Annotated in this window: 36 protein-coding genes; 15 read left to right on the forward strand and 21 right to left on the reverse strand. The window is 70.5% G+C overall.

Annotated features, from left to right (window positions below; all coding sequences use genetic code 11):
* Positions 1-221: 221 nt before the first annotated feature.
* Together VN779_RS18340 and VN779_RS18345 are read right to left on the reverse strand one after the other, a co-directional pair.
* Positions 222-1019, reverse strand: a complete 798-nt coding sequence (locus VN779_RS18340; protein ID WP_325724936.1) for a class I SAM-dependent methyltransferase — start codon at positions 1017-1019, stop codon at positions 222-224.
* Between the two features lie 45 nt (positions 1020-1064).
* A complete protein-coding gene (locus VN779_RS18345; RefSeq protein WP_325724938.1) occupies positions 1065-2207 on the reverse strand; it encodes a glycosyltransferase family 4 protein in 1143 nt (380 codons plus the stop codon).
* A gap of 90 nt (positions 2208-2297) precedes the next feature.
* Here VN779_RS18345 and VN779_RS18350 point away from each other — a divergent pair, with 90 nt between their 5' ends.
* Entirely contained in the window at positions 2298-3341 is a 1044-nt protein-coding gene (locus tag VN779_RS18350; RefSeq protein WP_325724940.1) for a lysylphosphatidylglycerol synthase transmembrane domain-containing protein, read from the forward strand.
* A gap of 46 nt (positions 3342-3387) precedes the next feature.
* Here the strand turns inward: VN779_RS18350 and VN779_RS18355 are convergent, their stop codons facing one another.
* Positions 3388-3750, reverse strand: a complete 363-nt coding sequence (locus tag VN779_RS18355; protein WP_325724941.1) for a hypothetical protein — start codon at positions 3748-3750, stop codon at positions 3388-3390.
* Positions 3751-3952: 202 nt separating this feature from the next.
* Between VN779_RS18355 and VN779_RS18360 the strand changes: the two genes are divergently transcribed.
* Together VN779_RS18360 and VN779_RS18365 are read left to right on the forward strand one after the other, a co-directional pair.
* Entirely contained in the window at positions 3953-4651 is a 699-nt protein-coding gene (locus tag VN779_RS18360; protein ID WP_325724943.1) for a response regulator transcription factor, read from the forward strand.
* Between the two features lie 97 nt (positions 4652-4748).
* Positions 4749-5159: a pyridoxamine 5'-phosphate oxidase family protein gene (locus tag VN779_RS18365; protein ID WP_325724945.1), complete on the forward strand. Its 411-nt coding sequence runs from the start codon at positions 4749-4751 to the stop codon at positions 5157-5159.
* Here VN779_RS18365 and VN779_RS18370 read toward each other — a convergent pair.
* Both VN779_RS18370 and VN779_RS18375 read right to left on the reverse strand, forming a co-directional pair.
* Positions 5134-6705: a GAF domain-containing sensor histidine kinase gene (locus VN779_RS18370; protein WP_325724947.1), complete on the reverse strand. Its 1572-nt coding sequence runs from the start codon at positions 6703-6705 to the stop codon at positions 5134-5136. The two genes, VN779_RS18365 and VN779_RS18370, sit on opposite strands and share 26 nt — an antisense overlap.
* A 261-nt stretch (positions 6706-6966) precedes the next feature.
* Positions 6967-8679, reverse strand: a complete 1713-nt coding sequence (locus VN779_RS18375) for a peptide-N4-asparagine amidase (RefSeq protein ID WP_325724949.1) — start codon at positions 8677-8679, stop codon at positions 6967-6969.
* A gap of 133 nt (positions 8680-8812) precedes the next feature.
* On the opposite strand from VN779_RS18375, the gene VN779_RS18380 reads away from it, so the two are divergent.
* A complete protein-coding gene (locus VN779_RS18380; protein ID WP_349260844.1) occupies positions 8813-9802 on the forward strand; it encodes an amidohydrolase in 990 nt (329 codons plus the stop codon).
* Here VN779_RS18380 and VN779_RS18385 read toward each other — a convergent pair.
* Positions 9786-10301, reverse strand: coding sequence for a hypothetical protein (locus tag VN779_RS18385; protein ID WP_325724953.1), 516 nt, complete (start codon positions 10299-10301; stop codon positions 9786-9788). The two genes, VN779_RS18380 and VN779_RS18385, sit on opposite strands and share 17 nt — an antisense overlap.
* Before the next feature lie 220 nt (positions 10302-10521).
* Positions 10522-11496, reverse strand: coding sequence for an ABC transporter substrate-binding protein (locus VN779_RS18390; RefSeq protein WP_325724954.1), 975 nt, complete (start codon positions 11494-11496; stop codon positions 10522-10524).
* 317 nt (positions 11497-11813) lie between these two features.
* Here VN779_RS18390 and VN779_RS18395 point away from each other — a divergent pair, with 317 nt between their 5' ends.
* The 4 genes from VN779_RS18395 to VN779_RS18410 are packed head-to-tail and all read left to right on the forward strand — an operon-like array spanning position 11814 to position 15643.
* Positions 11814-14180: a sensor histidine kinase gene (locus VN779_RS18395; RefSeq protein ID WP_325724956.1), complete on the forward strand. Its 2367-nt coding sequence runs from the start codon at positions 11814-11816 to the stop codon at positions 14178-14180.
* A 56-nt stretch (positions 14181-14236) separates the two neighbouring features.
* Complete coding sequence (locus tag VN779_RS18400; protein ID WP_349260845.1) at positions 14237-14635, forward strand: roadblock/LC7 domain-containing protein; 399 nt, start codon at positions 14237-14239, stop codon at positions 14633-14635.
* Positions 14632-15072, forward strand: a complete 441-nt coding sequence (locus VN779_RS18405; RefSeq protein ID WP_325724960.1) for a DUF742 domain-containing protein — start codon at positions 14632-14634, stop codon at positions 15070-15072. Before VN779_RS18400 ends, VN779_RS18405 begins: the two co-directional genes overlap by 4 nt.
* Positions 15023-15643: a GTP-binding protein gene (locus VN779_RS18410; protein WP_349260842.1), complete on the forward strand. Its 621-nt coding sequence runs from the start codon at positions 15023-15025 to the stop codon at positions 15641-15643. The genes VN779_RS18405 and VN779_RS18410 overlap by 50 nt, the downstream gene beginning before the upstream one ends.
* A gap of 98 nt (positions 15644-15741) precedes the next feature.
* Here VN779_RS18410 and VN779_RS18415 read toward each other — a convergent pair whose 3' ends face one another.
* From VN779_RS18415 to VN779_RS18425, 3 genes are read right to left on the reverse strand one after another with little or no spacing between them, the layout of a single operon-like run.
* Positions 15742-16407, reverse strand: coding sequence for an ABC transporter permease (locus tag VN779_RS18415; RefSeq protein ID WP_325724962.1), 666 nt, complete (start codon positions 16405-16407; stop codon positions 15742-15744).
* The gene (locus VN779_RS18420) at positions 16404-17063 is read right to left on the reverse strand and encodes an ABC transporter permease (RefSeq protein ID WP_325724964.1); all 660 of its coding nucleotides are present in this window, start codon (positions 17061-17063) and stop codon (positions 16404-16406) included. The genes VN779_RS18415 and VN779_RS18420 overlap by 4 nt, the downstream gene beginning before the upstream one ends.
* Entirely contained in the window at positions 17060-18325 is a 1266-nt protein-coding gene (locus VN779_RS18425; RefSeq protein WP_349260843.1) for an ABC transporter ATP-binding protein, read from the reverse strand. The genes VN779_RS18420 and VN779_RS18425 overlap by 4 nt, the downstream gene beginning before the upstream one ends.
* A gap of 162 nt (positions 18326-18487) precedes the next feature.
* Between VN779_RS18425 and VN779_RS18430 the strand changes: the two genes are divergently transcribed.
* Together VN779_RS18430 and VN779_RS18435 are read left to right on the forward strand one after the other, a co-directional pair.
* The gene (locus tag VN779_RS18430) at positions 18488-20023 is read left to right on the forward strand and encodes a S53 family peptidase (protein ID WP_414639710.1); all 1536 of its coding nucleotides are present in this window, start codon (positions 18488-18490) and stop codon (positions 20021-20023) included.
* 65 nt (positions 20024-20088) lie between these two features.
* On the forward strand, positions 20089-21015 hold the full coding sequence (locus VN779_RS18435) for a ribonuclease Z (RefSeq protein ID WP_325724970.1): 927 nt from the start codon (positions 20089-20091) through the stop codon (positions 21013-21015).
* 193 nt (positions 21016-21208) lie between these two features.
* Here VN779_RS18435 and VN779_RS18440 read toward each other — a convergent pair whose 3' ends face one another.
* From VN779_RS18440 to VN779_RS18455, 4 genes are all read right to left on the reverse strand, one after another.
* The gene (locus VN779_RS18440) at positions 21209-21649 is read right to left on the reverse strand and encodes an SRPBCC domain-containing protein (RefSeq protein WP_325724972.1); all 441 of its coding nucleotides are present in this window, start codon (positions 21647-21649) and stop codon (positions 21209-21211) included.
* Between the two features lie 62 nt (positions 21650-21711).
* Complete coding sequence (locus VN779_RS18445) at positions 21712-22002, reverse strand: helix-turn-helix domain-containing protein (RefSeq protein ID WP_349260846.1); 291 nt, start codon at positions 22000-22002, stop codon at positions 21712-21714.
* A 53-nt stretch (positions 22003-22055) separates the two neighbouring features.
* Positions 22056-22538: an SRPBCC domain-containing protein gene (locus tag VN779_RS18450; protein ID WP_325724978.1), complete on the reverse strand. Its 483-nt coding sequence runs from the start codon at positions 22536-22538 to the stop codon at positions 22056-22058.
* A gap of 88 nt (positions 22539-22626) precedes the next feature.
* The gene (locus VN779_RS18455) at positions 22627-23895 is read right to left on the reverse strand and encodes a hypothetical protein (RefSeq protein ID WP_325724980.1); all 1269 of its coding nucleotides are present in this window, start codon (positions 23893-23895) and stop codon (positions 22627-22629) included.
* Positions 23896-24128: 233 nt separating this feature from the next.
* Here VN779_RS18455 and VN779_RS18460 point away from each other — a divergent pair, with 233 nt between their 5' ends.
* Positions 24129-27260 carry a hypothetical protein gene (locus VN779_RS18460; RefSeq protein ID WP_325724982.1) on the forward strand — a complete coding sequence of 1044 codons (3132 nt, stop codon included), beginning with the start codon at positions 24129-24131 and terminating at the stop codon, positions 27258-27260.
* Positions 27253-28263: a hypothetical protein gene (locus VN779_RS18465; protein WP_325724984.1), complete on the forward strand. Its 1011-nt coding sequence runs from the start codon at positions 27253-27255 to the stop codon at positions 28261-28263. Before VN779_RS18460 ends, VN779_RS18465 begins: the two co-directional genes overlap by 8 nt.
* Before the next feature lie 215 nt (positions 28264-28478).
* Here the strand turns inward: VN779_RS18465 and pip are convergent, their stop codons facing one another.
* Genes pip through VN779_RS18490 form a run of 5 tightly spaced genes read right to left on the reverse strand, consistent with a single transcriptional unit; the run spans position 28479 to position 32386 of the window.
* Positions 28479-29432 (reverse strand): prolyl aminopeptidase, encoded by a 954-nt coding sequence (gene pip, locus VN779_RS18470; RefSeq protein ID WP_325724986.1) that lies wholly within the window; start codon positions 29430-29432, stop codon positions 28479-28481.
* Positions 29429-30253 carry an ABC transporter permease gene (locus tag VN779_RS18475; protein WP_325724988.1) on the reverse strand — a complete coding sequence of 275 codons (825 nt, stop codon included), beginning with the start codon at positions 30251-30253 and terminating at the stop codon, positions 29429-29431. Before VN779_RS18475 ends, pip begins: the two co-directional genes overlap by 4 nt.
* On the reverse strand, positions 30253-31197 hold the full coding sequence (locus VN779_RS18480) for an ABC transporter ATP-binding protein (protein ID WP_325724990.1): 945 nt from the start codon (positions 31195-31197) through the stop codon (positions 30253-30255). Before VN779_RS18480 ends, VN779_RS18475 begins: the two co-directional genes overlap by 1 nt.
* On the reverse strand, positions 31181-31447 hold the full coding sequence (locus VN779_RS18485) for a hypothetical protein (protein WP_325724995.1): 267 nt from the start codon (positions 31445-31447) through the stop codon (positions 31181-31183). Before VN779_RS18485 ends, VN779_RS18480 begins: the two co-directional genes overlap by 17 nt.
* A 9-nt stretch (positions 31448-31456) precedes the next feature.
* A complete protein-coding gene (locus tag VN779_RS18490) occupies positions 31457-32386 on the reverse strand; it encodes an SPFH domain-containing protein (RefSeq protein WP_325724997.1) in 930 nt (309 codons plus the stop codon).
* 189 nt (positions 32387-32575) lie between these two features.
* Between VN779_RS18490 and VN779_RS18495 the strand changes: the two genes are divergently transcribed.
* The gene (locus VN779_RS18495) at positions 32576-34327 is read left to right on the forward strand and encodes a glycoside hydrolase family 13 protein (RefSeq protein WP_325724999.1); all 1752 of its coding nucleotides are present in this window, start codon (positions 32576-32578) and stop codon (positions 34325-34327) included.
* A gap of 129 nt (positions 34328-34456) precedes the next feature.
* On the opposite strand, the gene VN779_RS18500 is transcribed toward VN779_RS18495, so the two are convergent.
* The gene (locus VN779_RS18500) at positions 34457-34915 is read right to left on the reverse strand and encodes a WhiB family transcriptional regulator (protein WP_349260847.1); all 459 of its coding nucleotides are present in this window, start codon (positions 34913-34915) and stop codon (positions 34457-34459) included.
* Positions 34916-35280: 365 nt separating this feature from the next.
* Between VN779_RS18500 and VN779_RS18505 the strand changes: the two genes are divergently transcribed.
* Positions 35281-36909, forward strand: coding sequence for a helix-turn-helix transcriptional regulator (locus tag VN779_RS18505; RefSeq protein ID WP_325725001.1), 1629 nt, complete (start codon positions 35281-35283; stop codon positions 36907-36909).
* 415 nt (positions 36910-37324) lie between these two features.
* Here the strand turns inward: VN779_RS18505 and VN779_RS18510 are convergent, their stop codons facing one another.
* Positions 37325-38056 carry a G1 family glutamic endopeptidase gene (locus VN779_RS18510; RefSeq protein WP_325725009.1) on the reverse strand — a complete coding sequence of 244 codons (732 nt, stop codon included), beginning with the start codon at positions 38054-38056 and terminating at the stop codon, positions 37325-37327.
* 355 nt (positions 38057-38411) lie between these two features.
* Between VN779_RS18510 and VN779_RS18515 the strand changes: the two genes are divergently transcribed.
* On the forward strand, positions 38412-40401 hold a 1990-nt coding region (locus VN779_RS18515; RefSeq protein WP_325725003.1), incomplete at its 3' end, for a sensor histidine kinase.

The following is a 40401-nucleotide window of genomic DNA, read 5'->3' on the forward strand; positions in this document are numbered from 1 at the left end:
CCTGGCTGCGTTGCCGAAACATCCACAGACGACCCACGGTGTTGAATGAGGAGCGCGAGGATGCTCCGGCGCCTTGCCAGGCCCGCCGCTTGGCCGATTCGCTGTGCCGTACCCGACAATTGCGGCAATCCGCCGCTGATATTGCGTGACGTTAGACCCCAAAATGGGATCAGACGCCCTCTCAGGCCCGCCCTGGCCCCTGGGCGTCAACCCGTGGTTGCCTAGGCAGCCAGCCTCGCTCGCACAACCAGCCCTGTTCCGACGCGCGGGAAGCCGCGCTGCAAATACCGGAACGGGGCTGTTCCGTACCTCGCCACGCCTCCGTAAAGCAGGCCCTTCGGCTGAAGCAGGCGCGCGGACGCGCCGGTGCGCTGCTCCATCGACGCCTCGGGCGCCGCGGCGAGCTTGCGCTTGCCGACCGCGTTGCGCGCCGTTTCGAGCAGGTAGCCCAGCGGCATCCCGTACTCGCGCGACTCGATCTGGCTGAATCCGGCCTTCTCCAACAGCGCGGCGAGATCCGTCGCCTCGTAGCGGCGGAAATGCCCGGCCAGTACGTCGTGCGCCGCATAACGGCTCTGGTGCGCCGGCACGGACAGCAGAAGCCAGCCGCCCGGACGTACCCGCTGCGCCCACGAGTCGAGCGCCCCGGCGTCATCCTCGATGTGCTCAAGTACCTCGAAGGCGCAGACCAGATCGAACTGCGTAGCCGGTTCGAGTCCATCCGTGAGCATGTTGCGCACCTCGCCGCGGCCGCCCAGTGCAATGCGCTGACTGGCCACCGCGAAAGACTCAGGGCTCGGTTCCAGGCCGAGGTAGTTGTACTGCGCGGCGAGCCGGACGCCGACCGCGCCCATGCCGCAGCCGATCTCCAGCACATCCGTGACACCAGCGGGGATCATGCGCCGGATCAGGTCGTAACGCAGCCATGCGTTCGCCGCGAGCGGGGCGAGCTGGTCCATCGATGGCCGGCGTTCGGCGCCGGAGGCGGCACCCGGTGTCTGCGGACCCTGCTCGGTCATGCCCAGCCTTTCGTCACGTCTCGTCCCGTCGGGTTCGTATGTCTATCAGGTCGCCGCGCGTTTGCGCGCGGGCAGTTCGTCGAGCCGTTTGATCAGCGGCGTGACGATCTGCTCGGCGGAGAAGGCGCTGAGCGCGAGCCGGCGCGCGGCCGCTTTGGCCCGGTCCAGCTCAGCGCGGTCCGCGGCCAAGCGCGACAGCGCCTCGGCGAGCGCGTCGGCGTCGCCGGGCGGCACGAAGAGCGCGGCGTCGCCGAGCAGGCGGCGCTGTGGGGCGGTGTCCGAGGTGACGATCGCGCAGCCGGCCGCCGCGCCCTGGAAGACCTTGTTGGGCACGACACGCAGCGCCTTGGCGCCGGTGCCGAAGATGCCCAGGCACACGTCGTGCTGCGCGACCAGAGCCGCGAGCTCGTCGCTGGCCACCCAGTCCAGCCAGCGCACCGCGGTGTTCGGCGCGGCTGCGCGGCGGGTCTCCGGGCCGTCCTGGCCCTTGCCGACCATAGTGGTCTCGATCGGCGCTGCGGCCAGCAGAGCGAGGGCGCGGCCGATGACCGGCGTGCCCTGGAGCGGGGTGTAGAGACCGAAAAAGAGCACGCGAAGGGGTGGCTGGCCGTCCGTGTCGCTGCTGACCGCGACATCTGGAGCCGCGACATCTGCGGCGGCGTCGAACCAGGCTTGCGGCGCGCCGACCGCAACCACCACCGCCCGGTCCCGGTGCTCGGGAGGCAATGCGTTGAAGTGCTCCTCGGTGTCCACGACGATCAAGTCAGCCGACCGCAGCGCGCCGGAGTCGATCGCACGCAGCAGGACCTGCCGGATCCCACCGGACAGCTGCCGGTCGCGGGCCGTGTCGCTGGCGCCGATGAGGTGATCGAGCACGATCGGGGTACGCCGGAACAGACGCCTGGCCAACCGAACATCGAAATGCCCCAGGTAGCCGACCACGACCAGGTCCGGGCGGGCTTGCCGTCGGGCGGTGCGCGCGAGCGTCAGCCAGCGCCGGGCGAGTGTGCCCAGCAGTACCGGAACCCGCCACGGCTGCGCGAGGATGGCGACGCGAGCGGCCGTGTCCAGGCCGAGCGGGGCGTTGCACTCCTGCACCTCGTGGCCGTGCGCGCGAAGGCCGTCGGCGATGATGGCGACCCGGGGATGCGCCTTGGCGTCGTAGGTGCCGAAGACCGTCACTCGCATGGGAACAGACAATAGTGGGGTGCGACCCGACCGCCGCGTCCCCCACCCCGACTCGGTATGCCAGTCGGGTGCGGCCACTAGGCTCGCCTCGTGGAAGACCGGACGACGAGCGTGACAGAACCGATCGAAACGACCGCGGCGGCTGACGGCGCCGGCCGTGCGACCGCAGACGCCACCGCCCGCAGGTCGCCGATGGCTCGCGCCAAGGTGCTGCTCGGCAGCACGGCTGTACGCGTCGGATTCGTCCTGCTCGCCGTCGCACTCGGCGGCTACGCCATCGCGGACGAGTGGTCGCAGGTACGCGCCGGTATCGCGGGATTGGGCCCGGTCGTGGTCGCCGGGGCTTTCGGCCTGGTGCTGGCCTCGCTGCTCGCCTCGATGCTGGAGTGGCGCGCGCTGCTGACCGCCGCCGGGTCGAGGGTTCCGCTCGCGCCCGCGGCGCGGATCTTCTTCGTCGGGCAGGTCGGCAAGTATTTGCCAGGCGCGGTCTGGCCGGTGCTGGCGCAGATGGAACTCGGGCAGGCGCAACGGATCCCGCGGCGGCGTTCCGCCACCGTGGCCGTGATCACGATCCTGGTGTCCTTGGCCGCGGGCCTCATCGTCGCGGCGATCTGCACTGTGGCCGGGCTGACCGGTTCGACCACGGCGGGCTACGGCTGGGCCTTCGTCGCCGCGCCGGTGCTGCTGGTCGCGCTGCACCCGAGAGTGCTCAATCCGGCGATCGACCGGTTGCTGAGACTGGCTCGCCGGCCCGTGCAGGAGGTGCCGCTCTCCGGCCGCGCGGTCATCTCGGCGACACTGTGGGCGGTGCTGTACTGGGTGCTCAACGGCCTGAGCGTGTGGCTGCTCGCGGTGCGGCTTGGGGCTCCGGACGGGCGCACCTTCCTGCTCGCCACCGGCGGTTTCGCGTTCGCCTGGTGCGCGGGCTTCCTGGTGGTGTTGGCGCCCGCGGGCGCGGGCGTGCGCGAAGTGGTGCTGGTCGCCTCGCTCTCGCCGGTGCTCGGCGGAGGCAAGGCGATCTCCGTCGCCCTGGTCTCGCGGCTGCTGACCACGGTCGGCGATCTGCTCGCGGCCGGGCTGGCCGGATGGCTCGGTCGCGGCCGCCGAAATGCTTCCGAGGCCGCCGCGAACTGAGCGCCGGCAGACTGAAGCCGACGGCAGCGCACCGGCAACCGCGCACTCAGCAGGCGAGTACTTCCGCCTCGACCAGTTGCCTCAGCTGCTCACGGCGGCGCTCCAACTCCTTGAGCTGCGCGGCCCACGCGGCGTACGCGCGCCGCCGCCACCGGCGCGGGCGGGTCGCCAGCCAGGAGTCCATGGCGACCTGCCAGCACACCTCCTCGACCGCGGCCCGCAACAGCGTCGGGGACTTGACCACCATCGCGGCCGGGATCCGCGCGCCGATCGACTCGAAGCGCAGGTTCCAGCCTTCGCGCCGCGCCTGCCGTGTGCCGCGTCCAGGAACGCCGCGCCCGAGAACACCACGCCGCAAAACACCGCGCCGCTGCGGTTGCGGGCCCAGGTCGGTGTCTTCCGAGTCCATGTTCGCCTCCTGACGCCGGGTCGCTCCGCGAGAGAGGAGCTTGCCCCCTTCACGGTGGCGCCTGCTGCGGGGTTCACCGCGCCGTCGTTTCCACGCCCCTCTTCCGACGGGCACCGGCCTCAATTAGCGTGCCAGTGTTCGAATCCACAGGACGGCTTCGCCGCAGTGCGGCGGTCGGGCGAGACGTCGCGAGGAGCAGGCGGTGGACGAAGAGCCGGGGCGTGCGGGGCAAGAGGCTGTCCGAGTGGCGGTCGTGGACGACCACGAGATCGTTCGGCGCGGGGTCAGGGACCTGATCGACTCCACGGCCGGCCTGGTTTTCGCCGGGGAGGCGGACAGCGCGGCCGCGGCGGTGCGGCTCCTGCCCGCGCTGCGGCCGCGCGTGGCCATCCTCGATGTGCGCCTGCCGGATGGCGACGGCGTCGCGCTGTGCCGCGAACTGCGCTCCCGGATGCCGGAGCTAGCGTGCCTGATGCTGACTTCCTACAGTGACGACGACGCCCTGTTCGAGGCCGTGATGGCGGGCGCGTCCGGCTATCTGCTCAAGCAGGTGCGCGGTAACGACCTGATCCGAGCGGTACGTGCAGTCGCATCCGGCGAGTCGATCCTCGATCCTGCGTCTACGACGCGCATGCTCGACCGGCTGCGTACTGCGGTTCCTCGCGACGGCGGACCCGAGCGGGAGCTGTCGGCGCGCGAGTACCACCTGCTCGACCTGATCGGCCAGGGCCTGACGAATCGGCAGATCGCTGATCGAACCGGTCTGACCGAGAAGACCGTTAAGAATTATGTGTCGCGTCTCCTGCAGAAGCTGGGCATGGCGCGGCGCGCGCAGATCGCGGCATTCGCGACGGAGCGGCGTCTGCTCCGCGAAGGGGGAGAGCGATGGCGGCCTGGGTGAGGAATGTGCTTCGCGGCAGCGGCGCGCGCCGGGGCGGTACAGCGGCGGTGGCTGACGCGATGGTCGGCCGAGACGCGCGGGCCGGGGTGCGTGCGGCATGGAGCTGAGCCGGCGCGAGTGCCTGATGTTGCTCTCGACCCGTCCGTTCGGCCGCATCGTCTACACCGCCTCGGGACTGCCCGCGGTCGTCCCGGTCAACTATCTGGTGGAACCGGCCGAGTGGGACGAGGACGTGCTGGTGTGCGCGGTGCGGGCCGATTGGCTGCTCGCCTCGATCGACCACGCCGTGGTGGGCCTGCAGGCCGACGAGCTGAACCGGGGGATGGACGGGGGCTGGTGGGTCACCGTGGTGGGCCGGGCGGAACCGGTCGAGGACCGCGACGAGGCCGCGGCGCTGCGGGCCGACCCGCGATGGCCGAGGATCATCGGCGACAGCGAGGCGGTCGTGCGGCTGCGCGCCGGGCTGACCTCGGGCCGCCAGTTCAGCGCAGCGGGACCTGCCAGCTGATCCGGGTTCCGGTGCCGAGCCCGCTGCCGCCTCGATGCACCGGCTCGACCGTGAGCGCGCCGGAGAACTGCTCGGCCCGGCGGGCCAGATTCGCCAGGCCGCTGCGCCGCAGCGAGGCGGGCGGCCCGAGGCCGTCGTCCACGATCTCGATCGTCACCCGGTCGCCCACCGCGATGTCCACCTCGACCCGGCGGGCCTGCGCATGCCTGGCCACATTCGCCAGTGCCTCGCGCAGGACCGCGATGACGTTCTCCGCTACCGGAGGTGGTACGTCCGTGTCGATCAGGCCCTCCATCCGCAGCGCCGCGGAGAAGCCGAGTACCTGGCGCGCCGCGTCGACCTCCTGGATGATCCGGTGCCGCAGCGGCGAGCCGGCCCGCGCCGCGCCCTGAACCTGCAGCGCGAAGATGGTGGAACGGATCTGCCGGATAGTGTCGTCGAGTTCGTCGATGCTCTGGCTGACCCGCTCGACCACGTCGGCACGCTGCGCCCGATTGCGCGCGCCCTCCAAGGCGAGACAGACGCCGAACAACCGCTGTACCACCAGGTCGTGCAGGTCGCGGGCGATTCGTTCGCGGTCCTGGTAAACCTGGACCCTCTCGTCGTCCAGACGGCGATCGGCCAGGTCCAGCAGTTGCGCTGCCTGTCGGCTCAGCTCAGCCGCCGCGGCGCGGATCATGGGCTCGAATCCGGCGCGCCCGTCCCGGCGGCAGATCCCGAGCACGCCGCGCACCGCGCCTTCCGCGCGCATGGGTAGCAGCAGCGCCGGGCCGACTCCCAACTCGGCGAAACGATCCGCGACGATGCCCGCACCGGCCCCGCCCCCGATCTCGCCTGCCGCGGAGTCGGCCTCGGCGCCGGAGAAGATCGCGGCCTGCCCGGTGCGCAACACCTCGCCGGTCGCCGAGCCCTCTCGCACCGAAAGCAGACCCCTGACGAGTTCGGCGCGATGGCCTACCGCCACCTCAAGGATCTGGTGCACGCCGTCCTCGTCGGGCAGCGTGACGGTCACCAGGTCCGCGTCCGCCAGTTCGCGTGCCCGCTCGGCCAGGGCGGCCAGCGCGACCGACCGCGGTTCCCCGCCCAGCAGACCTCCGGCCAGCCCGCCGATCGCAGCCAGCCGCTTGCGCTCCAGTTCCGCTTGTTCGCGCTCGCTAGCGTGTCCGAGTGCCAGCCCGGCGGCCCGGGCCAGGGTGCCGGCCGCGATCTCGTCCTGCGTGGTGAAGCGGGAGCCGTCGGCCTTGTCGGCCAGGTACAGCTGCGCGTAGACACTCGGGCCCACCGGAATCGGCGTGTCGAGCGAGGTGGTTTCCAAGGCGTGCGCGGGCCGCTCGCCGACCGCTCCGTGCCGGGCGCTGGTGAGGATCATCGCCTTCTCGACGGTTCGGCGCAGCGCGACCTCGGGTTCCGGCTCCCCGGCCACCGCGAGGACGGCGTCGGCGAGCGAACACCCTTTTGCCGGCTCGGCCGGCGGCGCGGGCTGCGCGCTGCGCTCGGCGGGCTCTCTTCGGCGGCTCGGCGGACCATCGTGTGGGTATGGCTTCATTTCGAGCTCCGATTCCGCCCCCGAAGGCCGGAGCGCCCTCCGGCCCCTGGTCGGCGGCACGGTATCCACGCCGCCGGGTGCTGCTCCTCAGCACGATAGCGGACGCTGAGTTCGCATTCTTACACCAAGGCCCCTGCTCCGGAAGGGGTGTCGGGCACGCGCCAGGACGAGGGCGGACGGCTCGCGGTGAGCCGTCCGCCCTCGCAGCGCTCTGCGGCGTTCGTCGCTGCTTTGCCGGGTCTTACCGGGTCTTACCGAGGCTCAAGCCCAGCAGCCCAGGTAGCGATCCGACGTCACATAACCGTGATCGGCGGCGATCCGATGGTGGTAGCACCCTGCGTTAATGAAGGGTGTCGCCTGAGCGGAGAGAGCGTAGTAGTCCTCTGCGTCGGAGCCGTCCGCCTGTACGGTCGCACCGCTGTCGTCGCGCTGCAAAATGCCCTTCGCGGTGACGCGGTCATCGACCTTGGTGGTGGTGAACCAGTCATCGCCGCGGGATACCTGCGTCGTCGCGATCCTGGACACGTCGGCGCTGCCCTGCACCAGGAAACCGGAACCGGTCGAGCTCGGCTGGTAAACACTCGTGACGTTGATCGGATACGACCACGAGTCGCGGGTGCCGTTCGCGTGGCGCTCGGACGTGCTCACCTGTGTGTAGCCGTTGTCCTTCTGCACGATGGCTTGCGCGAACCCGGCCTGGGTGACCGTGTCCGTGTTCGAGTACGCCATGTGCTGGCGCACGGTGGTGACCACGCGGCCACGCGAGGTGTTTACGTACCCGGACACGGTCCAGTCGCGCGACGCGGTCGTCGTGATGACGTCCTTGTCAGTGCTCGGAGTCGTCCACGAGGAGGAAAGCGCCGGCTCGGCCGAGATCGTGTCGGAGAGCAGGCCGCCGCCGGTGTGCGCGGCGCGCTGATCGGTGTTGAGGAAGAGCGAGCCGTCCATGGTCCACACGTCGCTGATACCGGTGGGCGGCAGCAAGGTGATCTGGTGCGGCTGCCCGTCCGAGAGCAGCCCGGCGAACGGCGTCAGGTCGATCGCGTAGGGCTGGGTGCGCAGCGAGTCGACGCTCATGATCGGCCGCCACATCAGTGGGCTGATGCCGCCGCTGTAGATCGCCGGGAACGGCTGCGCGACCCCGGCGAGCTTCCCGTCCACCTCGACGCGCACTTCGCGGTACGGTCCGCCGCCGCACAGCCCGTAGCTCGGGTGCGCCTGGTTGTAGGCATCGGGGGCGTTCGTGTACCAGAACTCTTCGCAGCCGCCACCGCGTGCGAAGACCTCCAGCGTCGCGCCGGAGAGGTTGCGCGGGAAGGTCACCGTCTGCGTCGCGCTCTGCCCGGCGGTCAGCGACCACCAGCCGGCCGAGGTGGTGCCGCCCTGGCTGACCGGGACCACCTCGTCGGCGGTCGCCGCGGCCGGATTCCTGCGGTCGGCCTGGTAGTAGGTGACCGTCAGGGTCATGTGATAGATGCCGGTGTACGTGTCGTTGACGATGTTCCCGAGGTCGACGACCAGCGGTTGCGGGGTGCGCAGCAGCGGGATGTAGCGGGAGAGGTCCGCGTCCACGTGCCAGGAGATGCCCGCCGGATCCGGCTCGGGGGTGCTGGTGCGAAACACCTCGGCGCCGCCGATCCAGACCCCGGCCAGCCGGTCGTACTGGCGTCCCGCGACGCTGCCGCTCCAGTCCAGCACCACCTTCGACCACGGGCCGGGGCAGGCGCTCGGCGGGGTGAGCGTGCCGACGAACGGCTGGCCGTAGCTGTTGGCGAAGTCATGCTGCATGGCGGTGACCGCGCAGTGCGGGGTGGCCGGGCGGCTGATCGGTGGCAGCGCGGAGACCGGGTTCTGGTAGTTGACCTCGACCGGGGCGGTGGCTGCGGCCGCGGATCCGGGAAGCCCGGTGATCAGCGCGGCGGCGATGATCGTGAGTATCGCACCGGCGTGCGACAATCGTCGGGTTATTCGCATGTGAACAACACGTCCTCATGGTTGGACGGGTGCTGGACGATCGACACTGCTTGTGTCGACGCTGCTTGTGGCAGGGACCGGATAAGCCTGTCCGCTCGGCGGGGCGTGCGCAATACCGAAAGAAGAACGGTGCATCGTGCGCGTAGACGTCCATCAGCATCTTTGGACCCCCGGGTTCATCGAAGCGCTGCGGGCGCGTACGGCCCCGCCGCACCTTTCCGGGGACGGCTGGACGCTGCACCTCGACGGCGAGCCGGATTTCCGCGTCGACCCGCGCGATCACGATCTGGCCCTTCGGCTGCGATTGAACCGCGCCGACCGGCTTGACCTGGCGCTGATCTCCCTATCCAGCCCTCTCGGCATCGAGCAACTGCCCGCCGCCGAAGCCGCGCCGCTGCTGGAGGCCTACCACCGCGATGCGCTGGCGCTGCCTGACGGGTTCGGCGTGTGGGCGGCGGCCTGTGTCACCGATACCGACGAGGCCGATCTGCTGCACCGGCTGGACGCGGGCTGCGTCGGTCTTCAGTTGCCCGCCACCGTGCTGGTCGATGCGGCGGGATACGCGCACTGCGAGCCGCTGCTGCGTGCGTTGGAGGAACGCGAAAAGCCGCTGTTCATCCACGCGGGCCGCGCCGCCGCGCCGGGAGCGCCGCCGTGGTGGGCCGCGAACGTTGATTACGTGCAGCAGATGCACGCCGCGTATTACGCCTTCGCGGCTTTCGGGCGGCCCGCGCACCCAACCCTCAAGGTCTGCTTCGCCATGCTGTGCGGTCTCGCGCCGCTGCACCGGGAACGAGCCGCGTCGCGCGGCGGGCCTGACTTGGCCGCCGATCCGCGCGTGTGGTTCGAGACCTCGTCATACGGACCGGCCGCGGTGGCTGCGCTCGGCGCCGCGCTGGACGCGGCAGGTGGCGGAGATACGTCACTGGAAGCGGGATTCGGTCAGCAGCGCGCAATCGGTGCGCAATCCGCCTCGATCGCCCGCTCGCGGATCGTGCTCGGCTCGGACCGCCCTTACGCGGCGCCGGTGGACCTCGCCGATGAGGCGGCCGCTGATGCGGCGGCCGCCGAGTTGCTGGGCTCCTTCACCGCCGCCCAGCAACCGGTCACGGATGCATCGTGAGGCAGGCGGTCTGATTCATCGTGGTGTCGGTGACGCACATGTTGTCGCCGTTGGCCAGCCACACACCGCCGCCGGACGCCCAGCTGATCGTCATGTAGTGGTTGCTGGGGTGGCCCCATATGGTGACCACGCCCTCGGTGTCCCAGAGCTTGAGCCAGTCGCTGTCCGGGCCGTCCGTCTCGCCGGTAGCCGACTGCATGTTCAGGCCGGTGCCGACCACGGTGATGCAGACGTGCGCGCCGTTCCAGTAGTTGTAGGTGTGGCAGCCGGTGCCTGTAAACGGCCGGACCAGCTGCGGGCGCACAGAACTGGCCGAACTAGAGGTAGAACTCTGAGGGGCGCCCGAACCGGCGGTCGTACTCGCGGCCGCCGCGCCCGCGGACCCGATCAGCGTGCATAGCATCGCCGCCACCAGCACCAGGAGCGCGGGTCGCCTGCTGAACCGCCGCCGCGCCCTCCGATCACCCATCGCGCCCCGCATCATGCGTCCCTTCGCCACCTTGTTAAAGCTCTGCCATCCGCCGAACAGGGCGGGGCAGAGCCGGTCGATACGCAAGGGTACGTGGACGCCCGCGTGGGCTCTAGGTGCGGGGAGCGATCGGCCGGTTCCCGCCAGCGTCGCCGCATAACGCGATCAGGTCCCTGATATAACGACGGAGACCGGCCGCGGCCTGACGATACGCCAGACCGCGGCCGGTCTCAGGTCTCAGCGGCTGCGGTTAGACCAAGCCCTCGGACTTGAGCCACGCGGTGGCCACCGCGGCCGGGTCCTGCTTCTGCACCTGGGTCTTCACGTCCAGGTCGAGCAGCGTCTTGCTGTCCAGCTTCGCGTCCACCGCGTTGAGCGCGTCGACACCGGTGGAGCTCAGCGCCGACTTGTTCACCAGCGGCAGCACGTTCTGCAGGCCGAAGATGTTCTTCGGGTCGCTCAGCGTCACCAGGCCGTTCTGGGTGATCGTGGGGTCGGTGGTGAACAGGTCGCCGGCGTCCACCGCGTTCTGCGACAGCGCGGTCTCGGTCAGCGTGCCGCCGGCGTCCAGCGACTTGAAGGTGATCTGCGAGGCCTTGAGCCCGTACGCCTGCTCGAGCCCGAGGATGCCCTGGTAGCGGGTCTGGAACTCGGCCGCCGCGCCGATCGAGACGTTGGCGCCCTTGAGCGCCGTGACGAAGTCGGCGATCGAGGAACTGGTGGTCATGCTGTACTTCGCCGCGGCCTGCTTGCTCAGCGTCAGAGTGTCGTTGTCCTGGGCCTGCGCCGGCTGCAGCACCTCGAGGTTCGGCGCGAGCTCGCTCGCGATCGCCGAGTCCACCTGGTCGGTCGAGGTCTGCGGCGTGGTCTTCTTGGCCAGGCTGTCCAGGTAGGCCAGCAGCGCGCCGTTGTACTCCGGCTTGAGCGTGATCGTGCCGCTCTTGAGCAGGCCGTAGGTCACCTCGCGGCTGGCGATGTTCAGCTTGTAGCTGACCTTGTAGCCCTTGGCGGCCAGCGCCTGACCGTAGATGTCCGCGAGCAGCACGCTCTCGAGGAAGTTGTCCGAGCCCACCACGATCGAACCGCTGGCCTGCCCGGCCCCGCCGCTCAACGGGTTCGAGGAGTTGCTCTTGCTACTACTGCTGCCGCACCCGGCCAGAAACGCACCGGTCAGCACGGCAGCGCAGGCGGCGGCGGTAACCCGCCGGTCAATCCAGGAAATCACGCTGGCTCCTTGGTCGCAGGAATCCACGCCCGGCCCCGTGCCCGCGTGGAAAACTCATTCGGTTCCCGCTGGCAATCCAACCGAGCCGATCGACGGGCCGTCAACCGACGATCGATCACCGATAGGTATCGCTTGGGGTGTTCATCCGGCCCCACCTCGTGGCTGTTGATGCCGCGGAAACATTCGCCCAGTGACCGGATGGCGACAAAAGGGCACCGCATTCGATACTGTGCTGCCGGTTCGGGTCTGAAGTCTGATCATCAGTGTCGTGGCCGCCAATTGCACCCAAATGGCCCAGGCACCGGGGAGGCGGCACAGTGGCTGTGCGCAGTGGGCAGGAACTGGGACGTCCGGCACACAGCCGCAAGTCGGGCCGGCGTCTGGACCGGATCCCGTTCCGCCGCAAGCTCGACGCACTCGTCGCCCTGCCCGCCGTGGCCATCGTGGGCCTACTCAGCCCACTGGTGATCCAGCAGGTGAACGCCGCGCGCACCTGGGAGAGCGCGGCCTCTTACATGAGCACCACCGAGCAGGTCAGTATGTTGATCGACGACCTGGGCGTGGAGCAGGAGGACGCGCTCGGCGTCATCGGCAGCATCCAGCTGGTCGACCTGTCCGCCTTCGACCGCGCCGCGCAGGCCACCGACCTTCAGCAGCAGGCCGTGCTCGCCACCTATGGCCAGAACCCGCCGACCGCGATGCGCGCGGCGCTCGACGAGATCAACGCCCTGACCCTGGAGCGGCAGGGAGTACATCAGGGCAATATCAACGGCACCATCCTGCTGCAGGCGTACACCGGCGCCATGCGCGACCTGAGCGACGCCATGGGCCTGGCCCAGCAGGCCGCCGACGGCAACCCGGCCGCGGTCCCCGAGGCCGAACTCGACATCCTCTTCCAGGCCGACCTGGCCGCCACCGACCACGAGGCGGCGCTCGTCGAGATCGCGGACGACCCGGACCAGGCCCCGACCCAGTACCCGCTGGCCGAGCAGTTCGGCGGCATCGCCACCTCACAGGGGCAGCGGCTCCAGCAGTTCATCCCGCCGGCCGACTACTCGCTGTACAACGCGATCCAAGGCAACGAGCAGCAGGGTGTCATCGACCAGTTCGAGGCCGCCGCCTCCAGCGCGTTCATCTCCGGCAGCCGGCAGACGATCAACGAGCTGACCGGCTACGCGCGCCAGGTCACCGACGCGGCGCTCTCCCAGGGCCAGGCGCGCACGGTGATGGAGGCCGGCATCACCCGGCAGGTCGTCGCGCGGGCCGCGCACAGCGCCTCGGTCGCGGCCTGGACCGCGATCGGCCTGGTGGTGCTCGCCATCCTGCTGCTGATCGCGCTGATCGTCTTCAGCGTGCTGATCCGGCACTCGATCGCCCGCCCGGTACTGCGGCTGACCCGCGCGGCCACCCGCATCGCCACCGTCGCCGAGCAGGACCTCGAGCGGGTCGCCGAGGACGATCCGGAGCACCACGACGAGGCGCCCGAACTCGAGCACGTCGCGGTGGCCACCCGGGATGAGATCGGCGACCTGGCCGAGTCCTTCAACCGGCTGCAGGAGACCGCGGTGCGGGTCCTCGAGCGGCAGGTGCTGGTACGGCGCAACACCGCCGAGATGTTCGGCAACGTCGGGCGGCGCATCTACAACCTGACCGGCCGCCAGCTCGCCCTGATCGACGCGATGGAGCGCAGCGAGACCGACCCGGTGCTGCTCGAGCGGCTCTACCGGATCGACCACCTCGCGGTGCGCCTGCAGCGCGGCGCGGACAGTCTGATGCTCCTTTCCGGTGAGCGTGAGCCCGCCCTGGACGCGACTCCGATGCGGCTGACCGACGTGGTGCGCTCCGCGATCGGCCGGATCGAGGGCTACCAGCGGGTCGTGCTCGGCGCCGAGGGCGACTCGATGGTCACCCCGTCCGCGCTCGGCGACCTGACCCTCATGGTCGCTGAGCTGGTCGAGAACGCGGTGGCCTTCTCCCCGACCTCCAGCACCGTGGACGTGGCGGTGCGCAGCGCCTCGCGCGGCGCGGTCGTCGAGATCGTCGACCACGGCGTGGGGATGACGACGCAGCGTCTTATGCACGAGAATGAACTGCTGGTCCGGCGTGAGCGGCTGGACCTGGCGCCCACCAAGGTGCTCGGCCTGTTCGTGGTCGGGCGGCTGGCCCAGCGCACCGGCGCTGCGGTCACGCTGGCCCAGACCGCGGGCGGCGGACTGACCGCCCGGATCACCGTCCCGGACGACCTCCTGCTCGGCCCGGTGGAACTGGCGCAGCGCGCGGCCGGCGGCTCGGCGGCCCCCGCGCCGCGGACCGTGCCCACCCCGCCGATGCCGGAGCCGCGCCGGGAGTCGGCCTCCGCGGTGCCGGCCGGCCTGCCGCAGCGCGCGAACGGCCGGGAACGTGAGGGCTCGATGGCCCAGCGGCCGCCCACGCTGCCGCGCCGGGTCCGCGGTGCCCGCTCCCCGCAGCCCGCGCAGGGCGGCGGCGCACGGCAGGGTGTGTCGCTGGCACCGGCGGCGCAGCTGGACGCGGAGGCGGCGCGCGCGGCGATCGAGGAGTTCGAGGCAGGGGTGGACCAGGCGCTGCGCGACAGCGCCGCGGGCCTGGCGCTGCGGCCACAGGGAGAGACGCGCTCCGTGCCGCCGCCCGGGGATATCGACGAGGAGAAGGGAGAGAGGCTGTGACCGCCTCCACCACAGACGCCGACGGTCTTCGAGCCGCGGCGGCCGATTTCACCTGGATGGTCAGCCGCTTCGCCGCGGAGACCGCCGGAGTGGTCGACGCGATAGCCGTCTCCTCGGACGGACTGCTCATAGCCGTGTCCCGTCCCGGCGACCAGGCCGACTCCGAGCGCCTCGCCGCGATCGTCTCCGGCATCACCAGTCTCGCCGCCGGCGCCGCGGGCAACTACGGTCTCGGCGCGCTCAACAAGGTGATCATCGACATGGCCGGCGGCCATCTGCTGGTCTCCTCCATCGGCAGCGGCTCGGTGCTCGGCGTGGTGGCCTCCAAGGACGCCAAGCTCGGCAACGTGGCCTACGAGATGACGCTGTTCGCCAACCGGGTCGGCGCGATCCTGAGCCCCGCGCTGATCGTCGAGTTGAAAAACACCGTCGGCGCCGCCGGAGCGACGGGGTGACCAGGCAGGGCGGACGGCCCGACCCGGCGAGGCGCCAGGAGGCGGACCCCGTCGGGTCGACGCACGGCGCCGAGCGCGCCTCGGCCGTCCGGCCGTTCATGGTCACCGAGGGCCGGGTCGCCGCCGAGGCCGGGCTGCCCGTGGAGACACAAGTCGTGGCGACTGTCGAAGGGCTGGGGCAGCTCGGCGCCCTGGCCTTCGAGCGGCGCGCCATCGTCGAGGTGTGCGGTACCCCGCTGTCCCTCGCCGAGGTGGCGGTCAAGCTGCGCCTGCATCTGAACGTAGTCCGCGTGCTCGCGGGAGACCTGCGGGCCAGTCGGCTGCTCGCGGTGCACGTGCCCCGCTCCGGCACCTCTTCAGACATCGACGTACTTCGAAGGGTTATCGATGGGCTCCGCGCCATCCCCACTTCCGTCGGCTCACGAGACGCCGACTGACCTGGCGCCGGCCGTCCGGCCGCCACTGCCGGTCAAGATGGTCGTCGCGGGCGGCTTCGGCGTCGGCAAGACCACCGCGGTCGCCGCGGTCTCCGAGATCGAGCCGCTGACCACCGAGGCGTCGATCACCGAGGTCGCCGCGGGCATCGACGACGTCTCGCTGACCCCGAACAAGACCACCACGACGGTGGCCATGGACTTCGGCTGCCTCACCCTCGACCCGACGCTCAAGCTCTACCTGTTCGGCACCCCGGGACAGGACCGCTTCGGCTTCATGTGGGACGACGTCACCGAGGGCGCGCTGGGGGCGCTGGTGGTCGTGGACAGCCGCCGCCTGGACGACTGCTTCCCGGCCGTGGACTACTTCGAGCGCAAGGGGATGCCGTTCGCGGTCGCGGTCAACACCTTCGACGGCGATCTGACGCACCCGCTCGACGCGGTACGCGAGGCGCTGGACGTCGCCGACGAGGTGCCGGTGCTGTGCTTCGACGCCCGTGACCAGGGCTCGGTGCGAGACTCGCTGGTCATCGTGCTCGAACACGCGCTCGCGCGAGCAGTCGCAGCAGCCTGATAGCACTCGGCGCCGGGCTGATCACGCTGACGGTGCGAAGACTTCACGGCCCCCGGCGATGACCGGGGGCCGTTTGCTTGAGCGCTCGTAGACGCTGCTTATCGATTCCGGCGCAGGCCCGGCGAGACCGCGAGCCGGGTGATCACCGAGAACAGGATGAGCGTGGCGACCGAGAGCAGCACGACCAGGAACCCGCCGCCGACGACTTGGTAGTACTGGTACTGGGAAAGGCCGTCCACGACGTACCGGCCGAGTCCGCCGAAGGAGATCACGGCGGCGATCGTCGTGGTCGCGACCACCTGCACCGCCGCCGTTCGCAGACCACTGAGGATCAGCGGCAGCGCCGAGGGGATCTCCACCCGGAACAGCACCTGCAGCGGCCGCATGCCCATGCCGCGCGCCGCGTCTACCACGGAGCGCTCCACCGCGCGCAGGCCCTCGTGCGTCGTCAGCAGGATCGGCGGGACGGCCAGCGCTACCAACGGGATGAGCGCGGCGTTGAAGTTGAACACCCCGATCTTCACCGCGAGCAGCACGATCAGGCCCAGGCTCGGCATGGCCCGGCCGACCGCCGCCAGCGCCGCGATGGGCCCGTCGCCGCGCCCGATGTGACCGGTCAGCAGGGCCAGCGGCAGCCCGATCGCGGCCGCGCACAGGAACGCGATCAGCGAGTACCAGCAGTGCTCGGAGATCCGCTGCCAGATGCCGTCGTACCCGCTCTGGAATCGCGGGTCGGAGAAGAACTGGCGAAGAAAGTCGATCATGCCCGCGCACTCCTGCGGTCGGCCCACGGGGTCATCAGGCGTTGCGCCAGGCGCAACAGCACGTCGCACAGCAGCGCCAGCACCACAAGGCTGAACAGGCCGAGCCACACCAGCGACAGGTTGAACGAGCGCAGGCCGGTGGTGAACAGCTGGCCGAAGCCGCCGAGGTTGCCGATGACCGCCCCGATGCTCATGAGGCTGATGCTGGAGACGGTGGCCACCCGCACGGCCGCCATGATGGTCGGCGCGGCGATCGGCAGCTCCACCTGGAAGTAGCGGCGCGCGGGGCCGTAGCCCATCGCGTCGGCGGCGAGCTTGACCTCAGGGGGCACGGTGCGGATGCCGTCCACGACGCCGGGCACCAGGATGCACAGGCTGTAGAGCGCGAGCGCGATGAACAGCGTGGTGTCGGTGATCCCGGTGTAGTCGATCAGGAAGACGAACAGCGCCAGCGACGGGATCGAGTAGGCAACCGTCACCAGGCCGAGGACCGGCGGGTAGAGCAGCCGCCAGCGGGCGCAAGCCTGGCCGATCGGCAGCGATACCAGCAGCCCGCCGAGCGTCGCGCCGAGCGAGACCTCCAACTGCTCGCCGAGCAGGCCGAGATAGGAGTGCTGAACGTAGCTGGGCAGGTCGAAGACGCTGGCCGCGATCATCGGGCCTGCTCCAGCGGCGCCTCATCGCTCGGTGGTGCCTCGGACCCGGCCGAGTCGGCGGCGCTGGGCTCGTCGGCCTCGGCCGCCGTCCCGCTATCCGGCGACGCGTCGGCCGCCGCGGCCTTCTCGTCGGCCCGCTCCCGCTCGGTGCTGGACTGGGCGTGCGCCGCGCGGATCGCGGAGCCGATCGATTCCTGGCTGATCACGCCGAGGACCTGGCCGTTGCCGTCCGTGCCGACCGCCCAGCCGGTGGGGGAGAGGACCGCCGCGTCGAGGGCCGCGCGCAGCGAGTCGGAGCCCGGGACGAAGGCGTGCCCGTACCCGATCAGCCGTGCGTTGCCGATGGGACCCTGATCCGGCAGCGCAGCCGGGTTGGCCCAGCCCAGCGGCCGCCGGTCGGCGTCCACGATGAGCAGCCACGGCGTTCCGGCAGACAGCGCCGCGTCGCGCGCCGAGGGCGCGGGAGTGTCCGCCGCAACGACAGGCCCCTCTTGCAGGCTCAGGCCGGCGCTCGGATAGAAGGTCAGCCGGCGGATGCCGCGGTCCCGGCCGAGGAACTGCTCGACGAAGTCGTCCGCGGGCTCGGCCAGCAGCCGGTCCGGGGAGGCGAACTGCGCGAGCACGCCGCCCTCGCGCAGCACCGCGATCTTGTCGCCGAGTTTGATCGCCTCATCGATGTCGTGCGTGACGAACAGGATGGTCTTGGCGACCTCGCCCTGGATGCGCAGGAACTCCTCCTGCAGGCCCTTGCGCACGATCGGGTCGACCGCGGAGAACGGCTCGTCCATCAGCAGTACCGGCGGATCCGCGGCCAGCGCCCTGGCCACGCCCACGCGCTGCTGCTGGCCGCCCGACAGCTGGTAGGGGTAGCGCTTGGCCAGCGCCGGGTCCAGCCCGACCAGTTCCATCAGCTCATGCGCCCGGTTTCGCGCGGTACGCCGGTCGGTGCCGAGCAGCCGGGGCACCGTGGTGATGTTGTCCACGATGGTGCGGTGCGGAAACAGTCCGGCGTGCTGAATGACGTAGCCGATCGAGCGGCGCAGTTCGGCGGCCGGCCGGGCGCGCACATCGGTCCCGTCGATCGCGATGCGGCCCTCGGTCGGCTCGATCAGCCGGTTGACCATCCGCAGCGAGGTGGTCTTCCCACAGCCGGAGGGGCCGACCAGAACGGTGATCGCGCCGTCCGGAGCGGTGAAGCTCAGCTCGTTCACCGCGACGGTGCCGTCCGGATACCTTTTCGTCACCCGCTCGAAGGATATCAAGGTGCTCCTAACCAGGGCGGCCTGAGAAGCCTCAATAGTTGTCTGGTGCCATCTGCGCTGTCAACCTGCGACAAGACCCGTGGAGCAGCGGCGCGGCGCCGATATGCCGCGCGGCACGCCGATCGTCGCAAAGGTCGCGAACTGACGGGGCGTGGGATATCAATGTGCAGTATGGAACTCGCCGCCTCGCATCGTCGCCCGCTGCCCCGCTCCGAGCTCGTGGGACCCGTGGATCCGCGGGAGCGCATCCAGGTGAGCCTGTACCTGCGGCGTCGGCAAAATCTGCCCGCCGAGGTCTCGGCCGGCCTGCGCAGGCTGACCCGGGAGGAACTGCGCACCCAGTACGGCGCGGACCTCGACGATGTGGAGCATGTCCGGGAAACCCTGGCCCGGCACGGGATCGACGTGATCGACGCGGATCCCGGAGCGCGCCGGATCGTGGCGGAGGGCGCCGTGTCAGCGTTCGGCGACGCATTCGGCACCTCCGTTTCGCTCGTGCGCAGCCCACATCCGCTCTCCCCGGATGGAGTAGTGCACCGCTACCGCACCGGACAGCTGAACCTGCCTAACGCGCTCTCCGGAGTGGTGACCGCGGTCCTCGGCATCGACAACCGCCCGCAGGCCCGCGCGTATTTCCGGTTCGCGCCCGCGGCGGCGCCGGCCACCTCGTACTCGGCGGTCCAGGTCGGCGCGGCGTACGACTTCCCGACACAGTACGACGGCTCCGGCCAGACCCTCGCGATCATCGAACTCGGCGGCGGCTACGCGCAAAGCGACCTTGACACCTACTTCGGCGGACTCGGGTTGAGCACGCCCTCGGTCACCGCGGTGCCGGTGGACGGCGGCTCGAACAGCCCGACCGGCGACCCGAACAGCGCGGACGGCGAGGTGCTGCTGGACATCGAGGTCGCCGGGGCCTTGGCACCGGGCGCGGCCCAGGTCGTCTACTTCGCGCCGAACACCGATCAGGGCTTCGTCGACGCGGTGACCGCCGCCGCGCACGCCACCCCGACCCCGGCGGCGATCTCGATCAGCTGGGGCGGGCCGGAGGACTCCTGGACCGCGCAGGCCCGCGACGCGCTCGACCAGGCCTGCGCGGACGCGATCGCGCTCGGAGCCACCGTGCTGGCCGCCTCCGGGGACAACGGCTCGAGCGACAACGAGACGGATGGCGCGCCGCACTGCGATTTCCCGGCCTCCAGCCCGCACGTGCTCGGCTGCGGCGGCACCCGGCTGGCCCTCACCGGCTCGGGCGCGATCAGCGCCGAGACCGTGTGGAACGACGGCGCCAGCGGCGGAGCGACCGGCGGCGGTGTCTCGACCTCCTTCACCACGCCGAGTTGGCAGGCGAACGCGGGAGTCCCGGCGTCCGGCCGCGGCGTGCCCGACGTCGCCGGCAATGCCGACCCGCAGACCGGTTATCAGATTTATGTCGATGGCCAGTCCGGGGTCGTCGGCGGGACCAGCGCGGTAGCGCCGCTATGGGCCGCGCTGGTGTGCCGGCTCGCGCAGCGCGGCGGCAAGCCGCTGGGCCTGCTACAACCGACGCTGTACGCCAACATCGCGCCGGGCGTCGCGCAGCAGGGCTTCCGGGATGTGACCGAGGGCAGCAACGGCGCGTACCGGGCCGGCCCCGGCTGGGACGCGTGCACCGGCCTCGGCTCGCCGGACGGGACCGCGCTCAGCTCGTTGTTCTGACGTTTCCACGCCACACACAGGTTAATCCGATGCACCGTCAGGTTTGCCGCCGTTAGTCTTCGAATATGCGCGAACTGGTGGTCTTGGGCACTGCGAGCCAGGTCCCGACGCGTGCCCGCAACCACAACGGCTACTTCCTGCGCTGGGACGACCAGGGCTTCCTGTTCGATCCCGGCGAGGGAACGCAGCGGCAGATGACGCTCGCGGGCGTTTCCGTGCACGACATCACCCGCATCTGCGTCACGCACTTTCACGGCGACCATTGCTTCGGCCTGCCCGGCGTGCTCTCCCGGATAGCGCTCGACGGCGTGGAGCACCTGGTGCACTGCCACTACCCCGCCTCCGGCCGTGAGTCCTTCGCGCGGCTGCGCTGGCTGTACCCCGACTACGCGGACAAGGTGCTGCGCGAGGAGCCGGCAGAGGAGCCGGTGCAGGGGGAGCGCGCTGTTCTCGCCGACGAGCGGTTTGGCCGGCTGACCGCCGCACGCCTCGACCACGGCATCGACGCGTACGGCTACCGGCTGACCGAGCCGGACGTGCGCCGCATCGTGCCCGATCGTCTCGCCGCGGCCGGGCTCAGCGGGCCGGTGGTCGGCGAGCTGCAACTGCGCGGTGTATTGGAGCACGAGGGGCGCACGATCACGCTTGAGGAGATCAGTGTGCTGCGTCCGGGGCAGTCGGTAGCGTTCGTGATGGACACGCGCCTGTGCGAGGGCGTCTACGAACTCGCCCAAGGCGTCGACATGCTGATCATCGAGTCGACCTTCCTGACCGCCGACGCGAAGCTCGCGGCCGACTACGGGCACCTGACGGCCGCTCAGGCGGCGCAGGTGGCGACCGAGTGCGGGGCGCGCTCGCTGGTGCTCACCCACTTCTCCCGGCGCTACCGGGATCCGGTGGCGTTCTATCGGGAGGCACGCGAGCACTACAGCGGCGAGCTGCGCGTCGCCGAAGACCTGATGCGCGTTCCGGTGCCGAAGCGGCGCGACTGACCGGCGCTCGCGCCGCTGACTCAGGACACTAGGGCGTGTTTTGAAACTAGCGTCGGATAAGGCCGCGGCGCCTGGCGCGTGCGATCGCAAGGCGGCGGAGCGTCCTCATACCGGGTTGTCTGTGGGCGCTTCGCCAACGCAGCGAGCGTGCGTGGCAGGCGTCGCGGCCCCGGCGATAGTTTCAAAACACGCCCTAGTGCCAGTTGCTGATCTGGACATCGTTCGGCGCGGGCTCGCCCTTGCCGGTCTCGAGCAGCCGCTTCAGGCTCATCAGGAAGGTCGCCCACTTCGTGCTGCAGTGGTACATGAACTCCACCGGCTCGCTCCAGCCCTCGTGCCGGAACAGCACGATCGTGTAGCCGTCCTCCTGCTTGAGGTCGAAGCGGACCCGCGTGCCGACCCACTCGGCCGGCCCTTCGACGACCTGCCAGAGCACGAGCTCGCCGGGCCTGGCCTCGAGCACCTTCATGTCGAAGCCGCCGACCGGGAAGCGGAACCGCAGCACGCCGCCGACCTCGCCCTCGCCGTCAGTGTCCTGAGTCCACCACGCCGCCAGCCCGTCGACCGTGGTCAGCGCCGCGTAGACCTCGTCGGGAGACGAGACGACGCCGATTCTGTGCAGGATGTCCACCATCTCGGTGCCTCTTTCTCGGGTGATAGTGATGGGTCAGTTTGGTGCGGTCAGCCGTGGCGCGCTCAGCGCTCTTGGCCGCGCTGGATGGCCTCGGCGATCCGCTTGATCCGCTGTAGCCGGGCGTCCCAGGTGGCGCCGACGGCCGACAGTTGCGCGACCGCGCGGGCGAGTTGGGCTTCGTCGACCTCGTACAGACGCTCGCGGCCGGAAGGAGTCACGTGGACCAATCCGACCCGGTCGAGCACCGCGAGGTGTTTGGCGACGGCCTGGCGGGTGACGGGCAGCTGATCGCTGAGCGTCGTCGCCGTGCCGCCGCCGTGCGACAGCAGCAGGTCGAGCATTCGGCGGCGCATCGGATCGCCCACCGCGGACCAGAGCTCGTCGTCTATGGCGTTCACGGCGTTGGTCACCGCGTCGACGCCAGCCGCGCGACGTAGGTGACGAGGCGCGGGAGGAAGTAGTCCCAGCCATTGACGTTGTTGCGGTAGGTCTCTTCGAGCACCGCGACTTCCCAGCCTCTCTCCCGGTAACCCGTCTCCGAGAAGCGCAGCAGTGTGCCTGCCGCGCCCGACGGGATCAGGTCGAAGGTCACCAGCAGTGAGTTGTCCGGCGACGCGGTAGCGCCCTCGTCGTACACCCAGCGGAAGGAGAATCGCCGGGGCGGATCGGCCTCGACGACCGTGAGCCCTACCGGGTGCAGGTCTGCCGTCTTGCCGTCGCTGAACCAGATGACGCCGGTCGCGCCGGGTTTCGCGGTGAGCTGCGCGTCCTTTGGCCACCACTCCCGTAGATGCTCCGGCGTGCTGATGACCTCGTAGACCACATCAGGTGTGGCGTCGATGTGGATTTCCCGCTCGATGCTGCCGTACTCCGTATCGCTGTTCAGCATGAAGTTCCGCCTTCGTCTCGCAACCTCTGGTTGCACAAGACTCTAGGCCTCTTGGCGGGGATGCGCAACCTTTGGTTGCGGCGCTCGCCTAGCCGCGAAGCCCCAGAGCCAGCGGCAGCGTGTACGCGAAGGCCAGGTGGTGCCGCCGGTCGCAGAACTCGACGAAGCCGTCACGCTCCTCGGCGGCCGCGTGCGTGGCGACCCGTGCCAGCTCCACCTCGGCCGCGTCGTGCCCCGAAACAGTCACGTAGCCGGCGATCGCCGGGCCGCGGTCACCAGCCGGCCCGGCGATGCCGACCACCATCGAGGCCGCGCCGCTCACGCCTGGCGGCAGGAATGCCGCACAGGAGGCCGCGTCCACCCCGCCCACGGCGCGCGGCCAACGCTTCACCCATCCGGTCGCGTGCCACCACGTCGCCGGCTGCCGCGCCGGTCCGACCGGGCCGGTAATCGCCACGCTGCGCGGGGCGGTGGCGTCGATCTCAGTCGGCTGCCACGGGTTCTCGCCATGACGCGGTCCGAGCATGCCGCGGCCGGGCAGCGCGAGCGCGCCGAGCAGCGAGACGACCGCGGCGCGGTCCAGCGGGACCAGCGGCCCGAGCCGCGCGCCCGCCGTCCCGGTCGCGCCGAGCCGACCGAACGCCTCGGCCATCGCTTGAGCGGCGATCGTGGTCAGGCCGCGCTCGCCTTGCGCGAACCGCGCCGCCTGATTCACCAACTCCGGTGTGTAGGCCAAACCGGCGACGGCGTACGCGCGGGTGCGGCCAGCCGGACCCGGGACCTGGCAGAGCACCTGAAGCCGCGTCAGCGGGACCGGGCCGGCGGCGCCAGCGGTCAGCACCTCGCCGAGCCGCGCGCCGAGATCGCCGGCGTCGGGCCCGCGCAGCACGCCGGGGGAGATCTCGGCGACGGCCAGGATCGTGCCGCGGCCGCCGTGCAGGAACAGCGCCGGGTCGCGCGAGCCGGTGGGCGAGGGAAGCCAGTGCAGGCCGGCGATGCCGAACGGCTCTGGCCGGCGCGCGGTCCATTTGGGCAGATGCCGCAGGTGTGATCGGGTGCGTCGCTGCCGGATCAACAGGGTGAGTGTGCTCGGCCCTGCGCTAGCCGCGCCGGGTAGCGCGGCGGATCCGAGTGCTGACCTCTGTGTCGCGGCCTGCTTCGCCACAGCCTGTCTCGCTCCAGCCTGTTGCGCCGCGGGCCGTGTCGCCGCGGCCGGATTAGGTGCGCCGCCTGGACGCATCCCGGGCTGCCCTGCCGCGGCTTGCGCCGCCACCGCCGCGCCGCCGGTCCCGGGGCGGCTGTCGGTGACGTCCGTGCCCTGTCCCCGCGGTGCGCGGTCCCGAGTTTGTGGCGCCACGTGCGCAGTGTCGCACAGCTGTGGACCATGGCGCAGGCGACCTGCCGCGCGTCACGCTCGGCTGACGTCTTGTCTGCCCAGCGTAGCGCTGGTACTTTGCGGATCGGTGCTCTGCGATGCCGATAGATTCATCGTCAGGGCCTTGGAAAGGCCGTGTTCAAAGGGGGAGCACGCGGCGCGGGGCGACCCCGTCGCCACTGGCGCCCCTGTATTGCAGGGGGAGGAAGATGCGTGTGCCGGACCGATCGGGACGGTCCGAACGCTCTGCCGTCGTCGCGTTCGCGGCTTGGCTGTTACTCGCCTGTCTTGTCCTCGGTGCTCCGCTAGGGCTGGCCTACCTGATCGGTTGGCCGCTGAGCGGCGTGCGCATGCAGCACGGGCTGCCGCACAATCCGTGGACCGTCCACGCACTGCTGCGCTGCGCGTACCTCGGTGTGTGGTTGCTGTGGGCGGAGTTCACCGCCTGTGTAATCGTCGAGATCCGGTCCGCGCGGACCGGCACCGAGACGGCGATCCACCTTCCAGGCGCCACGATCACCAGAGGCGCGGCCCGCGTGCTGGTCGCGATAGCCCTGAGCGCGTCGGTGGCCGGGGTGACGGCAACCGCCGCTTCCGCGCGTCCGGTAGCTGTCGGAGCCGCGCCTGGAGGCATCGACCTCGGCGCGCGTACGCACGTGCCCTCGCGGACGACGCAGCCGGCAGCACCGAGGCCAGCAGGCGACTACGCGCGTACATCCGCGAGACCAACCAGCGGCGGGACGTACGCAGACGACGGCGCCTTCGGCGACAACACCGCGATACTCACTGATACCGCGCCTAACAAAGCCACGCCGTCCAAACCGTTGTTGTCTAACGCGGCATCGGTGAGGGCGGCTTCGTCTAACGTCACGTCGTCTAATACCGCATCAGCTAACGCTGCGTCGCTTCATACGGCGTCGTCCGCTGAGGCGGCTAGCGTGACGGCGCTCAAGTACTACGTAGTGGAGCCGCCGGGTGGGCGACACCATGACTCGCTCTGGGATATCGCCCAGCGGTACCTGGGCGACGGCCGCCGCTACCGCGAGGTCTTTGCCCTGAACGAGGGTCGGCTTCAGCCGGACGGCACGAAGCTGCAACACGCCAGTCTGATCCGGCCCGGCTGGGTCCTGGTACTGCCTGCCGACGCCGAGGGCCCGGGACTGAGCGACCAGTTGCCGCCGCTCGCCGCGGCGTCCAGTTCACCCGCTCAGAGCACTGCCGTGCCGCCGGCCCCGCCGCCGCAAGCCGCAAAGCCTTCGCCGTCGAGCGCGGCTCAGAACGCGGCCGCCGATGGCATCGCGCCGAAGACTTATGTGATGCCGGGGACGCAGAGCAGCAGCAGCAGTGTGAACAGCAGTGCGGCGAACAAGGGCAACGCCGCCGGTGTCGGCGCGTCGCTCGGCTCGGTGGGCGCCGAACGCTCGCCGGTGAATCTCATCCCGCACCCGGTCGCTTCTCGCCCCGCCGTGCCACATGAGGAACCGTCAGGCGAGCACTCCGGCGAGAGTTCCGTGCTGCACTCGATCTCCGACGTGTTGCCTTACGTCGCGCTGATCGGCTCGCCGATCCTCGCCGCCGCGCTGCTGACCGGGCTGACCGCGGCCGCCCGCCGGCGCCGCCGTGACCGCCCTGGCGCTTCCATCGTCGCGCCGCCGGATCCGGCGGTGGCCGAGGTAGAGCGCACGATTCGCGCTGCCGCCGCATGCGACACCATCGACGTGGTGGACCGGGCCTCGCGGGAACTGCGCAGCGGCTGCGAGGTGGCAGGCCGGATCCCGCCATCGCTGCGCTATGTCCACGCCGACATGGCTGCCCTACACCTCGTGCTCTGCGATCCGGACGCTCCGGCCCCGCCGCCGTGGATCGCGCTGGCTGACGGCAGGCAATGGCGGTACGCGCGGGATCCTCAAACAGCGCAGAGCACGGAATCGTGCACGCGCGAACCCGATACCACTCAGCGGCCCGCGATGCCGTATCCGCTGCTGCTCGCGGTCGGCGCGCTTGAGGACGAGCAGATATTCGTCGACCTGGAGACCTCGGCCGGTCGATGCACCGCGGTCACCGGCCCACCCAGGCAGCGCCGCGCAGTGCTGGCCGCCGCGGCCGCGACCCTGGCCTGCGCGCCGTGGGCGGACCAGATCCGGATCGAAACGGTCGGGCTGCCCGCCGAGCTGGCCCTGCTCGCGCCCGAGCGGCTGCGCGTTCACCCCGATCTTCCGTCCGCCCTCGCGGCGCTCGAAGAACAGGCCGCGGCGACCAGCCCGCACCTCGTGCGGCTGCTGATCGCCGAACGCGTCGGGCCGGAGGACACCGCGCGCCTGCGCATGCTGACCGCGGGCGTGGACGGCAGCACCACCGCGCTGGTCGGCACCGACCACCCCTGGCCGGACTTCACCGTCTTCAGCGTCGACCCGGTCGGCAGGATGCGGATACCGGGCGTTCCCGGCGACGTGACGGCCGCGCGGCTGCCGGACGCGCTCGCCGCCGCGCTCGGCGCGCTGTTCCGCGCCGCCGCCGCACCGCGCTACGCGCCCGCCTACCGCCCCGCCGACGCCCCGATGGCAGGCGGCATGGAATTGCTGGACCGGCCGGCCGGCGTGCGCGCGCGCATCCTCGGTTCGGTCGAGTTGACCGGGGTCGGCCCCGCCGACGCGGCGCGCGGACCGCTGTTCACCGAGGCGCTGGTGCTGCTGCTCTTCCACCGGGCCGGGCTGCCCGCGCCGGTCTTCGCCCGCGCGCTGTGGCCCCGCGGCATCACCCCGGCCGCCCGCGACCGGATGCTGCGCGACATGTGCGACTGGCTGGGCGAGAACCGGCTCGGACCGCGGCTCACGGTCGCGGCAGACGGCCTGGTGCGGCTGACTGAGGACGTGCGCTCGGACTGGGACGAGTTCCAGGCCGCCTACGCCGAGGCGAGCCGGCTCGGCGACCTGCCGGAGGCCGACGAGGCGCTGGCGCGCGCCTTGTACCTGGTGCGCGGCGAACTGCTGGCCGACCGGCCGCCGGGAAGGTACTCCTGGCTCGGCTTCGGAACGCAGGAGACTGAGGTGCCCGCGGTCATCGCCGACGCGGCGCACCGGCTGGCCACGCGGCGGCTGGCTCGCGGCGATGCGCTCGGGGCGCAGTGGGCCGCAGAGCAGGGCCTGCTGGGCGCGCCGGACGACGAGCGGCTGGTGCAGATCAAGATCCGCGGCATCGCGGCGCAGGGCGACCAGGAGCGGCTGCACACCGTGATCGCCGACTTGAAGGTGCGTGCCTGGTACCGCTACGGCGAGACCGAACTGCATCCGAGCACGAACGCGGTCGTGTCCGAACTCTTAGAAGGGCTGGAGGGACTGCGTGCCTAATCCTGGCGCCGCGGCGGATGCTCCGGCGGGCGGCGCGGTGGTACTCGCTCAGGACCGGCGGCTGGTGGTGCCCGTGCTCTCTGGGTGCGGGGGAGTGGGGCGTACAACGGTCGCCGCACTTCTCGCGGCGACACTGCACCGGCACACGGTCACAGCACCCGGAGACAGGCGCGGCACCGCCGTTCTGGACTGCGCTGCGCGCGGCAACACGCCTTGGCCCGCATGGGTGACCACGCAGGCGTCTTCGGGCACTGGCACGCTCGCGGGCTTCCGCGGCACGGCCGGTGGCGCGGAAGCAGGACTCTCTCAGCTCACTGACGCGTCGCTTTCCCACCTGGCCGTCGACGCACCTAGCCCGTTGTGGGTCCTGACCGACACCGGGCCCGCATCACCCTCCTACCTTGGCGGCGATCCGGGCCCGCGGTGGTGGCTGCCGGTGCTGCCCGCGCTACGTGCCGCGGTCGTCGACGGGGACGCATTGGAAGGCGCGCGTCTGGCGGCGCAGGCGGTCGGTGGCCCGATGTCCGTGATCGGGTCCTGGTTCGCCACTCCTTTCCTCAACACGGCCGCCGTCTGGGTGACCGACAGCGGCGAAGCATCGCTGAGGCGCACCATCGACGCGCTGACCTGCATGGCCGAGGTGCGGCTGCCGGTCGATCGGATCATCGTCGCGGTCACGGATCGGCGCGGCGCCCGCAAACGCGGCGGCGGCTCGATCGCGGAGGGCTGGCACGAGCTGATCGCGCCGCGGGTCGGTGCGCTGGTCGATCTCGGGCATGATCGGGCGCTCGCGGATCAAGGCGGCTGCCCGCTGCTCGACGCGGCCACCCTGGATCGGCCGCAGCTCGTTGAACTGGCCCGCGCGGTGGCGATGGCGGCTCGGCTGCCGTGGATCTCCGAGGGTGAGCCGGCGGTATTCGATCCGGCTACCGGCGCACCGGGTCAGGCTTCTGACCTCTCGGAGCTACTGCTGCGCCAGGCCGGGCGCGCGGCGTTCCGCTAGGCCGTGGGTAAGAAGTAGCGTCGGACAAGGCCGCGGCGTCTGGCGCGTGCGATCGCAAGGCGGCGGAGCGTCTTCATGGGGCGTCTGGCAGTGTCCGATAGGTGCCTGGCGGCACCGGGGCTTCGCCAACGCAGCGAGCGTGCGTGGCAGGCGTCGCGGCCCCGGCGAAACTTCTTACACACGGCCTAGGCCGCGCACGACCGGCACCGGCGGACTCAGCTCTCTGCGAAGCGGTCGAACGCCCGCATCAGCGCTTCGTTAAACGCATCGCTGCCGGTGTGCCCGGAGTCGTCAATGATGACGAGCTCCGCGTCAGGCCAAGCCTTCGCCAGCTCCCACGCGGTCACGGGCGGTCCGCCCATGTCCAGCCGGCCGTGAACCAGCACGCCCGGGATGCCCTTGAGCCGGTGGGCATTGCGCAGCAGTTCGCCTTCCTCCAGCCAGGCACCGTTGGAGAAGTAGTGCGCGCAGATCCGGACGAACGCGAGCTTCGCATCGTCAGGACGGTCGCTGTACGCACCAGGGCTTCCGTTGACCTCCATCGAGATCACGGCGTCCTCCCAGGCGAGCCAGTCGGCGGCGGCCTTGGCGCGCACCTCCAGATCAGGGTTCTCCATCAGCCGGCCGTATGCGGCGAGCAGGTCCCCGTCCCGCTCGGCTTCGGGTACGCCGTCGCGGAACCGCTCCCAGGCGTCCGGGAAGAACCGGGCGACGCCTCGGTACAGCCAGTCGATCTCGCAGCGGCGGGTCGTGGTGACGGCGGGGATGATGATCTCCGATACCCGCTCTGGATGCCGCTCGGCGTAAGCGAGGACCAGAGTCGAGCCCCAAGAACCGCCCTTGAGCAGCCACCGCTCGACGCCGAGGTGTTCGCGCAGCCGTTCCATGTCGCGCAGCAGGTGCTCGGTGGTGTTCACGCTCAGGTCCGTGGCCGGATCGCTGGCGTGCGGCGTGCTGCGGCCGCAGCCGCGCTGGTCGAACCGGATGACCCGGAAGCGCGCTAGGTCGACGCCGCTCGGCCGCGCACGGCTGGACCCGGTGCCGGGACCGCCGTGCACGTTCAGCACCGGCTTGTTCGCGGGGTCGCCCCAGGACTCCCAGTAGACGAGATTTCCGTCGCCGACGTCGAGCATGCCGTGCTCGGCGGGCGAATCCGCTGCTTCCGTCATTCCCAACTGAACATCCTCACTGCCCCGTAGCCGAACACCACCGCGTACGCCACCAGCACCAGCAGCGCTCGGGCCGAGGGAAACGTACCGCTCATGCTGTCCTGTAAAGCCTGCACCGCTGAGCCCAGGGGAGTGTAGTCGCTCACGTCGCGCAATCCGGCGGGCATGATCTGGCGCGGCACCCAGAGCCCGGCCAGGAACTCCAGCGGGAAGAAGAACGCTCCCGCGATGGCTTGCGCGGCCCGGCCGGTAGTCGCGACCGCGGCCACCCACAGTCCCAAGCCGAACAGCGCCACCGCGGTCAGGGCCAGCGCGAGTAAGAAGCCGAACGGTTGCTGTGGCGCGGACAGCCCGAAGGCGGTGGTTCCGATCACCAGGATCAGCCCGAGCGCGATCGCCGCCAGCATCAAGTTGACCACCAGTTGCGCCGCCAGGACCGCGGCCGGGGAGACCGGCGTCGTCGCCATCCGCCGCAATACGCCTTGCTCCCGGTACGTCGCCAGCGGCCCGGGGATGGAGAACAACCCGAGCATGGACAACACCATCGCGCACAGGATCGGCAGGTAGATGTCCAGCGGGCGCTCGCCGCCGAACTTGTCCGCGGGCAGGTTGAACTTGGGGATGTTGCCGAAGATGACCAGCAGCAGCACCGGCAGTCCGATGCCCCACACCAGACCGGCCGGCTCGCGCACGGCCAGCCGCGCCTCCGTGACGATCAGCCGCCGCAGCGCCCGACGCGGCACCGCTTCGCCCAAGGCCTCTCGGCCGGATGCGATCCGGTCGACGGGCACGCGCTCGCGCAAGGATAGTTGCATCGTCATCAGCCCTCTGCGTTGCTCGTCGTCGAAGCACGGTGGCGAGTGAGCGCGATGAACGCGTCTTCGAGCCCTGGTGTTTCGAGTTCCACGTCGTGCGCGGTGATTCCGGCCCGGTCGAGGGTCAAGATCAGCGCATTGACCAGGTCTTCGCGACCGGTCACCGAAACCCGGCTGCCGTGCCGGGCCACTGTAGACACCTGAGGCAGCGCGGTCAGTAACGCGTCATCGAAGGGCCCTGACGGCCGGAAGCGCACTCGCTTGCCGCCCCCGGCCCGCTCGGCGACTTCGGCCGGTGTGCCGTGCGCGACCACGCGACCCTCGTCGATCAGCGCCAGCCGGTCGCACAGCCGCTCGGCCTCGTCCATGAAATGCGTGACCAGCAGCACGGTGACGCCCCGGTCACGCACGGCCTCGATCAAGGACCAGGTCTCCTGCCGCGCCTGCGGATCGAGCCCGGTGGTCAGTTCGTCGAGTACTGCGATCTGCGGGTTACCGATCAACGCGAGCGCGATGGACAGCCGCTGTTTCTGGCCGCCGGACAGCTTGCGATACGGAGTCTCGCGCTTTTCCATCAGCCCGAGGGTGCGCAGCAGCGCGTCGGGATCGGCAGGGTTCTCATAGAAGGACGCGTAGAGCCACAGCACTTCGCGCACCTTCAGCCGCGCGGGCACCGCGCTCTGCTGCAACTGCACACCGACCCGGTCGCGCACGTGGTGAGCGCGATCTCCGCGTGGGTCGAGCCCAAGCACGCGCAGCGCGCCCGCGTCGGGTACTCGCAGCCCTGATACGCACTCGACCGTGGTCGTCTTGCCGGCGCCGTTCGGCCCGATCACGCCGAAGACCTCGCCGCGCCGCACCTCGAAAGAGACCTCGTCCACGGCGACGGTCGCACCGTAGACCTTGCGCAGCCCGTCGACCTCGATGACCGTCTCAGGGCTCGTGCTCATTACTCCCGCTGTCATCGCTCCCGTCCCCTTCCGTCGCCGCATTCTCTGACGTATCAGCCTGCTTACGCGGTCGCCCACGACGCGGTAGGCCGCCCACCTGCTTCGGCATCCGTCCCGCGTTGTTCAGGCTCTGCCGCAGCAGGAACTCGATCTGCGCGGTCGTGCTGCGCAACTCGTCCGCGGCCCAGCGCACGAGCGCGTCGTGCACGGCCGGGTCGAGCCGCAGCAGGATCTGCTTGCGCTCACTCAAGATCGCGGCTCACTGGTAGAGCGTGCCGGTGTTCACGACCGGCTGTGTCGCGTGCTCGCTGCACAACACGACCAGCAGGTTGCTGACCATGGTGGCCTTGCGTTCCTCGTCGAGTTCGACGATGCCCTGCTCGCTCAGGCTTTCCAGCGCGTCGCGCACCATCCCGACCGCGCCCTGCACCAGCCGCTGCCGGGCCGCGACTACCGCGTCGGCCTGCTGGCGGCGCAGCATCACCTGCGCGACCTCAGGGGCGTAGGCGAGCCGGGTGATCCGTGATTCGATCACTGCGATGCCCGCGAGCGTCACCCGCTCGGAAATCTCCGCGCTCAGCCGGGCCGTGATCTCGTCCGCATGTTCACGCAGCGAGAGCCGCCCTTCCTCGCGGGCGTCATACGGGTAGCCGGTGGCGATGTGCCGCACCGCGGTCTCGGTCTGGATCGCGACGAAGGCCGCGAAGTCGTCCACCGAGTAGACCGCCTTGGCCGTGTCGCGCACCTGCCAGACCACTACGGCGGCCATCTCGATCGGATTGCCGTCCGCGTCGTTGACCTTCAGCGTCGCGGTCTCGTGGTTACGCACTCGCGTCGAAACCTTGCGGCGAGCCGTGAACGGGTTCACCCAGCGCAGCCCCGTGGTGCGCACCGTGCCGGTGTACCGGCCGAACAACGAGACCACGCGCGCCTGGCCGGGGAACACGCCGGTGAGCCCGAAGAGGTTGATTGCCGCGAGGACGTAGAGCACCACGCCGACGATCGCCGACCACGGCTTGCCGATCGCGCCTTGCAGCGACGCGCCGAGCGCGATCGCCACCAGGCTGGCCACCAGCGGCCCCCAGCCGGTGACCGAGCGCGCCTCCCGCTCGCTGACCGGCGCTTCTGGCATGCGCACCGTGTGGCCGCCGGGGGCCGAACCTGTCCCCGTATCCGATGCCGTCGACATCGTCGTTCCCTTCCCGTCGCCCGAACTTCCTTATCTGCAATCTATCATAGTGATATCACTTTTCTACTGAGTGTGGCGAGCGACTGTGACCGGGCTCACCGCCCGGACTGCGAAACGCCGGGGCCGGACGCCGGAAGGGTGGGTTATCGTCGGCCGGACGTAACACGCTTGATGGAAGACACACAGACCATGACCCTGACCGGACCTGACCGCGTGCTCGCCGCGGCCCCGGCCCAGCCGACGCAGGCCCTCGCCGACCTCGCGCCGCCCGCAGGGCTATCGCCCGCGCAGCCCTCCGCCGAACTGTCCGCGCCCGCAGACGAGCGTGCGGCCTGGTGGCGGGAGGCGGTGATCTACCAGGTCTACATCCGGTCCTTCGCCGACGGAAACGGCGACGGCATCGGCGATCTGCTGGGCATCCGCACCCGGCTGCCCTACCTGCGCGCGCTCGGCGTCGACGCGGTGTGGATCACGCCGTTCTACCCCTCGCCCATGGCGGACGGTGGCTACGACGTGGCCGACTACTGCGCGGTCGATCCGCTGTTCGGGACGCTCGGGGATTTCGACGCGCTGGTCGCCGAGGCGCACGCGGCCGGTCTGCGCGTGATCGTGGACGTGGTGCCGAACCACACCTCGGACCGGCACCAGTGGTTCACCGAGGCACTGGCCGCCGAACCGGGCGACGCGGCCCGCGGCCGGTACATCTTCCGGCCCGGCAAGGGCGAGCACGGCGAGCTGCCGCCGAACGACTGGGAATCGGTGTTCGGCGGGCCGGCCTGGACGCGCATCGTCGAGCGCGACGGCACTGCGGGCGAGTGGTACCTGCACTTGTTCGATCCGGCGCAGCCCGACCTGAACTGGCACAACCCCTGGGTGCGCGAACAGTTCGAGCAGGTCTTGGAATTCTGGCTGGACCGAGGCGTCGACGGGTTCCGGGTCGATGTCGCACACGGCATGATCAAGCAGCACGGTCTGCCGGATGTGGGCTACTCCGGGCAGATCACCATGCTGGGCAACGCGGTCCTACCCTATTTCGACCAGGACGAGGTGCACCAAATCCACCGCTCGTGGCGGCGGATCCTCGACACGTATCCCGGCGAGCGGATCGCGGTCGCCGAAGCCTGGGCGCCGTCGCTGGAGCGTCTGGCCGCGTATGTGCGGCCGGACGAGTTGCACCAGGCGTTCAACTTCCACTACCTCGGCACGCCGTGGGAAGCGCAGCCGCTGCGAACCGTGATCGACCAGTCCTTGGGCACCGCCAGGCTGGTCGGCGCCCCCTCGACGTGGGTGCTGTCCAACCACGACGTACAGCGCCACGTGACCCGGTACGGCGGCGGCGAGACCGGGCAGCGGCGGGCACGCGCCGCCGCGCTGCTCATGCTGGCGCTGCCGGGCTCGGCGTATGTGTATCAGGGCGAGGAGTTGGGTCTGGAAGAGGTCTTCGACCTACCCGCCGAACTGCTGCAGGATCCGCAGCGCTTCCGGTCCGCGGACGGCAGCAGCGGGCGCGACGGCTGCCGGGTGCCGCTGCCGTGGAACGGAGCGGTCCCGCCGTTCAACTTCACCCCGCTTGGCATCGCGGACGGCTGGCTGCCAGCTCCGGCGCACTGGGCCGCGCGCACCGTCGAAGCGCAGTGGCAGGACCCTGACTCGATGCTCGGGCTCTACCGCGAAGCGCTGCGGCTGCGCCGGGAGCACCCGGCGCTCGGCGACGGCGCGCTGGAGTGGAGCCCGTCCCCGGCCGGCACGCTGGTGTTCACCCGCGAACCCGGATTCGTCTGCACCGTCAACACCGGGAGCGAACCGGTGGCGCTGCCCGCTCCGGGCACGCCGGTACTGGCCAGCGGCCCGTTCGAACTCGGAGCCGACGCCGCCGGTCAGGCCAGCGTGGTGCTGCCGCCCGACACGGCGGTGTGGTGGGTGCGCTCCGCTTCCGACTGACCGCTTCCCGCTGCGGACGCGTCGCACCGCTTACGCGATTCGTCCCGTATTCAGATTGCCGATAAAACTCGCCCCGGTCTTCCCGTTCCCGTTCATCCCCGCTTTCGGATGAATCGCCCGAATCGTCGCTCAGGCCGCTGCGACAGAACGCGGGCGCGGGATCCGCCGGCCGAAGGACCGGCCGAATCCGATCTCCCGGTCGGTTTCGCTCAGCCCGCCCCAGATACCGAACAGTTCCGGCGTCTGCAGCGCGTGGTTGCGGCACTCCCTGAGCACCGGGCAGCTCGCGCACACCCGCTTCGCCGCGCCCTCGCGCACCTCGCGGTCGCGGATGCGCTCCTTCTCCGGGCCGAAGAACAGGCGCGCGTCCGAACCCTGGCACGCCGCCCGCTCCTGCCAGCCCAGCCGCAGCTGAGCGACCGGGGGAATGCGCGCGGCGTTACGCGCGGACCTGCGCTCGGGCAGTACCGCGACCGTCGCCGAGTCGCTTCGGGCCGCAGCCTGGCCCTGACCCGTGTGTGCCGATCGCGCGCCCGCCTTCCCGCCGTGCGCCGATCCGCCTGCCGTCCCGTTCTCCAACACAGCCATCTCGTCCACTAACACAATCCCCTCCGAGTGTGTCCTGTCCGTTCCAACGGACGCCGTGGCACTGGTGTTCCGTAGCTCCTACCGCCGCCGCGTCAGTCGCCCCCACAGTCGTTGAGACGACCGGACCGCCCGTATCGTTCCCACTTTTTTCGAGCTGTTCGCCGAAAGGCCCGACCGCGCACATCTGCGGATATGACCCTTAAATCCCGCCCATGCGGACTCGCGCCGGACATCGCCATCCCACGAAAGGGTGGAAACGCCCCCGGCGTTCACCGATCCGGGCTAACTTACGATGCGGATCGGTTGCCACTCTGCGCTGATCTACCACTCGCGCACCGTGAACGCCGCAGGAAGGAGTCCGGGCGATGCCGCAGGCGACACCGTCACGGCAGGGTCAGGCGCGCACCGCATCCCACACGCCACACGCGATACCCGCACCGCAGGTGCCGCCCCCGCCGGCAGCGGGCGCGGGTCCGGCGGCCGCGAGTAACAGCGCGCTGCGGCAACTACGGTTGCGCCGCTTCTGGACGCAAGCCGACCTCGCCGCCGCCTTCGAGGCGCGCTCCCGGCAGATCGGCCGTCCGCTCTCGCTTTCGGTGCGGCAGGTGCGGCGCTGGGAGAGCGACAATCCGCCGCTGCCGCTGCCGGCGTATCAGGCGGTGCTTGAAGCACTGTTCGGCGTGCCGATCGAGCGGATGGGATTCCAGCCGCAGTGGGCACGGCAGGAGGCCGATCCGCCCGATTCGGGCTCGGACGGATCGGCGGACAGGGACAGAGACAGGGGAGCAGAGGTCACGCGGTCGCCGCACGACGACCACGAGAGGCACGACCCGGTGAAGAGAAGGCAGTTCATGACGGGCGCGGTCGCGCTCGGTTCCGGTGGGTTGGCCGCCACGGCGCCCGCCTCGGCGCACGCTTCGGTCCGGTCCCCGTACCAGGGCTTACCGCAAGACAACGCGTTATATCAGAACCCTGAGTATCAGAATGCTGCGAACAGATCGGGCTCGCGGCAGCCTGAAGCCGCGGCGAGACTCGCGCAGCAGCGCGGCGGCGCTACATCCGGCGCCGCGACTGTGGATTCGACCCTCGTGGCCGGATACGCGGCGATCACCGCGCAGCACCGGACGCTGTACTGGAGCGTCGCGGCCTCGGCGATGTTCGCCCCGGTGGCCGCGCACAGCGAACTCGGCGTCGGCCTGCTGCGCGCGACCGACTCCCCGGCGCTGCGCACCCGGCTGGCCAACCCGGTCGCCGAGACCGCGCTGCTGGCCGCCCGGCTGGCCTTCTTCGATCTGCAGCAGCCCGGGCTCGCGGACAGCTACTTCACGGTGGCTCTCAACGCGGCGCGTGAGGCGGCCGATCGGGCGCTGACCGGGGCGGTGCTCGCGCACATGGCCTTCGTGCCGGCCTTCGCGGGACGGGCGCGGCGGGCCAGGGACCTGATGGCGCTCGCCCACGACGAGGCGGCGGGCGCGATCGGAGCCATGCAGCGCTCGTGGATGTACGCGGTCGAATCAGAGGTCGAGGCGAGGCTCGGCGCGGCGGCCGCGTCGGGCGACTTGATCGCGCGCGCGGAAGGAGCGCTCGGCGGCGTCGGCGCGGCGGGCTCGACCGGCATGGAACCGCAATGGCTCGACTTCTACGACGCCTCCCGGTTGGCCGGGTTCAAGGGCTACTGCCAGATGGCCACCGGCCGCACCGGCGAGGCCGCCGCCTCGCTGGAACGCACGCTGCGCACGCTGCCGGCCTCCGGCGCGAAACAGCGTTCGATCACGCTCGCCGACCTGGCGCACGTGCGCGCGCAGCAGGGCGAACTGGAGGAATCCGCCAGGCTGCTCGGCGGCGCGATCGCGCAGCTGCACCGGTCCTGGTACGCGACCGGCGTCGACCGGGTCGACGGCGTGCGCCGCAGGCTGATGGTGCTGAACGTGCCGCCGCGGGTGCTCGCTCCGGTGGAGGAGGCCAGGCACGCGCTGGAAGTGGTCAGGCCCTGACCTGCGTTAGCCGGCCCGATTAATCCTGGCGTCCACCGGCGTGCCGTGCTCCGCACTCATGCGGAGCGCGGCACGTCTCGTGCGCACGCGAAGCAGCAGCCGTTTTAGCCGGCCGAGTTCAACTCCGCCGCTGGTTCGTGCCGATCTTCGCCCTGTGAGAGCTGAGTCTGCTGCGGTTCATGAGAAAAGAACCGGAAAATCACCGGCCTCGGAGGGGCGCCGTGCGCTATCGTCGCGACGCCGGTTTGTGACCGGCTCGCTGCATGAGTGTCCTGCTATCGGTATCGGCCCGTTGCCGAGCCGTCGCGGGAGTCAGCGATGCTCGACGTGCGGCGGCATCGCCGGGGAATGCCGCCGCACCCGAGCGTGCGGCCACTAGGGCGTGTTTTTAGAACTAGCACCGCCTGCTTCGCGATCAGGCGTGATGCCAGGTCGAGGAGAAGGACGTCCCGCCCGAGATCCCGCTCACCGAGGCCTTGGTCGTGCCCGAGCTGGTGACCATGGTGATCGAGGTCGGATTCGACGCGCCGAGCGAGCCGCCGTTCACCTTGGAGCTGGTGAAGGTCACGGTGCCGAAGTTCGCCAGCGGCAGCACTCCGCTCGATGAGGACGGCGCCTCCGCGATGACTTCCGCCGAGGACCGCGCCAGCGAGGAGTTGGTCTGGTTGATCGTGTGGCTCCAGCCGCGGGTGGTGTCCGCCAGGTAGAGGCTGAACGCGCCGGACGAGGTCGAGGTGACCCGGGAGACGATCGTGTCACCGGCCGCCACCGTGTTGTTGAAGTAGACCGGGCTGGCCGGGTACATCTCGTACCACGCGTACTGCGTCGCGCGCCCGCCGGAGCACAACACCAGTGTGCCGGTCTGCTCGACCGAGGAGCTGGCGTATCCGTCGAGCCCGGTCCAGAAGCTGGCGTAGGCGGTGCTCGAGCCGCAGCTCGCGCCCGGTTCGCGCCAGGTCGCGGTGACCGAGGTGTACTTCGTGGAGTGCGCGGCGTAACCGGCCCAGTTGGTGCTGGTGGCGAACTTCAGGCCGTGCGCGGCGCCGGGGTGCAGGCGCGCACCGGCGGCGTGCGGGGAGAAGTCGAGCCCGGAGAGCGCGGCGGCCGCGCCGCCGGCCGAGACCAGGGCGGCGAACAACGCGAACACGGTGCTCAATGCGGAAATTGGGACGAGTAGGGCGCAGAGGCCGGCTCGCGCCGAGCGGCGCGCGGGTAAGCCGGCGCGGGCTGCGATGCGAGGTATCAGGCGCAAACGCATTGATGCTCCTCGTGGGTTAGGAGCGCGAATCCCGGACGACGGTCGCCGCCCGAACGGTTCACGCGGCTGTATCTGACGTTAACTCAGAACTCGATGACCGGAAAGAGGGGGTTGCACCGTTTCGCCATAGAAGTGACTGCGGCGATCACGCTGATGATCACTCTGATGGCAAACTCGGCGATCAACACGCGCGGTCGCTGTCAACGCGATGAGTCATCCGGCCCGCTGGTGGCAGGATTGCAGTATGCGCGGCACGTTGCGGGTCTATGTGGGCGCGGCTCCGGGCGTCGGGAAGACCTACAAGATGCTGGAGGAGGCGCACCGGCGGATCGAACGCGGCGCGGACGTGGTCGTCGGCTGGGTCGAGACCTACGGTCGCCCGCACACGATCGCGCTGGTCGACGGGCTGCCCATGATCCCGCCGCTCAAGCGCGCCTATCGCGACGGCGAATTCCCGCAGCTGGACCTGGACGCGGTGCTCGCGCGCAGGCCCGAGGTCGCGCTCATCGACGAGCTGGCACACACCAACCTGCCCGGCGGCCGCAACGCCAAGCGCTGGCAGGACATCCACGAGCTGCTCGACGCCGGGATCAACGTGATCACCACGGTGAACGTGCAGCATCTCGAATCGCTGCGCGACGTGGTCGAGCGGATCACCGGGGTTCCGCAGCGCGAGACGGTGCCGGACGAGGTAGTGCGCGCGGCCGACCAGATCGAACTGGTGGACATGTCCCCGGAGGCGCTTCGCCGCCGCCTCGCGCACGGCAACGTCTATCCGGCGGATCGCATCGACGCGGCGCTCGGCAACTACTTCCGGCTCGGCAACCTGACCGCGCTGCGGGAGCTGGCCCTGCTGTGGGTCGCCGACCGCGTCGACGAGGTCTTGCAGCGCTACCGGGAGGATCATCGGATCGACTCGGTGTGGGAGGCGCGTGAGCGCGTTGTCGTGGCGCTTCCCGGGGACGGTTCGGGGGATCTGCTGATCCGTCGCGCCGCGCGCATCGCGCAGCGCTCGCTCAAGACAGTCCTCGATCAAGACAGCGCTCGATCCAGGGCGGGGCTACGCGAGGCCGGCAGCGGCTCGGGCGCCGAACTGCTCGCAGTGCACGTCGCCCGTTCGGACGGTCTCGTGGCGGACACCAGCCCAACCGCGCTCGCCGCGCAACGACACCTGGTCGAATCACTCGGCGGGACGTATCACACGGTGGTCGGCGACGACGTGCCGCGAGCGCTGCTCGAGTTCGCGAGGGCGGCGAACGCGACGCAGCTGGTTCTCGGTACTTCGCGGCGTAACCGCGTCAACCGCCTGCTCACCGGACGCGGCATCGGCGAGACCACTATCCGGCTCTCCGGCGACATCGACGTGCACATGGTCACGCACGAGGATCCCGGACAGGCCAGGCGGCGCACCACGTGGCTGCCGCCAAACCCGCTGCGTGAGGCCGCGTGGGGACACGCGCGCTGGCGCGGACCCGCCGCCGCGCTGCTCGTGCCGCCGATCATCACCGCGGTGCTCGCGCAGGTGCCGCACGGCGGGCTCAACCTGACCAGCCAGGTACTCATCTTCCTGGTCGCCACGGTGGCCATCGCCCGGCTCGGCGGTCTACTCTCCGCGCTGATCGCGGCGCTGTGGGGTTCGCTGCTGCTGAACTACTACTTCATCACCCCGGTCCACACCTTCACGATCGACGAGGGCAACAACGTCTTCGCGCTGATCGTATTCGCGCTCGTCGCGCTGACCGTGGCCTCGGTGGTGGACCTGGCGATCAAGCAGACCCGGCGCGCCGCCAGCGCTTCCGCCGAGGCGGAGACCCTCGGTGCGTTCGCGGTGTCCGTGCTGCGCGGGGACGAGGCCATCAGCGCTCTGCTGGAGCGCTTCCGGGAGACCTTCGCGATGGCCTCCGTGGCATTGTTACAGCGATCGGAGTCGCAGCGACCGGGTGCGGAACGCGCGCAGTTCCAGCAACTCGGGCCCGGCGATCCGCACCCGCCAGACCTGAACGACGACCCGAACCGCTGGACGCTGGTGGCCAGCACCGGCGCGGACCCAGCGCTCTGTCCCGGTCAGGCGGACACGGTGGTCGAGGCAGGTCCGGACGCGGTGATCGTGCTGCGCGGGCGAACCCTCCCGGCCGACGACCAGCGCGTGCTGACCGCCTTCGCGGCGCAGGCCACCGCGGCACTGGAACGCCGCCGCCTCGCCCGCAGCGCCGCCGAGGCGGAGAGCCTGGCCG

The sequence above is a fragment of the Actinocrinis sp. genome, from assembly GCF_035605935.1.
Lineage (GTDB): Bacteria > Actinomycetota > Actinomycetes > Streptomycetales > Catenulisporaceae > Actinocrinis.

What these genes read in the sequence shown, in the direction of transcription:
- VN779_RS18340 (WP_325724936.1), bottom strand. Translation starts at nt 1,019, where the DNA reads ATGACCGAGCAGGGTCCGCAGACACCGGGTGCCGCCTCCGGCGCCGAA.
- VN779_RS18345 (WP_325724938.1), bottom strand. Translation starts at nt 2,207, where the DNA reads ATGCGAGTGACGGTCTTCGGCACCTACGACGCCAAGGCGCATCCCCGG.
- VN779_RS18355 (WP_325724941.1), bottom strand. Translation starts at nt 3,750, where the DNA reads ATGGACTCGGAAGACACCGACCTGGGCCCGCAACCGCAGCGGCGCGGT.
- VN779_RS18365 (WP_325724945.1), top strand. Translation starts at nt 4,749, where the DNA reads ATGGAGCTGAGCCGGCGCGAGTGCCTGATGTTGCTCTCGACCCGTCCG.
- VN779_RS18370 (WP_325724947.1), bottom strand. Translation starts at nt 6,705, where the DNA reads ATGAAGCCATACCCACACGATGGTCCGCCGAGCCGCCGAAGAGAGCCC.
- VN779_RS18375 (WP_325724949.1), bottom strand. Translation starts at nt 8,679, where the DNA reads ATGCGAATAACCCGACGATTGTCGCACGCCGGTGCGATACTCACGATC.
- VN779_RS18400 (WP_349260845.1), top strand. Translation starts at nt 14,237, where the DNA reads ATGGTCAGCCGCTTCGCCGCGGAGACCGCCGGAGTGGTCGACGCGATA.
- VN779_RS18410 (WP_349260842.1), top strand. Translation starts at nt 15,023, where the DNA reads ATGGGCTCCGCGCCATCCCCACTTCCGTCGGCTCACGAGACGCCGACT.
- VN779_RS18415 (WP_325724962.1), bottom strand. Translation starts at nt 16,407, where the DNA reads ATGATCGACTTTCTTCGCCAGTTCTTCTCCGACCCGCGATTCCAGAGC.
- VN779_RS18420 (WP_325724964.1), bottom strand. Translation starts at nt 17,063, where the DNA reads ATGATCGCGGCCAGCGTCTTCGACCTGCCCAGCTACGTTCAGCACTCC.
- VN779_RS18430 (WP_414639710.1), top strand. Translation starts at nt 18,488, where the DNA reads ATGTGCAGTATGGAACTCGCCGCCTCGCATCGTCGCCCGCTGCCCCGC.
- VN779_RS18435 (WP_325724970.1), top strand. Translation starts at nt 20,089, where the DNA reads ATGCGCGAACTGGTGGTCTTGGGCACTGCGAGCCAGGTCCCGACGCGT.
- VN779_RS18440 (WP_325724972.1), bottom strand. Translation starts at nt 21,649, where the DNA reads ATGGTGGACATCCTGCACAGAATCGGCGTCGTCTCGTCTCCCGACGAG.
- VN779_RS18445 (WP_349260846.1), bottom strand. Translation starts at nt 22,002, where the DNA reads ATGCGCCGCCGAATGCTCGACCTGCTGCTGTCGCACGGCGGCGGCACG.
- VN779_RS18450 (WP_325724978.1), bottom strand. Translation starts at nt 22,538, where the DNA reads ATGCTGAACAGCGATACGGAGTACGGCAGCATCGAGCGGGAAATCCAC.
- pip (WP_325724986.1), bottom strand. Translation starts at nt 29,432, where the DNA reads ATGACGGAAGCAGCGGATTCGCCCGCCGAGCACGGCATGCTCGACGTC.
- VN779_RS18475 (WP_325724988.1), bottom strand. Translation starts at nt 30,253, where the DNA reads ATGACGATGCAACTATCCTTGCGCGAGCGCGTGCCCGTCGACCGGATC.
- VN779_RS18480 (WP_325724990.1), bottom strand. Translation starts at nt 31,197, where the DNA reads ATGAGCACGAGCCCTGAGACGGTCATCGAGGTCGACGGGCTGCGCAAG.
- VN779_RS18490 (WP_325724997.1), bottom strand. Translation starts at nt 32,386, where the DNA reads ATGTCGACGGCATCGGATACGGGGACAGGTTCGGCCCCCGGCGGCCAC.
- VN779_RS18495 (WP_325724999.1), top strand. Translation starts at nt 32,576, where the DNA reads ATGACCCTGACCGGACCTGACCGCGTGCTCGCCGCGGCCCCGGCCCAG.
- VN779_RS18500 (WP_349260847.1), bottom strand. Translation starts at nt 34,915, where the DNA reads ATGGCTGTGTTGGAGAACGGGACGGCAGGCGGATCGGCGCACGGCGGG.
- VN779_RS18505 (WP_325725001.1), top strand. Translation starts at nt 35,281, where the DNA reads ATGCCGCAGGCGACACCGTCACGGCAGGGTCAGGCGCGCACCGCATCC.